The organism is Candidatus Binatia bacterium (assembly GCA_029248525.1).
GTDB lineage: Bacteria > Desulfobacterota > Binatia > UBA12015 > UBA12015 > UBA12015.
The window spans coordinates 1-57,316 of record JAQWJE010000002.1 but is presented as its reverse complement, the minus strand read 5'-3'; the positions used below and the strand labels follow the sequence as shown (position 1 = coordinate 57,316).

General features: G+C 60.7%; 50 protein-coding genes (1 of these 50 cut by a window edge). 24 read left to right on the top strand and 26 right to left on the bottom strand.

Translation table 11 applies throughout. The annotated features are described in order from the left end of the window. Positions 1–1,303 carry the 5' portion of a hypothetical protein gene (locus tag P8K07_00265; GenBank protein MDG1956953.1) on the bottom strand. Its footprint begins 1,088 nt before the window's first position, so 1,303 of the gene's 2,391 nt are visible here — the first part of the coding sequence; the start codon lies at positions 1,301–1,303; its stop codon lies beyond the left edge, outside the window. A gap of 63 nt (positions 1,304–1,366) precedes the next feature. Further along, positions 1,367–2,839 (bottom strand): NAD(P)/FAD-dependent oxidoreductase, encoded by a 1,473-nt coding sequence (locus P8K07_00260; GenBank protein MDG1956952.1) that lies wholly within the window; start codon positions 2,837–2,839, stop codon positions 1,367–1,369. A gap of 164 nt (positions 2,840–3,003) precedes the next feature. Between P8K07_00260 and P8K07_00255 the strand changes: the two genes are divergently transcribed. Further along, positions 3,004–3,456 carry a hypothetical protein gene (locus P8K07_00255; GenBank protein ID MDG1956951.1) on the top strand — a complete coding sequence of 151 codons (453 nt, stop codon included), beginning with the start codon at positions 3,004–3,006 and terminating at the stop codon, positions 3,454–3,456. After that, a complete protein-coding gene (locus P8K07_00250) occupies positions 3,453–4,325 on the top strand; it encodes an NAD-dependent epimerase/dehydratase family protein (protein MDG1956950.1) in 873 nt (290 codons plus the stop codon). The genes P8K07_00255 and P8K07_00250 overlap by 4 nt, the downstream gene beginning before the upstream one ends. 49 nt (positions 4,326–4,374) lie before the next feature. Here the strand turns inward: P8K07_00250 and P8K07_00245 are convergent, their stop codons facing one another. Further along, on the bottom strand, positions 4,375–5,262 hold the full coding sequence (locus P8K07_00245; GenBank protein MDG1956949.1) for an alpha/beta hydrolase: 888 nt from the start codon (positions 5,260–5,262) through the stop codon (positions 4,375–4,377). Positions 5,263–5,436: 174 nt separating this feature from the next. Between P8K07_00245 and P8K07_00240 the strand changes: the two genes are divergently transcribed. Then, positions 5,437–6,666, top strand: coding sequence for an MBL fold metallo-hydrolase (locus tag P8K07_00240; protein ID MDG1956948.1), 1,230 nt, complete (start codon positions 5,437–5,439; stop codon positions 6,664–6,666). Beyond that, positions 6,666–6,875 carry a TIGR02450 family Trp-rich protein gene (locus P8K07_00235; GenBank protein ID MDG1956947.1) on the top strand — a complete coding sequence of 70 codons (210 nt, stop codon included), beginning with the start codon at positions 6,666–6,668 and terminating at the stop codon, positions 6,873–6,875. Before P8K07_00240 ends, P8K07_00235 begins: the two co-directional genes overlap by 1 nt. Before the next feature lie 4 nt (positions 6,876–6,879). Here P8K07_00235 and P8K07_00230 read toward each other — a convergent pair whose 3' ends face one another. The 3 genes from P8K07_00230 to P8K07_00220 form a co-directional block, all read right to left on the bottom strand. Next, the gene (locus P8K07_00230; protein ID MDG1956946.1) at positions 6,880–7,917 is read right to left on the bottom strand and encodes a Gfo/Idh/MocA family oxidoreductase; all 1,038 of its coding nucleotides are present in this window, start codon (positions 7,915–7,917) and stop codon (positions 6,880–6,882) included. A gap of 81 nt (positions 7,918–7,998) precedes the next feature. Then, entirely contained in the window at positions 7,999–9,111 is a 1,113-nt protein-coding gene (locus P8K07_00225) for a hypothetical protein (GenBank protein MDG1956945.1), read from the bottom strand. A 70-nt stretch (positions 9,112–9,181) separates the two neighbouring features. Beyond that, positions 9,182–11,611, bottom strand: coding sequence for a hypothetical protein (locus P8K07_00220; protein MDG1956944.1), 2,430 nt, complete (start codon positions 11,609–11,611; stop codon positions 9,182–9,184). Here P8K07_00220 and P8K07_00215 point away from each other — a divergent pair. Continuing rightward, complete coding sequence (locus P8K07_00215; protein ID MDG1956943.1) at positions 11,610–11,804, top strand: hypothetical protein; 195 nt, start codon at positions 11,610–11,612, stop codon at positions 11,802–11,804. The two genes, P8K07_00220 and P8K07_00215, sit on opposite strands and share 2 nt — an antisense overlap. A gap of 121 nt (positions 11,805–11,925) precedes the next feature. Here the strand turns inward: P8K07_00215 and P8K07_00210 are convergent, their stop codons facing one another. Then, positions 11,926–12,672 (bottom strand): gamma-glutamyl-gamma-aminobutyrate hydrolase family protein, encoded by a 747-nt coding sequence (locus P8K07_00210; protein MDG1956942.1) that lies wholly within the window; start codon positions 12,670–12,672, stop codon positions 11,926–11,928. A 144-nt stretch (positions 12,673–12,816) separates the two neighbouring features. Between P8K07_00210 and P8K07_00205 the strand changes: the two genes are divergently transcribed. The 3 genes from P8K07_00205 to P8K07_00195 are packed head-to-tail and all read left to right on the top strand — an operon-like array spanning position 12,817 to position 15,577. Continuing rightward, a complete protein-coding gene (locus tag P8K07_00205) occupies positions 12,817–13,848 on the top strand; it encodes an iron ABC transporter permease (GenBank protein ID MDG1956941.1) in 1,032 nt (343 codons plus the stop codon). Beyond that, complete coding sequence (locus tag P8K07_00200; GenBank protein MDG1956940.1) at positions 13,845–14,612, top strand: ABC transporter ATP-binding protein; 768 nt, start codon at positions 13,845–13,847, stop codon at positions 14,610–14,612. Before P8K07_00205 ends, P8K07_00200 begins: the two co-directional genes overlap by 4 nt. Then, positions 14,612–15,577, top strand: a complete 966-nt coding sequence (locus P8K07_00195) for an ABC transporter substrate-binding protein (GenBank protein MDG1956939.1) — start codon at positions 14,612–14,614, stop codon at positions 15,575–15,577. Before P8K07_00200 ends, P8K07_00195 begins: the two co-directional genes overlap by 1 nt. A 28-nt stretch (positions 15,578–15,605) precedes the next feature. Here P8K07_00195 and P8K07_00190 read toward each other — a convergent pair whose 3' ends face one another. Continuing rightward, positions 15,606–15,902 (bottom strand): hypothetical protein, encoded by a 297-nt coding sequence (locus P8K07_00190; GenBank protein MDG1956938.1) that lies wholly within the window; start codon positions 15,900–15,902, stop codon positions 15,606–15,608. A gap of 57 nt (positions 15,903–15,959) precedes the next feature. Then, on the bottom strand, positions 15,960–16,175 hold the full coding sequence (locus P8K07_00185; protein ID MDG1956937.1) for a Trm112 family protein: 216 nt from the start codon (positions 16,173–16,175) through the stop codon (positions 15,960–15,962). Positions 16,176–16,366: 191 nt separating this feature from the next. Here P8K07_00185 and rpmB point away from each other — a divergent pair, with 191 nt between their 5' ends. Both rpmB and rpsR read left to right on the top strand, forming a co-directional pair. Next, positions 16,367–16,621 (top strand): 50S ribosomal protein L28, encoded by a 255-nt coding sequence (gene rpmB, locus P8K07_00180; GenBank protein MDG1956936.1) that lies wholly within the window; start codon positions 16,367–16,369, stop codon positions 16,619–16,621. A 33-nt stretch (positions 16,622–16,654) separates the two neighbouring features. Next, a complete protein-coding gene (rpsR, locus tag P8K07_00175; GenBank protein ID MDG1956935.1) occupies positions 16,655–16,924 on the top strand; it encodes a 30S ribosomal protein S18 in 270 nt (89 codons plus the stop codon). Between the two features lie 104 nt (positions 16,925–17,028). Here the strand turns inward: rpsR and P8K07_00170 are convergent, their stop codons facing one another. Then, positions 17,029–17,466: a dCMP deaminase family protein gene (locus tag P8K07_00170; protein MDG1956934.1), complete on the bottom strand. Its 438-nt coding sequence runs from the start codon at positions 17,464–17,466 to the stop codon at positions 17,029–17,031. A gap of 69 nt (positions 17,467–17,535) precedes the next feature. After that, on the bottom strand, positions 17,536–18,165 hold the full coding sequence (locus tag P8K07_00165; protein ID MDG1956933.1) for an outer membrane beta-barrel protein: 630 nt from the start codon (positions 18,163–18,165) through the stop codon (positions 17,536–17,538). Positions 18,166–18,506: 341 nt separating this feature from the next. Between P8K07_00165 and ileS the strand changes: the two genes are divergently transcribed. The 3 genes from ileS (at position 18,507) to P8K07_00150 (ending at position 25,038) form a co-directional block, all read left to right on the top strand. Further along, entirely contained in the window at positions 18,507–21,791 is a 3,285-nt protein-coding gene (gene ileS, locus P8K07_00160; GenBank protein ID MDG1956932.1) for an isoleucine--tRNA ligase, read from the top strand. 100 nt (positions 21,792–21,891) lie between these two features. After that, a complete protein-coding gene (folE, locus tag P8K07_00155; protein ID MDG1956931.1) occupies positions 21,892–22,599 on the top strand; it encodes a GTP cyclohydrolase I FolE in 708 nt (235 codons plus the stop codon). Between the two features lie 36 nt (positions 22,600–22,635). Beyond that, positions 22,636–25,038, top strand: a complete 2,403-nt coding sequence (locus P8K07_00150; protein MDG1956930.1) for a PEP/pyruvate-binding domain-containing protein — start codon at positions 22,636–22,638, stop codon at positions 25,036–25,038. A 163-nt stretch (positions 25,039–25,201) separates the two neighbouring features. Here the strand turns inward: P8K07_00150 and P8K07_00145 are convergent, their stop codons facing one another. The 3 genes from P8K07_00145 to P8K07_00135 form a co-directional block, all read right to left on the bottom strand. Next, the gene (locus tag P8K07_00145; protein MDG1956929.1) at positions 25,202–25,357 is read right to left on the bottom strand and encodes a hypothetical protein; all 156 of its coding nucleotides are present in this window, start codon (positions 25,355–25,357) and stop codon (positions 25,202–25,204) included. A gap of 113 nt (positions 25,358–25,470) precedes the next feature. Beyond that, positions 25,471–26,826 carry an AarF/ABC1/UbiB kinase family protein gene (locus tag P8K07_00140; protein ID MDG1956928.1) on the bottom strand — a complete coding sequence of 452 codons (1,356 nt, stop codon included), beginning with the start codon at positions 26,824–26,826 and terminating at the stop codon, positions 25,471–25,473. Between the two features lie 68 nt (positions 26,827–26,894). Continuing rightward, a complete protein-coding gene (locus P8K07_00135) occupies positions 26,895–28,145 on the bottom strand; it encodes an MFS transporter (protein ID MDG1956927.1) in 1,251 nt (416 codons plus the stop codon). Between the two features lie 313 nt (positions 28,146–28,458). Between P8K07_00135 and P8K07_00130 the strand changes: the two genes are divergently transcribed. The 7 genes from P8K07_00130 to P8K07_00100 all read left to right on the top strand — a co-directional run bounded on the left by P8K07_00130 (position 28,459) and on the right by P8K07_00100 (position 35,628). Beyond that, complete coding sequence (locus P8K07_00130; protein ID MDG1956926.1) at positions 28,459–29,433, top strand: hypothetical protein; 975 nt, start codon at positions 28,459–28,461, stop codon at positions 29,431–29,433. A 44-nt stretch (positions 29,434–29,477) separates the two neighbouring features. Then, positions 29,478–30,110 (top strand): hypothetical protein, encoded by a 633-nt coding sequence (locus P8K07_00125; GenBank protein ID MDG1956925.1) that lies wholly within the window; start codon positions 29,478–29,480, stop codon positions 30,108–30,110. Continuing rightward, positions 30,107–31,783 carry an ATP-binding protein gene (locus P8K07_00120; GenBank protein MDG1956924.1) on the top strand — a complete coding sequence of 559 codons (1,677 nt, stop codon included), beginning with the start codon at positions 30,107–30,109 and terminating at the stop codon, positions 31,781–31,783. The genes P8K07_00125 and P8K07_00120 overlap by 4 nt, the downstream gene beginning before the upstream one ends. Positions 31,784–31,837: 54 nt before the next feature. Beyond that, the gene (locus P8K07_00115) at positions 31,838–33,223 is read left to right on the top strand and encodes an NAD(P)-binding protein (GenBank protein MDG1956923.1); all 1,386 of its coding nucleotides are present in this window, start codon (positions 31,838–31,840) and stop codon (positions 33,221–33,223) included. A 151-nt stretch (positions 33,224–33,374) separates the two neighbouring features. Next, the gene (locus tag P8K07_00110; GenBank protein MDG1956922.1) at positions 33,375–33,530 is read left to right on the top strand and encodes a hypothetical protein; all 156 of its coding nucleotides are present in this window, start codon (positions 33,375–33,377) and stop codon (positions 33,528–33,530) included. Positions 33,531–33,587: 57 nt separating this feature from the next. After that, entirely contained in the window at positions 33,588–34,751 is a 1,164-nt protein-coding gene (locus P8K07_00105) for an aminotransferase class I/II-fold pyridoxal phosphate-dependent enzyme (protein ID MDG1956921.1), read from the top strand. 34 nt (positions 34,752–34,785) lie between these two features. Continuing rightward, positions 34,786–35,628: a patatin-like phospholipase family protein gene (locus tag P8K07_00100; protein ID MDG1956920.1), complete on the top strand. Its 843-nt coding sequence runs from the start codon at positions 34,786–34,788 to the stop codon at positions 35,626–35,628. Positions 35,629–35,634: 6 nt separating this feature from the next. On the opposite strand, the gene P8K07_00095 is transcribed toward P8K07_00100, so the two are convergent. The 8 genes from P8K07_00095 to P8K07_00060 form a co-directional block, all read right to left on the bottom strand. After that, positions 35,635–37,200, bottom strand: a complete 1,566-nt coding sequence (locus tag P8K07_00095; protein MDG1956919.1) for an SGNH/GDSL hydrolase family protein — start codon at positions 37,198–37,200, stop codon at positions 35,635–35,637. A gap of 286 nt (positions 37,201–37,486) precedes the next feature. Beyond that, entirely contained in the window at positions 37,487–38,371 is an 885-nt protein-coding gene (locus tag P8K07_00090; protein ID MDG1956918.1) for a S1-like domain-containing RNA-binding protein, read from the bottom strand. A gap of 68 nt (positions 38,372–38,439) precedes the next feature. After that, on the bottom strand, positions 38,440–39,270 hold the full coding sequence (locus tag P8K07_00085; GenBank protein MDG1956917.1) for an MOSC domain-containing protein: 831 nt from the start codon (positions 39,268–39,270) through the stop codon (positions 38,440–38,442). Next, entirely contained in the window at positions 39,267–41,423 is a 2,157-nt protein-coding gene (locus tag P8K07_00080) for a hypothetical protein (GenBank protein ID MDG1956916.1), read from the bottom strand. Before P8K07_00080 ends, P8K07_00085 begins: the two co-directional genes overlap by 4 nt. A 17-nt stretch (positions 41,424–41,440) precedes the next feature. Then, positions 41,441–42,493 carry an SGNH/GDSL hydrolase family protein gene (locus P8K07_00075; GenBank protein ID MDG1956915.1) on the bottom strand — a complete coding sequence of 351 codons (1,053 nt, stop codon included), beginning with the start codon at positions 42,491–42,493 and terminating at the stop codon, positions 41,441–41,443. Positions 42,494–42,636: 143 nt separating this feature from the next. Further along, positions 42,637–43,836, bottom strand: coding sequence for a serine hydrolase (locus P8K07_00070; GenBank protein MDG1956914.1), 1,200 nt, complete (start codon positions 43,834–43,836; stop codon positions 42,637–42,639). Positions 43,837–43,891: 55 nt separating this feature from the next. After that, positions 43,892–44,662, bottom strand: coding sequence for a thioredoxin domain-containing protein (locus tag P8K07_00065; GenBank protein ID MDG1956913.1), 771 nt, complete (start codon positions 44,660–44,662; stop codon positions 43,892–43,894). A 298-nt stretch (positions 44,663–44,960) separates the two neighbouring features. Beyond that, on the bottom strand, positions 44,961–46,280 hold the full coding sequence (locus P8K07_00060; GenBank protein ID MDG1956912.1) for a hypothetical protein: 1,320 nt from the start codon (positions 46,278–46,280) through the stop codon (positions 44,961–44,963). 95 nt (positions 46,281–46,375) lie between these two features. On the opposite strand from P8K07_00060, the gene P8K07_00055 reads away from it, so the two are divergent. Next, entirely contained in the window at positions 46,376–47,083 is a 708-nt protein-coding gene (locus tag P8K07_00055) for a DUF2490 domain-containing protein (protein MDG1956911.1), read from the top strand. Between the two features lie 133 nt (positions 47,084–47,216). Here the strand turns inward: P8K07_00055 and P8K07_00050 are convergent, their stop codons facing one another. Further along, entirely contained in the window at positions 47,217–47,915 is a 699-nt protein-coding gene (locus P8K07_00050; GenBank protein ID MDG1956910.1) for a Bax inhibitor-1/YccA family protein, read from the bottom strand. A 115-nt stretch (positions 47,916–48,030) separates the two neighbouring features. Beyond that, positions 48,031–48,453 carry an alternative ribosome rescue aminoacyl-tRNA hydrolase ArfB gene (gene arfB, locus P8K07_00045; GenBank protein MDG1956909.1) on the bottom strand — a complete coding sequence of 141 codons (423 nt, stop codon included), beginning with the start codon at positions 48,451–48,453 and terminating at the stop codon, positions 48,031–48,033. Between the two features lie 78 nt (positions 48,454–48,531). On the opposite strand from arfB, the gene P8K07_00040 reads away from it, so the two are divergent. Further along, positions 48,532–49,803, top strand: coding sequence for a hypothetical protein (locus tag P8K07_00040; protein MDG1956908.1), 1,272 nt, complete (start codon positions 48,532–48,534; stop codon positions 49,801–49,803). Here the strand turns inward: P8K07_00040 and P8K07_00035 are convergent. Continuing rightward, a complete protein-coding gene (locus P8K07_00035) occupies positions 49,733–51,064 on the bottom strand; it encodes a hypothetical protein (protein ID MDG1956907.1) in 1,332 nt (443 codons plus the stop codon). The two genes, P8K07_00040 and P8K07_00035, sit on opposite strands and share 71 nt — an antisense overlap. A gap of 238 nt (positions 51,065–51,302) precedes the next feature. Here P8K07_00035 and P8K07_00030 point away from each other — a divergent pair, with 238 nt between their 5' ends. Together P8K07_00030 and P8K07_00025 are read left to right on the top strand one after the other, a co-directional pair. Next, positions 51,303–52,496, top strand: coding sequence for an amidohydrolase family protein (locus P8K07_00030; protein MDG1956906.1), 1,194 nt, complete (start codon positions 51,303–51,305; stop codon positions 52,494–52,496). Positions 52,497–52,618: 122 nt separating this feature from the next. Then, positions 52,619–55,228, top strand: a complete 2,610-nt coding sequence (locus P8K07_00025; protein MDG1956905.1) for a TonB-dependent receptor — start codon at positions 52,619–52,621, stop codon at positions 55,226–55,228. Positions 55,229–55,362: 134 nt separating this feature from the next. On the opposite strand, the gene P8K07_00020 is transcribed toward P8K07_00025, so the two are convergent. After that, positions 55,363–57,316 (bottom strand): thrombospondin type 3 repeat-containing protein (locus P8K07_00020; protein ID MDG1956904.1); only part of this gene is annotated, 1,954 nt, incomplete at its 5' end.

Sequence of the window (57,316 nt, the reverse complement as noted above, 5' to 3'; positions counted from 1 at the left end):
TACGATTCGGATTCTCGTCAAAGTCGAGTTCTCCGAACTGAGCACAAAGAATGCCGTCTTTGGTGAGATGCTCGACCGCATCTTCGACCATTTCCTTGGTATATAGATAGCTCTCGGACAGAACGAAGGCGCCGGAAGTGGCGGCGTTCATGGCGGCGTAGCTGTCGGGGGCTACCAACCAGATCAGGTCGTAGTTCTCCTCGGATCCCTTGAGGAAAGCTCGGCCCTCCGCATTGACGACCGTCACCTTTTCATTGGTAGTGAGGTTGCCGGTGAATTCGGCAAATTCATTTTCGAGCAGCGAGACCGTCACCGGATTGAGTTCGATCCCGGTGATTTTGCGGGCGCCGAAATGTAGTCCGGCGAGGATTTCATTGCCTCCGGCGGAACCGACAATGGCGATGTTGGGGCCGGGCGGGAGCAGCCGGAATGGGTGGGCGCGATCCATGGTATCGTAGCGCCCAAGTGCGTCCATATCGCCATTCCATTCGGTCATCGAAGAACCGATGGTGCCGTCATGGTAAAGAATCTGCTGCCGTGGCTCTCCGAAGAAAAATGGAACCACATCGACCCGAAATACCGGGTCCCATTGGGTAAAGGCGCTTCCTGTCGCTTCTCCGCCCTTGACCTTGTCGCGGATAGGATCCGGCAGCGAATTCGGCAGAATGACACCTGCGAGAAGTATGACGGTGGCCACCAGAGAGAGATTCCGCCAGAATCCAGAAATTTCCCGCGCCAACCGGGCCCCGGCAATCGCGAAGAAAAGGCCTGCCAGAAAGACGACGCCGGGCGGGGTGAGCAGGGTGAGGGCGGGAATCACGATTGCGGCGCCGAGAGCGGCACCCAGCAGATCCACAAAATAGAGTCGTGCGATCTTCTCGGTTTGCGTGGCAAAGATTATGGATAGTGCGACGCCGGCCGCGAGGAAGGGAATATAGAGGGACAAGAGGACCAGGGAGAGTTTCGCGAGCGTCCATAGCGGCGTGCGCAGGGCCCCCTGAGAGAAGCCCATCATCATTTGGAAGAGATTGAGAGGCATCAGCGCGACCAGCAGGTAGCTGGCGAGGACCGAGACCGCTGCCACCGCGCAACTCATCAAAATGATCCGCTCCGGGGCCGTTCGGCGGAGTCGGTCGGAGATGGCTACGAAAACCCCTCCGGAGCCAAGGCCCAGCAGGGAAACTCCGATGATCAGATAGGTGAAGTAGTAGACGAGCTTGTAGGAAAAAACGCGAGTGTAGCTCACCTCGAGCAAGATGACCGCCAATGCGATCAGGAATGTCTCAGGGTAAAATCGCCGCATGGTCGAAGTGTAGCGCAGTCGAGAGTATTTTCCGATTGCTTGCCGGCTCCGTCTCGATTCGAGCTATTCGGAGTGCCCTGAGGTCTCGAATTCGTCGAGGCTGAGCTTCTCGTGGAACTCGACGTAGGTCTTGAAATTGCCCGGAAAGAGGAATGGCGCTTGGCCTGCGGCGTTCTGGTAGTAGCTGTTGCAGTTGGAGGAACCCCAGGAGTAGAGCCCGAATTGGGTGCGCATCCAGTCGTTATACTCTTCATGCGCTTCCCGCTTGACCTCGAGGCTGCGCAGGTCCTCGGCTTGCTTGGCGCCAAGCAAGGTCACGATACTGGCGACATTGCGCTCGACGGTCGTAAAGTAGGGGACATTGAGGACCAGACCGTTGGGCCCGACTGCGAAAAAGTAATTGGGAAAACCCGGGGCAGCGATGCCCTTATGGGACTCGGGTGCGACTGCCATCACGTCGGCCAGGGACTTTTCTTCCTTGCCGAGGACTTCGATCCGATCAAAATCGAGAATCCGGTAGCCGGTGCAATAGATGATCACGTCGGCATCGATGGTTCGGCCGTTGGCTGTGGTGATGCCCTCGGGAGTCACGCTGGCGAGGCCGGCTGGAATCAACTCGACGTGGTCCTCCATCAGTGCCGGGTAGAAACCATCCGACACGAGACCGCGCTTGCAAGCGTAGCTGCTGCTCGGCGTCAGAGCTTCCCGTAGTTCAGGGTCCGAGATGGCAGTGTCGATAAATTTTTTCGCCCGATCTTCGAAATTCTTCATCATGGGGTCGCCGTTGGTCGCGGCTTTATGGACAAAGCCCATCATGATGCCCTGAATTTTTTGCGTGGCTCGAATCAGCAAGGGAAGACGACGGTTCCATGCCCGTCTGGATTCGGAATAGGGTTTGCTCCCGCGAGGCATGATCCAGTTCGGGGTGCGCTGCAGGACGGTGAGGTGTCCGGCAACCTTCGCGACCTCCGGCACAATCTGCACCGCACTGGCGGCCGAGCCAACGATCACGACTTTTTTCCCCTTGAGGTCCACGTCATGATTCCACTCGGTGGCGTGCCAGGTATCTCCGGCGAAGGTCTCCTTGCCGGGGACGTCGGGGTAGAGTGCGGTATGCTGATTCCCCATTGCATTGATCACGATGTCGAAGGTCCATGATTCGCCCGCATCGCTGGTGAGCGACCAGACGGCCTCGTTTTCCTCAAAAGCGGCCCGAACAATGCGCGTGTTCAGCTGGATATGAGGGTCGAGACCGAACTCGGTGGCACAGGTCTGGAGGTAGCTCTCGATCTCGGGTTGGTCGGCAAAGCTCGAGGTCCAGTTCGGGTTGGGGCGGTAGGAGAATGTATAGGAATGCGCCCAGACGTCGCAGGCCAGCCCCGGGTAGGTGTGCAAATGCCAGGTCCCGCCGGGAGCGGCCGCTTTTTCGAAGATACGAAAATTGGTGAAGCCTTGCGCCAGAAGTTCGTGCCCGGCGGCGATGCCCGCGGGACCAGCCCCGATAACAGCGATTCTCAGAGATTCTTTGGATTGCATGGTGGACCGGCCCTCTTGGTTTCGGTGAACATGAGTCTTCCCATCTAGTAAAGCAGATGGACCAAATTTGCACAGCCCCGGTCGTCCCTCCGCAACACGGAAATATCACCCGAATTCGGGCCATCTCGCGGGAATTGGGTTAGTATTCTTCCCATGCTCGTCTGGTGGCAAATCTTGGCTTCGGGGAGTCGTGCGGGATGCTGACTCTCTTGTTGGGGGTGCAGGTGGTGACGACCTTGTTTCTGGTCGGATTGATCTGGACCATCCAATCCGTCTCTTATCCCTTGTTCGCGTCGGTGCCAGCCTCGGGAGCCGCGGCTTACCATGCGGAACATATGCGGCGGATCACCCCTCTGGTCGCGCCTCCGATGTTCCTCGAAGTGTTTTGCGCCGGACTCCTCCTCCTTGTTTACCCGGGTTTTCTCCCCTGGCTGGGTGCCTTGCTCCTGCTCATCATCTGGATGTCCACGGTCTTTCTGCAGATGCCGGCCCATGGCGAACTCGCCGAGAAATTCGACCCAAAGGTGGCGCAGCGGCTGGTGCAGTCCAACTGGTTACGCACGATTGCCTGGACCATGCGCGGCGTGGTCGCCGTGGCTATGTTTTTCCGCCTATGAAGAATCTCGAGAAAAATTCGGGCCGGGTCGTGATCATTGGCGCGGGGTGGATCGGCGGCGCTGCGGCAGCCTCTCTGGTGGAAGAGGGCTACGCGGTCGTTGCGACGACGCGCACCGGTCGCCCGCGTGGTGAGCCTCTCCGACCTTCGGCGACGTACAAGGCCTTTGATTTGGCCAGGGATGGGGTCGCGGCGCTTGCAGAGTTGATCGAGGGGGCACACGCAGTGATCGTCTCCTGGGCTCCGGGCGGGCCCGACGCCGATCGTCGCGGGCTTTATCTCGGTGGGGCCGAAGTGGTTGCGCAAGCCTGTGCGCTCGCACCTCCCGCGCGTCTGATTTACACATCTTCGACGTCGGCTCTGCCGGATCAACTCAATCAACTCGAGGAGCTCGATGAAGATTGTGCCGAGTGGCCGACTTCGGAGCGGGGGCGACTACAACGAGACGCCGAAGAGGTGATTCTCACCGGGGCGGCCAGAGCCAATGTTCCCGTGGCGGTGCTGCGCCTTGCCGGTCTGTATGGGCCGGGCCGAGAGCTCGGCCGGATCTATCGGCGGGACCCCGAAGCGGTGATTCCCGGCAGTGGTTGCGCCCCGACCAATCTGGTCCACCGAGACGATGTCCTCCAGGCGATTCGAGCTGCGCTGGAACTTCCGGCAGCATGGTCGGGGGTCATCCATGTTTGTGCGGATGACCATCGTACCCGGCGTGAAATTTTTGCCGAGGTCGCTCGCCACGAGGGACGCCCAGCACCTGTTTGGGAGCTCCCGCCCGAGCCCGTTTCCGGGAAGTCGGTCGGGAACCGTGGGTTGCGCGAGGTTCTGGGGGTCAGCTTGATCCACCCGGATCACGACATCGGAGTGGGTTGAGCACCGGACCGACAGCGCGGCCGGTCGCCTCCGCTGCGACCCTTCGCAATCAGGCTTTGGCGCGGGCGGCTGCGCGACAGATGCCGTCGATAATCTGTGGCCAGAGTGGCCGCGGCATATCGTGCCCCATGCCCTCGAGCGTCAGGAATTCAGAGCCCGAGATGGCTTCATGGGTGGCCTGGCCCGAGGCGATCGGGATCAAGGGGTCCTTGTCGCCATGGATGACGACTGTCGGTACTGTCAGTTTTTGCAGGCGTTCGGTGCGGTCGCCATGGGCGGCGACCGCGGCAAGCTGTCGGGCTGTGCCGGTCGGATGGAAAGCACGGTCGTAGCCGCGCGCGGCGCGTGCTGCGAGAAACTCGTCGGTCGGTGGAAAGTCAGGCGAGCCGATCACACGATCGCGACGAATCGCTTCCGTGATAAACTCGTCCCGAGTCTCGGGCGGAGGTGTGGCCAGAACGGCCGCCGCGTCGGGCGTCGGCCCGGGCAGGCCGGGGCGCCCCGTGGTCGACATGATCGAGGTCAGGCTGCGCGTGACATCAGGGTGGTTGATGGCCATGGCTTGGGCAATCATGCCACCCATCGACCCGCCGGCGATATGGGCCCTTTCGATGCCCAATCCGCGGAGGAGACCCACGCAGTCGTCGGCCATATCGTCCAGTGTGTAGGCCGAATCGACCGGAAGCCCGGCCATGCCGTCGAGAAAGACCTTGGCGACATCGGGGACACCGGCCTCATCGAACCAGGTGGACAGCCCGACATCGCGGTTGTCGAAGCGGATGACATGGAAGCCTCGCGACGCCAATCCGTTACAAAAATCGTTTTCCCAGAGGATCATCTGGCCGCCGAGCCCCATGATCAAAAGGATGGTTTCGTCGTTTTTGTCGCCGAAGGTATCGTATTCGAGACTGACCGCACCAAGGTTCATTTTTGCCATTTTCATCGCTCCTTCGTGGGCGGCGATCCTTCGTGGCTGCCGCGTTGGGTTTTGCCTACCATGTGCTCTGCGAATTTACCGCTCGGGTCTTCCGCCGAGGCGTTCTGGCGCGAAAAGCCCTTCCGGACTTGCGAATCGGTGTCCGGAACAGGAGGGAAAGACTTGGTGATCCGAATGTTACGCCCTCCCTTTCCCCACGCATCTGGCTCGACAGCCATGTGGCTTCTTTTGCTGATGGTGACGTCGTGCGCGACGTCGTGCGCCACTTGGCGATCCATGGGAGCAGCGCCCTCGGGCGAGCGCCTGGCTCGCATGCAGGAATCTCCGCAATTCGATCCGAAGGAGAAAGTTTTCGTCAATGAGCTGCGACACTCCCCAAGCGATGTCGGTTCGGTAGCGTTGGCGGCTCTTACCAATCAGGCACCAACGCGCCCCGACTCCGAACTGCCGCGCGACGAGACTTTGTCGCAACGCTTGCGCCGTCCCGCCGGGAACGATCTTGCGGTGAGCTTGATCGGCCATTCGACCGTGCTGATCGAGCTCGACGGTCGCCGCGTGCTTACGGACCCGATTTTTTCCGAACGCGCTTCGCCCTTCAGTTGGGTGGGGCCGGAGCGGTTCGTCGCGCCGGGCGTTTCGCTCGAAGAGTTGCCCGACCTCGACGCGGTACTGATTTCCCACGATCATTACGACCACCTGGACATGGCATCGATTCGCGCGCTCAACCGGCCCGGGCTGCGATTCTTCGTGCCGCTTGGGGTAGGAGCGCATCTCGAACTTTGGGGTATCCCGCCAGACCAGATCGAGGAGATGGACTGGTGGGAGGAGCGGGATTACCGGGGGCTCAAAATTGCCTGTGTTCCTTCGCGACATTTCTCCGGCAGGGGACTGTTCAACCGAAATGAGACTCTATGGTCGGGCTGGGTCGTGCAAGGTGGTCAGGAGAGCGTCTATTTCAGCGGGGATACTTCGATGGGGCCGCATTTTCTGGAGATCGGGGAGCGCTATGGCCCCTTCGATATCGCGATGCTGGAGATCGCGGCCTACAACCAGAGATGGACGGACTCCCATCTGGGCCCCGAGCAGGCAGCGCAGGCTTTTCGTATGTCCCGCGGTCGTCTGATGGTGCCGATTCACTGGGGCACCTTTTCGCTTGCACTGCATGGTTGGACCGAACCGGTGGAACGCATACAGCGAGCGGCAGATGCTGACGATATTCATCTGGTCATCCCGAAGACCGGAGAAACCGTCCGTGCGGATTCGCCACGAACCGTGGGCGCCTGGTGGCCCGCGCTGGCCTGGCAAGGAGCGGCCGAGGCGCCGATCATTTCCTCGAATCTGCCGATCATGATCCAGCCCCCACCCTTGCAGCCCCGCGTGCGTGCACGAACCGAGGCACCTTGATGTCGGTTCACCCCAAAAAACTACAGGGCAGTAAATGGACGGCGTGCGAGCCACAAAACAAGGAGAAGCATTTTGTGGTGGTCCGGACCTTGCCGCGCGAGGGGCCTGCGGTCACGGCCGTCCTCGAAGCGGTCGTCACGGGTGCGGAGTATGAGGTCCCATGGCGCGATTTGCGAGATCCGGCAGTGTGGAAGGCCGGTTGGCAATAGTCGATCAGACGGCCTGCGCGTTTTCCAGCACTTCGGTCGCCCGCAACCCATCGTTCTGGTCGACGGGAAAGGCCGTCTTCTCCGTCAAATGATGCAGGAAGACTTCCAGTTCGCGAGCGTAGGAGGGGCCGAACCGCGCAACGAATTCCGGCGCGCCGGATGCCGTCGGGGGTAGCGGAAAGATCTGCTTTTGCGGGGCGCGGTCGCGCCCGAATGCCTCCGCAAGAACCTCACGGTCATTCTGGTGAAATTCGCCCACGTGGACCATGCCTTCCTCTCCATAGACCCAAGTTTCGCAGCGATAGCCAGCGACATGATTGCGACTGACCTGAATCTGCCCGATCGCCCCTTCGCCGAGTTGGAACTGGAGCAAGGCATCGTCGAAATCTTCGTCGACATTCGTCAGGGCATGGCTGTAGATACGGCTGCCGGTATGGCGAATATGAGATGGTTTTTGTCCGGAAAGCCAAAGGAGTTCGTCGACGTTATGGATGGCCATATCCCGCAGAAGTCCGGGGGTCTGGTAGCCAGTGGGCATCAGATTTGAGTCTTCGAGGATCGAGACAAATTTGAAGGGACGGCCGATGCGCCCTTGGTCGATCATGGATTTCGCCCACTGCAGAGGTGCATCAAAGCGTCGCTGAAAAGCGAGCATCAGAGCTTCCGGGTGGTGGGCATTGAGGAAATGAGTGAACTCGCGGTCGCCGGCCGGAGAATCTGTCAGAGGTTTCTCCAGCAGGACGCGACAGCCGGATTCGACCAGGGCTTTGGCATTGGAATAATGGCTCGCCGTGGTGGAGCCCACAATCGCCCCGGCAATCGTCATCTCCTCCAGAAGTTGGTGGACCGACGGGAAGCTGCGAACGGGTGCGCCCTGTTGTTCGGAGAGGGCACGGGCTGCGGCCTCGCGGCGCTCTTCGCGTGGCTCCACGATGGCGGCCAGTGCCACGGGTGCGCCGCTGACCGCCATCGCCAGACAATTTCGGGCATGGACCTCGCCGATTCGGCCGAAGCCGATGATGGCTATGGGTAAGGTTGGCACGGGGGCGTCTCGGGGTAAGTTTCGGGGTAAGTTTCGGGTGATTTTCGGGCGAGTTTCGGGGGCGCGTCTCGGGCCTGCAGCTCAGCGCTGCGGGTCGCTCTGGTAGATCGCGATTTCGGGAAAGGCGTTTTCTTCGAGGTAGCTGAGGTAACGAGTGTCCTGGCGCAGATAGGTCTGGAAGAAGGCAACGCCATAGTGGTTCAGTAGCTCCCACACTTCCGTGGCTTCGAGAAATTCGAAAGTGCTGCCGTCGGCGAATCGCTCCCCCTCGCCGCAACCATCGGCGTTGCCGATGCCGAGGCCCGTATAGCATGAGATGGTCGGGCTGAAGTGTCCGGCATCCGGGAGTTCGGCCAGAAATTTCGGTCCCTTCGTTGTGGCATAGGTGTTTCGGATGCGCGCGTTGCCGTCGAGTCCGATGGTTTTGTCCTCGCTGGCCAGAAGAAGAAACGTAGGCGTGTCGTAGTCCTCGGAGATCGGAGCGGTCAGGACCTGAGGGAGCACGGCGACGATGCGGTCATCCCGGTCTGCGGCCGTCACCACCGTGAAGGCGCCAAACGACATCCCCGAGGCGCCAACGCCAACGGTCGTGTCGATCCACTCGTGAAACAAGGCCTCGGGATCATCGTTCGTACGCAACATCTCGTCGAGTAAAAAGATCACGTCGATGGGGCGATCAATGCTGAGTCCGCTCGGTGAACCGGAGTTGTCGAAGTAGGTGTTCCCCTCGTGGTCGGGTGAGGCCACGATGAACCCATGGCTTGCCAGGTGTTCCATTTGGTCGCCGTTTTGAAAGTTGATCCCGTTGTTGCCGTGCGAGAATAGAATCAGCGGGAAGGGCCCGTCCATCGCCAACTCGGCGTCCCTCACGGCACGCAGGGTCAGCGTGGAACTCGCGGCGAGAAAGGCCAGATCTTCCGGCAGGTAGCTCTCGGCCGAGGCGGGCTCGGCATCACGAGCTGCCTCGTTGGCCGGGTACCAGACATTGGTGAGAAGGGTTCGATCGCGGCTTTCATCGAAGAAGACCACTTCCGTGATACCGATCGGGTAGGGCCCGAGCACACCCGGGTCAAGCACGGGGCCGTTCCCCTGGTTGTCGCTGTCGGCGCAGCCAGCGACGAGTAGCAGCGGCAGAACGAAAACAGTCAGAGATTTCTGTAGAATTGACTTCTGTGGCGTTCGGAGATCGATCATTCTCCTACGCTAACAGTAAAACAGCCTCGCCGGTAAGGCGAGGCTGTTTTGGCGAAAGCGAAGGTCGGTCCTATTTTTTGCAGCTCATTCCGCGTGGGCCGTTGCCGCAAGAATCCATTTCCGCTTGCCGGTCGATATCCCCGGTGGCGATGCGGATTTTCAGCGGGCCGCTCAGATTCACCAGTTCGCTGTTGTCCAGTCGGCCCTGCTCGATATAGACCTTGTAATCGCCGGACTGCGAGGATTTGCTCACCGCCGGGACGAATCGAACGCGTGGTTTCTCGTAGATGTCGATGATCTTTCGGCAATTGATTATGCCTTTCCCGCGTGGGGACATGGTGCAGTCGCCCTTCTCGAAGAGATTGATCTTCTCCAGCCCCGATCCCGTCGTTATCTTGATATAAAGCCCGGTTTCGGAGGTATCGATGACATCGAAAAGTCCAAACCCTCCAAGCCCGGTCTGGACCAGGCCCTTGGCGCGGAAGTAACCGGGTTTGTCGCCACCACGGCGAATCAGAGCCCTGCTCAGCTCGAATCTCGAGTCCTCGGGATCGCAGAGATCGGGGATGCCATCGTCGTCAAGGTCGGGCCCATCCGGGCAGCGGCAGAGTCCGAGAGTGCATTGATCATTTTCCGTGCCGATGGTTTCATCGTCGCAGACCGTCTCGTCATCCACCCATTCATCTTCGGGGCACTCCGCGTTGAGGCCGTCGCAGCTCTCTTCGATATCGCATGCGGCATCGATGCCGGTGATGATCTCGCGGCAGACAACGTCGCTACCTTTGACCTCGTCGGTCGGGCACGCGGCCGCGCTGCCTGTGCAATTCTCGACGATATCGCATTCGCCGCCACTGCCGCGGCATTCGGTCGCGCTGTCGGCAAAGGCATCGGCGGGACAACTCGCACTGCTTCCGGTGCAGGTTTCGGCGACGTCGCAAATATCGCTTTTTGCGCGGCACGTGGTCGCGCTGTTCTTGAATCCGTCGGCCGGGCAGCTTTTGGCTGCGCCGTCGCATGTCTCGGCCACATCACAGATGTCGGCCACGTCGCGGCAGGTAGCGCTGCTGTCAGCGACTGCATCCGCCGGGCAACTCGCGCTGCTTCCGGTGCAGGTTTCAGCGACGTCACAAACATCGCTTTTTGCGCGGCAGGTCGTCGTGCTGTCCTGAAATCCGTCAGCAGGACAGCTGATGCTCGTGCCGTCACAGGTCTCGGCTACATCGCAGACGTCCGCGGCGTTGCGGCAGGTGGTGCCGCTTGTGGCGACAGCGTTCGCAGGACAGGTCCCGGAGCTGCCGGTGCAGAATTCTTCCGCATCGCAGAGGTCGGCGCTGTTGCGGCACGAGGTTGCACTGCTGGCAAAGGTATCCGCGGGGCAATTGGCGCTGCTGCCCGAGCAGAACTCTTCGGCATCACAGATGCCCGAAGCCGATCGGCAACTGGTGGAACTGTTGACGAAAGTATCGGCCCCGCAGGTCGGCGAAGTCCCATCGCAGGTCTCGGCGATGTCGCATTGGCCATTCGAGGCCCGACAAGTCGTGCCCGAAGTGGCCAGAAGATCCGCCGGGCATGTCGCGCTATTTCCGGAGCAGGTCTCGGCGATATCGCATGCGCCGCCGCTGTCGCGGCAGGTCGTTGCTGCACTCGCAAAGGTGCACGAGGATGTGCAGCAGCTTCCGAGTTGTCCGTTGGCGCTACCAAGGTCGCAGGATTCGCTGCCGGTGGGGGAACCGTCACCGCAGACATCCGGGATGTTTACGGTGATCGTCACGAAGTGTCCGTCCTCGCTCCGGTTACGGTTGCCCACGCCGCCGTAATCGTCGGCGCTGGCACCGCTCAGACCGATGTTGGCACCGCCGCGCACGGCACACTCGTTGCCTGCGTACCAGCGCTTGCCGTCAGATTTACATCGGCTGTTCCAGGAAAAATTGAGTTGGTAGGCCTGCGGTGATCCATTGCCGTTGCCGGCAATTACCATGGTGTTGCTGCTGTCGAAGGTAACGTTCTTGCTGCTGCCGGTGTTCCCGATATCCCCGGGATTTCCTCCGTTGAGCGACCCGGATTGCACGCTGCCTCCGGTTTGGCTGGCGTTCATTTGGTCCACGTACGCCTTGGCCCGGTAACCATTGTCGTCGACGGTGGTCAGCGCGCCCTTCCAGCGGGTTTGTACCGTTATGGTGTAGCCAGCCGGGGCCGTTACCGAGAAGTTGATTTTGTAGGACGAGTTCATGGAGACTTCACGGTCTTTGTTCCAAGTGCCGGTGTCGGCAGCAAGTCCCCATTCGTAGCGGACATCGATGCTGGTATCGGTATTGTTGCTGCTGATCCCCGAGGTCCGTTTTCCGTCGGGAGACCACGAATAGCCGTAGCTCTTGTCCCCGCTGGATTGGTTCGTGACCGAGACGCCGCTGACCTGCGCCCGGGCTGCCGGGCTCCAGAGAAACGCAGTGAGAAGGAGGGTGGCGGTCACGGCGAGTCGAGAGGGTCGGAAAGTTCTCATGGATCAACTCCAGTTTGTCGGGGCCTTTATTCGTATCGGCTCAATTGGAAGTAGAATGTGGCAGGACGCCGCCGCGATCATAGCGCGCTTGCCAATGCGGGTGCAATCAAAATGCAAGGCGGGCAGCAAGTTCTGGAAATTGGACGCGAACGCGGGAGCAGAAAAATTTTTCGCAACGATTTTTGCTGATTGACGCGGCGTGTTAACCGTCCCGTGGCCAAGCGGAGAAGTTTTGCGAGCCGGCGAATGTGATTGCCGGCGGTGTGCCGCGGAAGCCGCTTATGATTTCGTCGCGGGGTTGGTTGGCCGGCGCGCTAGCTTGTGGGCAGAACCCGGCCGCGCTCGGTTGGATCGAAAATTCGCAGCAGATCGGAGAAGGTCTTTTGCGCCAGATCTTGCGTCCGCGCAATCTGGCGCGTGGTTTCTTCCAGGATTCTCTCGGGGCAAAGATCATTTTCGAGATCGGCAATTTCACCGAGCAGATCGGGAATGCGCAGCCAGCGCTCGATCATGGGCTGGTCCACCTCAAGATGAAACTGCAAACCGTAGATCCGATCGCCGAACCGAAATGCCTGATTCTCGCACTCGTCGCCGCGTGCCAGAAGTGTTGCGCCGCTGGGCAGAGAAAACGTATCGCTATGCCATTGGAAGATTCGTTCCGTCTCCCGGAAATGTCGGAGGAGCACGTCCTGACGTCCAGCTTCGGTCAGCGAGATATCCGACCAGCCTATTTCTTTTTGTCGAGCCGGGCCGACATTGGCTCCCAATTCTGCGGCAATGATCTGCGCGCCAAGGCAGATGCCCAGGACGGGAATCTGCAGCTCCAAAGCGCGGCGCACCAGCGCCTTTTCAGTGTGGATATGGGGATGGGTGTCGGCCTGGCCGACATTCATTGGCCCCCCCAGCAGGATCAGGCCGGCGTAGCCCTCCAGATTCGGCTGCTCGTCCGGATTGCGGCCGAAATTTACGTAGCGAACCCGAAATCCCTGCGCCCGGACCATGGGATCCAGCGTACCCAGAAGTTCATGGGCGACGTGTTGGCAGACGAGTAGTTTTCGCATGGAAATGCAGCCCCCGCGGGCTGAGCATCACTCTGAAGTATTTTCCTTTCCAATTCCATCGTCTTTCGGAAACATCGGAGCATCTGGACGCCCACAGGTGGTAAAGGTTAAGGAAGCCGGGAGGGCTCCTTTGAGGAAAAGCTGATGGCCGAAACATATGCAGAAGAATCGTTTCGGAAAGAGACCAGAGGCGGAGGCTTCTTCTGGGCGGGATTGCTCGGGCTACTGGTTTTGGGGAGCATTCTGGGTCTGCTGGTTGGTGATGGCGACCTCGGAGACCCGGCCCTGCGCGATGCGTTCCTGCGATTGCGGGCCTGGCGGTTGGGGAATACCGTTCTGACCGGTGCGGCGCTGGCGGTTGGCGGGGTCCTTGTGCAGGGCCTCTTTCGAAACCCTCTGGCGAGTCCCTCGATCATCGGGACAACCGCCGGCGCCAGCCTCGGCGGGATCGCAGTTCTGCTGCTTTGGGACCTTCTCCTGATGGGCGGGGCGGTGGCCTGGCTTCCGCGCGAATTGGTTGTCCCCGCCGGTTGTCTTCTGGGCGCGCTGCTCGCTCTGGTCCTCCTCTTGTTTGTGGCGCGCCGCAATCCGGGCATCGTCGCGGTTCTCCTGACCGGCTTTATTCTTTCGAGCTTCTTTCTCAGCATCGCGGGGCTTCTCTCGAGCTTTGCGCAGGAGCGTTGGGAACTCGGCCGCGCCGTTGTGGCCTTCAGTCTCGGGGGGATCGAGTCCAAGGGGGCCCGGCATTTCGCGCTGGCTCTGCCGATGGTGGGGGTGGCGTTCGGCGCGGCCCTCGGTTGGGCCCGGCACCTAGACCTTCTCTTGTCGGGCGAAGAGGAAGCCGCGTCCTTGGGCGTCCCGGTTCGTCAGGTTCGCCGGTGGGCGATCGTCTGGACCGCGACCCTGACAGGCGCGGCGGTGGCCATCGGGGGTAATATCGGTTTTGTCGGATTGGTCGTTCCTCATGCGCTGCGGCCTTTTGTCGGGACCGAGCACCGGAAGCTGATCCCGGCGGCCCTGGTGGGAGGGGCCACCTTTCTGGTTTGGGCTGATGTTCTCGCGCGGTCCCTGCCGGGGATCAGCCAGATTCCCCTGGGCGTGGTCACGGGGTTGATTGGTGCGCCGGTGTTTCTGGTCTTGTTGGCGCGGAGCTATCGCGCCGGGGAGGTCCTGTGACTTCGGGGCTGTCGGTGCGCGGCCTTTCGGCCGGTTACTCGCGGGACGCGAATGTCGTCGACGAGGTTGCGTTCGAGGCGCCTCGCGGTCGAGTAACGGCTCTGCTGGGCCCGAATGGCGCGGGCAAAAGTACCCTGCTCAAGGCTGTCCTCGGTTTATTGCCCAGCACCGGTGCGGTCCTGCTCGACGGAGATTCCGTGGCCGATTGGCCCGCCGGACTGCGGGCGCAGCGGATCGCCTACGTGCCACAGCAGTCGCTGCTCACCGCAAGGCTGTCGGTGCGGTCGGTGGTGGGGATGGGCCGGTTTGCGCGAGAAAGAGTTTGGTCGTCGCGTGGGAAAGAGGATCGCGACGCGATTCAAAAGGCTCTGGACCAAGCCAATGTCGCCCATCTGGCCGAGCGTGCCTTCCCCGAGATCTCGGGTGGTGAACGGCAACGAGTTCTTCTGGCGCGTGCGTTGGCGACAGGCGCACGGACCTTGTTGCTGGATGAACCGACCAGTTCGCTGGACGTGCGTCAGGTGCTGTCGCTCCACGCTGTCGTGCGCGAGTTGGCGCAGCAGGAATTCTGTTTGCTGCTCGTTCTGCATGATCTGGATGAAGCACGGAAACATGCTGACCGTGGCGTTCTGCTGGAGGCCGGTCGGGTGCACCTGGAGGGGCCGATTGCGGAAGTGGTTCATGCCGATCCGATTCGTCGTGTCTATGGCGTCGAAGTTCATGAGGGGGGCGGGTTGGGTTTTTCCCTCCCGGAAGAGATTTGATGCGCACCGAGCTCGCCAATCTTGGAGCGCTACTGGTTTGTCTGGCGGTTGGCGTGTCCGCTGCGCTGAATATCGCCCCCGAAGCTCCTTTGCGAGTGTTCCCGCTTGTCGGGCACGAGGCCGGATCGCCAACCGTGGAGTGGACTACGGATGCCCGCGGGGTCGCGGTCCCGATCGCAGACTATCGGAGGATCGTCTCTCTGAATCCGGTCGCCGACCACCTCCTGCTGCGAATGATCCGGCCGGAACGTTTGGTGGGAGTCACCGCCCATACCGCACGGGACCACCCCGAGGGTTGGCGTTTCGGGGCCCGCGCTCAGGTCGGAACCTCGCGCGATATCGAGCAAGTTCTGAGTTTGCAGCCGGACCTGGTGATCGCCTCCCGGTTCTCGGAAGAGGCGTATATGGCGCGACTGCGAGAGGCGGGCGTTGTTGTTTTCGATCTCGGAGACACGCGAAATGCCGAGACGACGGTCGCGAATATGGAAGCATTGGGAGCCTTGTTGGGGGAGTCCTCGCGTGCCGAGAAATTGTCGGCCTCCTACCGACGCGAACTTGCAGCGCTGACGCGGGCGGCAGCCCGCGGGGCGACATTCTCGGGGATGTATCTGACGAATGTCGGTGAGAGTTGGTTCGGCGGCACGCAAGGCTCAAGCTATGGCGACTTGCTGCGACTATCGGGCATCGAGGATCTGGCCGCGGCGCACGGCTACCGGGATTGGCCGCAATTCTCTCGGGAACAGATTCTCAGCCTGTCGCCCCCGCTGGTCGTCACGCGGGTGGGTGGCCGTGATGCGCTCTGCGGCGACCCGGTTTTGTCAGCAGTTCCGGCATGCGCGCCTGCTGGACGGGTGATCGAAATGCCGAGCGGCTATGATAGCGATCCGGGTCTGGGCCTGGTGCAGGCAATCGCCACTCTGCAATCGCTGCTGCGCCAAGAGGACTCGACCGAAAGGGACCCCTAGTCGAAGGTGGTGGCTTCCAGCCGGCTAATCAGTCGCTGGAGGGAAGCGCTTTGGCTTCCTTGAGACCCATGGGTTCGCCACCGCAACGCAAGTCACAGGCTCCCGGTTTGCTCACCAGAACTTCGACGGATTCGTCGGCAGATTTGTAGCGCTTGCCCAGTTGGACCTGAGCTTCACCGGGGTTTGTTCCTGCCGGAAATTCCGCCCCGGAATCTTTCTGGAGCAGGAGTGTACCGCCGTCGCTCAAGTCGGCATCGCCGCCTTTGGTCACGATGATCTGAACTCCGCTGGGTCCGACGTAAATTTTTCCGAGCTGTGCAGGCATGCCTTTGATCTCCTCTTGCAAGCGTCGACGGGCGACACCGGGGTCTTTTGCCGGGGGTCAGTTCCCCTGTGGCGCGGTTGCCATCAGCGCCTTGGCGGCCGATTCGTCGAGACGCTCGGCTTCGTCGACCAGCATGACCGGGATATCGTCTTCGATCCGGTACTTCAGACGGGACTCCGGGCAGAACAAGAAGCCCTCGTCGGCGAAATAAACGAGTGCCTGTTTGGATTCCGGGCATACCAGAATGTCGAGAAGTTCCTGACTTAGGGCCATGATCTGCTGATCTCCTCCGTAAAAACGGTCTGTTCGGCTCTAGAAGACCCATGCGGGCGATGCAAGCCGGAGGGCCCGTGGTGCCCGCCAATCCAGAGGTTTCCGGGTTGGCCCGGGTCAGGGTTGAGGCATCTGAAAGCGCGTGTTAATTCCACCCGTTCCTCACGTATTTTCTGGAGAGATTCGAGATCATGGCCAAGTGTCAACTTACAGGTAAGCAGCGTCTTGTGGGCAATAATGTCTCGCACGCGAATAATAAGACCAAACGGGTGCAGAAGGCGAACATCCAATGGAAGCGCCTCTGGGTGCCGGAAGAGGAGAAATTCGTCCGTCTTCAGGTGTCTGCCCGAGCGATGCGCACGGTAACCCGAATGGGTCTGTATGCGTTCATCAAGAAAAACGGTCTGCGATACAAGGACTTCGGGCTGGTGGGCCCGGCGAACTAGGCCCCCTCAACCCGGCCTCCGGAAAAGCGAAGCATGGAAAATTCATACCACAGCAGAGACAGAGATCGTGACAGCGACGGGGATAGCCGCGGAGGCGGTTTCCGCAGGCGTTCCAAGCCCCGGCCGCCCAAGGATCTGAAATTCGACTTCAAGGATGCCGAGACGCTGAAATCGTTCGTCTCGGAAAGCGGCAAGATTGTTCCTCGCCGTGTGAGTCGTTTGAGCGCCGAGCAGCAGCGTCAGTTGACCCGAGCGGTCAAGCGCGCCCGCCAAGCCTCGATCATGCCCTTCTCGCGGGGCTGATTCCTCCCACCAGAGCCCGTCCCGCCCATGATTTGCAGGGCAGGGCGTTTCGCCACGGGAAGCCAATCCGGTGGCTTGGAAGGCTCGGCCAGGGCCTGCTGTTCTCACGCAGGTCGTATCGTGAGACCAGCCTCACGAATCATGTCGGTCGAGATTTCGAAGTCGTCGGCCCACCGGTCCGGAATTTCGCAACTGGCGGGGTAGATGATCTCGTCCACGCCACTCTGAATCAGAGATCGGGCGCAGCGGGTGCAAGGCGGCCACGTCACGTAGGCCGAGCAACCTTTCAGGCTGACGCCGATCCGGGCGGCGTGCATGATGGCATTCTCTTCGGCGTGGCAGATCAAAGGGTACTTCTGCTCGCGGTCCTTGAGACGTTCTTCGTTGTCCTCGATGCCGCGAGGGAATCCATTGAATCCGGTCGAGCGAATTTCTCGATCCTGACCGACGACCACGCAGCCGACCTGGGTTGAAGGGTCTTTGCTCCAGCCAGCGATATGCCTGGCGAGCTCGAGAAATCGCAGGTCCCACTTGGTACTCATGCAAAGGTGGGTATCAGCCCCCGGTGAGCGCCGCAAAAGCGCCCCCGGGGGGTGTCCCGGTGTGGATTCTCAGAACGCGTAGCGAAAGCCGGTGTTCAGGACGACCATATTGAGATTCTGATTGGTCTCAAAAGAACCCCCTTCGGGAAGAAGCCCACCCACTTCGATATGCCAGCCCCAATTCTTGTGGAGCATGATGTCGACGCCAGCGGCGATCCGGCCGACGAAGTTATAGTTGGTCTCCGAGACCCGAATGTTCCCCAGATGTTCCTGGAGGTTGGCCGCCTGGAATCCGATGCCTCCCAGAACGTAAGGCTGGACCCAATCCAGAGGCAAAATTGCCTTTATATTGAAGGTGGTTGCTGTGGTGCGGATGGCGTTGCGGAGCGTCGCGTTGGACCCGATACTTCCCTTGGCACGGAAGCGGTTGATGAAATCCACGTTGGCTTCGGCCGCGAGGAAGCGATTGAACCGGTAGCCGCCACGGGCGTTGAATCCCATCCCGGAGTGCCAATTCCCGTCATTGTCGCCGATATTGTCGCCAAAGCTCGGCCAGGCATGCGAGATCCCGATGCCCAGATAGCCGCCCGCCCGGTTGTGATCGACTGCCGTGGTTTCATGGTTGTCGGCGAGAACTGGCGTCGCTCCGAGGAGAACCGCGATCGCGACCAGCACCATCTGTCGATAAAAAACCTTCATTGATCTTCCTTCATTTCGCAGGACGGTCCCACCTGCGGAGCAGCAGGTCAAGCGCGGGGAACCGGCGCCGCGGCCGTTTCAAAGGCGAGGCCTTGGCTGCGAATCTGCTGGGGGGCCGGTCTACGGGTAGCTAATTTTCCCAAGTCTTTTCAGTTATTTGAAGGGTGCCCTGTGTGCCGTCGTGCGGGTTGCGGAGCCACCGTTCGAGTGGTCGGGGCGGACCGTTCGGGCACCCGAAGCGGGTGTTCGGAGGCGTTCTCCCGCAAACTTGCTGGAAACGCGTTGGTCCCCGGAGGTTTTCAGTCGCACTTGGCGCGGGGTCCGTTAGAGTGCAGAGGGATATGCCCAGCCAGGAAAAAAGCTTCTCTGCGCCGCCGTCGGAGCTGGATCTGCCTCGTCTGGAACACGAGATTCTCAAGTTCTGGAAAGAACAAAAGGTCGTCGAGCGGAGCATGGAGCCCGAAGGGAAAGACGCGGCCGAGAGACCGGCCTTTGTCTTTAACGACGGACCTCCCTTTGCCACCGGCTTGCCCCATTATGGGCATTTGCTCGCCGGTACGATCAAGGACGTCATTCCCCGCTATCAATCGATGAAGGGCTATCAGGTCGAGCGTCGTTTTGGATGGGATTGTCACGGACTGCCGATCGAGAGTCTGGTCGAGGAGGAACTCGATGTGCACGGTCGCGCGGAAATCGAAGCGCTCGGCGTGCCCGCCTTCAATGAGCATTGCCGCAAGAACGTCCTCCGCTTCACCCGGGAGTGGGAGCAGGTGGTCACCCGCATGGGTCGCTGGGTCGACTTCGAGAATGACTACAAGACCATGGACCGAAGTTTCATGGAATCCGTGTGGTGGGTCTTTCGCCAACTTTGGGACAAGGGACTGATCTACGAGGGGCATCGCGTGCAGCCGGTTTCCCCCGCCCTCGGGACGACTCTGAGCAACTTCGAAGTGGCGCAGGGGCCGCAGGAGCGCGATCCCGCAACTCGTAAAGACGGTCATAAGCGGCGTCAGGACCCCAGCGTCACGGTGCGCTTTCAGCTCGAGGACGAAGAGGCTTCTCTTTGGGCCTGGACGACGACGCCGTGGACTCTGCCCAGCAATCTCGCTCTCGCGGTTCACCCTGATGTGGAATACGTGAAAGTACGGGTCGTGGACTCCGGGGAGATCGCCTATGCCGAGCCGGGGCGACTCGCCGACTACCAGGCACGCGAGCGAGTCGGGGCCACCGAGGAATTGGCGCGGGTGCGCGGCGCGGATCTGGTGGGGCGACACTACGTTCCCGTTTTGCCCTATTTTGCAGATCAGGCCGAGGCAAGCGACGGCAGCCGTCAGGCCTTTCGTGTCGTCGCGGCCGATTATGTGACCATCGATTCGGGCACCGGGATCGTCCATCAGGCACCGGCTTTTGGCGAAGACGATTATGCTGTGGGACGTAAGGAGGGACTGCCTCTGGTCAATCCCGTGACCATCAACGGTGTTTTTGATTCCACCGTTCCGGATTTCGAGGGTCTTTTCGTCAAGGATGCCGAGAAGGGCATTCTGGACAAGCTCAAGCAGGGCGGTCGTCTGGTGGATCAAGATGTGATCATGCACCCCTATCCGCATTGCTACCGGACCGATCAGCCTTTGCTCTATATGGCGCAGAGTACCTGGTTCATGCGGGTGGAAGATCACCGCGACGAGCTTTCCCGCAACAATGAGGACATCCGTTGGGTGCCCGACCATGTGGGACGCTCTCGTTTTGGAAACTGGTTGGAGAACGCCCGCGACTGGAATTTGAGTCGGAATCGTTATTGGGGAACGCCGCTACCCATCTGGCGCTGTGATGAGAATCCGAGCGAGATGGTTTGCATCGGGTCGTGCGCGGAGTTGGAAACGCTCGCAGGATTGGAAGCGGGCTCGATAGTGGATCTCCATCGCGAGTATGTCGACGATATTACCTTCCCGTCACAGGCCACGCCGGGCGGCACCATGCGCCGGGTCCCGGAAGTCTTCGACTGCTGGTTTGAATCGGGCTCGATGCCCTATGCCCAGAATCATTACCCGTTTGACGAGGACAAGCGGTCCTATGTCGAGGACCATCTCCCGGCGGATTTCATTGCCGAAGGCTTGGACCAGACACGAGGTTGGTTCTACACCCTTCACGTTTTGGCGAATGCGCTTTTCGGCCGACCTGCTTTTCGCAACGTGATCGTCAACGGACTGATCCTTGCCGCGGATGGCAAGAAGATGAGCAAGCGCCTGAAAAACTATCCGGATCCCGCGGAAGTTATCGAGCGCTATGGTGCCGATGCGCTGCGCGCCTATATCATCAATAGTCCAGCGGTGCGGGCCGAGCCGATGCGTTTCGGTCGCGACGCGCAGGACACCGAAGGCGAGGGCGTTCGCGAGATGGCGCGCACGGTGATTCTCCCTCTCTGGAACGCTTATAATTTTTTGGTGACCTACGCGCGTGCCGATGGTTGGTCCCCGAGCACAGAGCCGACAGCGTCCTCGAGTACCAACGAGTTGGACCAGTGGATCCTGTCGCGCCTGCAAAGCTACGTGGCGGCGATGGGCGAAGAATTCGACGCCTACCGGCTTTACAATCTGGTGCCTGCCTTCGTCGAAATCTGCGAGGACCTCAATAACTGGTACATCCGCCGCGGGCGGCGCCGTTATTGGCGCAGCCGGGAAGAGGGCGGTGCGGACAAGGAGAGCGCTTATCAGACGCTGTACGAGGTCCTGGTGACGCTGACGCGCTCGATTGCGCCGATCCTGCCGTTCTTCAGCGAGTTCCTGCACCAGCGCTTGGTCGTCGAGGCACGGGCCGCCTCGGCCGATGAAGGCTCTTCGGTGCATCTCGAATCCTACCCGTCGGTGGTTGCCTCCAGCATCGATACGGATCTGGAAGCCTCCATGGCCACGGCGCGGCGAGTGGTCGGGCTCGGGCTCAGCCTGCGCGAGAGGGAACGGATCGGCGTGCGTCGCCCGCTTCCGGCCTTGACCGTTGCGAGTCCTGACCCAGCGATGCGGGCTGCCGTCGAGCGCCATCTATCGCATATCGTCGGCGAACTGAATGTGAAGACGGTCGCTGTCGTTGAAGCTGATGAAGATCTGATTCAAGTCAGTGCAAAGGCGAACTTCAAGAAGTTGGGCAAGCGGCTGGGCAAGCAAATGAAGCCGGTTGCCGACGCCATTGCCGCCCTGAGTGCCGAGGATGTGCGTCGTCTGATGGAGGGAGCGACTCTGGAGGTTCTGGGCGAACCCGTCGCGGGGGATGATCTTCTGATCCAGCGCGAGCCCTTGCCGGGCTTGGTCGTGGAGAGTGAGGCGGGGGTCACCGTGGCACTCGATACCGCAGTCGATGAGGCCCTGCTCCGCGAAGGTCTGGTGCGGGAACTGATCAACCGTGTGCAGGCACTGCGCAAAACGGCTGGCCTGGAGGTCAGCGACCGGATCCAATTGCGAGTGGTCGCCGCCGGCGAGTTGCAGAATGCGCTCGGGCAGGAAGATTTCTCCAGTATCCTGAGGACGGAAACGTTAAGTCAGGAACTGATTCTGGGGACAGGCGCTCCTCTGGCCCATGCCTGCCGGGAAACGATCGACGAGATAGCCGTGGAGATCTCGATTCAGGTATTATGATCCATGAGGGGCCGATCAAGCGCCCCACACGAGGCTTTCCTCTACCGCGGGACATTCGGGGCGGGGAGGGAGCAGGAGAAACATCATGAAGAATGACCCAATGGAAAATAGAGAACGAGTTGCAGGCGAAGTCGCGCGAGTGGCTCCCGTGCCGCTTCTCGAAATTCGCCCCGAGGCGGAAAAGGTCCGACGCGCCCTTCTGGAGCGCGGGCTGGAGACGCCCATGATCAGCTCGGAGCAGAGCGGATCTGTGAAAAAGGCGGCTCTCGAAAAACGCTTCCGCGAGATTATGGAGATACTCGGACTCGACCTTGCGGATGATAGCTTGAAGGATACGCCGATTCGCATCGCCCGCATGTACGTCGATGAAATCTTTGGCGGCCTCGATTACATGAATTTCCCCAAGCTCACGGTCATCAAGAACAAGATGAAGGTGGACGAAATGGTCAAGGTCCGGAAGATCAATCTCTCCTCGACCTGCGAGCACCATTTCGTCGTAATCGATGGGTTCGCCACGGTGGCTTATATTCCCAGTGATTGGGTGATCGGCCTCTCCAAGATCAACCGGATCGTGCGATTCTTTGCCCAGCGTCCCCAAGTGCAGGAGCGCTTGACCGAACAGATTCTGCTCGCCCTGCAGACGCTTCTTGGCACCAAGGATGTTGCCGTCAGCATCACCGCCACACATCATTGCGTAAAGGCGCGTGGCGTGATGGATGGCAATAGTGAAACTTCGACAACGGCCTTGGGCGGCGCTTTCAAGGCAAATCCGGATACGCGCAAAGAGTTTTTGATGCATCAGTCCTGATGGGCGCGGACGCAGGGTAACGAATCGATAGAACGCATGGAGCACGCTCCCCGAATCCTGAAGATTTCCGAGGTTGGCGCCGCCGAGGTTGGTGGCAAGGCTGCCGGCTTGGCGGATCTCCACCAGATGGGACTGTCGGTCCCCGGAGCATTTGTGATTCTCGATGCCCGGGAAGCTGAATTTCCCGAAGACCTCGAAGAGCATTATGCGGCTCTTGGAAGCGGTGCGGTTGCGGTTCGTTCTTCCGCTATCGGGGAAGACGGACAAGATGCCTCCTTTGCCGGCCAATACGCCACCGAACTGAATGTCCGGGGGGTGGAAGGCCTGCGCCGTGCGATTGGCGTTTGTGTTCGCTCGCTTTCGTCAGCGGCCGTCGATGCTTATCACGACGAGCAGGCCGATGGCGGCAGCGGTCGCATGTGTGTGGTCGTGCAGCGGATGGTCGAGGCCGCAACAGCCGGCGTCCTGTTTACCGCTGATCCGGTATCCGGTCGCCACGATCGGCTGGTGATTGATGCCGTTCGTGGTCTGGGCGAGTCGCTCGTCAGCGGCGATGTGACACCTGACCATTACGTGCTTGCGCCGGACAATGCCGTACTTCGAGTGGATCTCGCCGGCAGCGAGCAGCTGCTTCAAGGCGCGGAAATCGAGGCACTGGCCACCGGAGCGCGAGCCGCAGTCGCGCAGCGCGGGTATCCGCTGGACATGGAATGGGCGATTGATGCAACGGGCGAATTGCATTGGCTGCAGGCTCGCCCGATTACTACCCTGGGCGTGGACCTCGACGACGGATTCACGCCGATCCCGGCGGATCAGGTTGTCACTCGATGCAACGTCGGGGAGATGATGCCGGGGCCGGTCTGCCCTTTGACCTTTTCGACGCAGGGGCGCGCCATCGAGCATGGCATGCAACATATGCTGGTCAACTATGGGGGTCGGCCCGCGATCACCCAGGAGTGGACCCAGATCAACCTCTTCTTCGGTCATATGTTTATCAATATGACCGGTGGACTCGAGGGCGCGCGCTGGGTTTCGCTGACCAGTGCAGAAAGGATCGGTCAGGCACTTTGTGGTCGCCCGGTCCCGGAGTTGCAGGAGCCGGCGAACCCGAAAAGCCTGCCGCGACGTTGGTGGGGTTCGCTACAATTCATACGCTATTGCCTGCGTGCGACGCGGGTGATCGCGGAGTTTGATTCACGCTTTCGACACTTTCATGTCCGTTATCGAGATAATTCGATGGATATGGTCAAGGAGATGGAAAACCAATTCGGCTGGTTGTTGGAAGCCGACGAGGTCCATCTGCGGTCTTCGGCATACTCGGGAGTGATGGAAGGCGTCATCCAGGGCGTCGTCGAGAGAGAGCCGTCCGACGGAACCCCCGAAGCGGCCTCCGCCCAACAGGCCGAGGCCGCGCGACTGCTGGCCGGCGCGAGTTATGTCGAGAGTGCGATGATGGTGTCTCATCTCGATGAGGTGGTCGATGAAATTGCGACGGACCCAGAGGCCGCCGCGCATTTCCGGTCGCTGGCCCCAGAGGACGGTCTTGCCTGGCTGCGGAGCGAAGCTTCGGGTGCTGTGGGTATCAATTTCGATCGTTTCCTCCACCACCACGGGCACCGGGGCTATCGTGAGCTTTGCGTGCGGGAAAAAGCCTGGGCCGACGAACCGGCACAGGTAGTCCGGACCATGCAGGCGTCTGTTCTGGCGCGCTTGGCCGGAAACTACGAAGCAAAGACCGTCGCACCCATCGATCTGGCGGAACTCCCGCGGGCATTGCGCTTTCTTTTACCCCGCGCTCATCTGGCGATCCGGCAACGAGAGCAGACCAAGTCGATGTTGGTCGACGCAACTTATCGCCTGAAATGTGGTTATCGTCATTTGGGGGTCTTGCTGGCTCGTGAAGGGCATCTGCCCGACGAGGATCTGGTATTTTTCTTCTCGCGTGATGAGTTGTCGGCCTTCTGTCGGGCACCGACAGCGGAAGAGGCACTGCGTGCCGAGCACCGCCGCCGCGCACTCGATTTTCAGTCGAAGCTCGAATTCCAGGACGTCTATGTCGGGCGAGCAGCGCCGGTGGATCCCGAGCCTGTCGAGGCTTCCGGCGACGGCCAATACGTTGGCCGTCCGGTGAGTCGCGGAGTGGTCGAGGGAGTTGCTCGCGTCGCGCTGAGTCTGGAAGAGGCCGCAGCTCTGCAGCCGGGCGAGATCCTCATCTCCCATATTACGGATATCGGCTGGACGCCGTATTTCAGCTTGATCGCCGGGTTGGCGACCGATGTGGGGAGCGCGGTATCGCACGGCGCGGTGATAGCCCGGGAGTACGGGCTACCTGCGATCGTCAATTTGCGGGTGGCCACGAAAGTCATCAAGACCGGAGACCGGGTTCGTCTGGACGCTGATGCGGGGATCCTCACCCTATTGCAGGGTGAGTCTCAGTGATACGCGCCAGTTAATCGAAAGACGCGTTTCAGGCGTTCGCCTTGTTCAGCACAGGTCTTCTTCTCGAACGCCGACAGGCCTTCGGTCGTCCGCGAAGGCGAAACGAAAAAAAGAGCCGGTACCGGCCTTTTGCAGACCGGTACCGGCTCCTTCACATTCTTCTTTACTCAGCCGCTTCTTCCGGGTGCTCGGCGCAGTCTTTACCTTCCTCGCAAGCAGCCTCGTCACCGACACCGCAAGAGCCGCAATGGGCGGCCACGGGGCCGGCAAAGTTCAGAGTCAGCAAGAGGGCCGCGAGCATTGTCATCGTCGTTTTCATGGTTGTTCTCCTCGTTGATTGGTCAGGCGTCCAAATGGGCGCGTGTAGCAAGGGTAGCACCCTCGCGGTTTCGGGGAAATGAGCTGTGCCTATCCTCGCCCCGTATCTGAGAATTAGTCTTGCAGTTCCAGCGGTTTCTCCAGAGAAAAGTTACCGGAAAGAAATTCCTGAAACATGGCATAGCTGTCGATCCGCGCTCCCAGTTGAGAGCATAGAAGGAAAGTGCCGCCCAATTTTCTTTGAATAAAGACGATTTCGGGTGGAGGCGGAGCCAGCCCGCCGAGGGTTGCCGCCAGTTCGACGGCACGATCTCGAGCACGGCCCTGCAGATCACTGCTTCCGTAGTCATAGTTTCCTGGCTTGCGAAGCGGTTCCACGGAGAGGTGCAGAAAACCGGCGACGCCTTCGAGCTGGGGGCGCGGGGAGTCGGCAGGAGCCCACTCGTATTCCAGAAGGAGTTCGATGACACGCTCCATATCGTCGTTCACGGCCGCGGTCACCAGATTTTGATACCGGTTGCGCAATTCTTCCGGGATCTCGATCGTCGATCCGAAATCCAGCAACACCATCTGTTTTTCTTCTGGGTGCCAGAGATAGTTCGCGTAGTTCGGATCGGTCTGCATGAGACCGAATTGGAAAAGCTCGCGAAAGACGACGGTTTGGGCCAGCCGGCCCAGGTAGTCGCGAGTCTTTTGATCCGTATCCTGTTCCCAGACGCGGCACAGGGGTGGGGCGTCGATCAGGTCCATCGCGAGAACGCGGGCGGTGGTCAGGTCCGCATGGCTGCCCGGCACGGTCACATCGCTCATGTCGGAGATCTTGTCGCGGTAGGCATCGAGGAACCGGCGCTCCTCGAGGTAGTCGGTCTCCTGACGGAGTTGGCGCTTGACCTCTTCGAGCAAAGGCGCCAACTCGAATCCCGGAGGGACGAGTCGTGCGGTCTGGATCAGCGAGCCAAGATTGTCGACGTCGCTGTCGATGCTTCGTGCCACGCCGGGAAATTGAACCTTCATCGCCAGACGGCGACCGTCGCGGGCGACCGCTCGGTGCACCTGACCGATGGACGCGGCGGCCATGGGCTTGGTTTCGAATTCCTGGAACAGACTCCGCCAGTCTTTGCCGAATTCGGAGACCAGGACCATTTCCAGTTGCTTGTCGCTCATGGTGTCGCCGTCGTCCTGTAATGCAGCGAGGGCCTCGGCCAGGGGAGCGGGAAGAAAATCATCGCCTTCGAGCGAGAGCAGTTGGCCGAGTTTCATGGCGGCGCCACGCATGCGGGCGAGATCCCGGGTCAGGCGACGGGGATTGATCCCCGAGGCCACCAGATCTCCGATGGATTTGGCCTCGCCAGTCCACCAGGTTCGTGCGGTCTCGACGGCAGTGCCCGCGGCCACATCTGCGGCCATGGTACCCATGCGAAAGAGTCGTTCGATTCGGCCTGCCGGCACGCGGGATTTTCCGGAACCCATGGGCTTCCAGCTTAGACCTCAGTCGCTGTGGCGCAACCCCCGCCGAGGGGCGCTTTTGGACCGATTTGCTACCCGATAGCCTCAAGTTCCTGCGTCAGGGTCCGGCTGGCGAGGAAATAATGAGCCGCGGCCCAGCAGTTCAAGGGGATCACGACAAGCATCGCATAGCCCAGTGAGCGGTCCCCGAAGCTCGGTTCGAGAGTCTGGCTGAGGCTTCCGATGACCAGCGGCCCGAGTCCCAGACCAATCAGATTGGTAACCAGCAAGGCAATCGCTGAGGCCATCGCCCGCATGCGGACCGGCGAGAGCGATTGGACCATCGCAAAGCTGGGCCCCGTGTGGACCGCTCCGAAGAGATTGGGAAAGATCAGAAGGCCGATCACGATGGCAAACTCCTGCGTCAGACAGATCCACGCAAAAGCTGGCAGACCGATCAGCATGGCGGCGCCCGGAAACCAGACGTACCATCGCTTGTCACGCAGGCTGAGTCGATCGGTCGCAAAGCCGCCAATCAAGGTGCCTGCGATCCCGCCGACCAATCCGATGGGGCCCAGCCAGGAGCCGGCTTCGCCACTGCCGATGTCGTAGCCGCGCATCAGGAAAGCGGGAAACCACGTGCCCACGCCGTACCCGCTCAAACCCGCCAGCGACAGCCCTGCGAGAAGATGCCGGTAGGACTTTATCTGCCAGAGGCGGTCGAGCGATTCTCGAAAGCTGGGGCCTGCGTCCGAAGGGTCCCCATTGGCTGCGAGGGTGCGCGGCGGATCTTTCACAAATGCCTTGAGCAGTATCGCGAGGAGGATGCCGGGAAGTCCGACGACCAAAAAGGCGATCCGCCACCCCCAAATCTCATTGATCCAACCACCCACCATGAGTCCGGCAACCGATCCGATAGGAATGCCGAGCTGGTAGATGGCCATCGCGCTGGCGCGCTTCTGTTCCGGATAAAGATCGGCAATGATCGAATGAGCAGGCGGCGTGCAACCGGCTTCACCGATACCCACGCCAATCCGGGCCAGCCCCAATTGCCAGAAATTTTGAGCCAGGCCGCTAATGGCCGTCATCACGCTCCAGATGCCCGCGGCCGCTGAAATGATGGAAATCCGATTGGCCCGGTCGGCCAGCCTTCCGATCGGGACCCCGAGTGTGGCGTAGAAGACCGCGAAGGCAAAGCCCGTGAGCAGGCCCAGCTCCGTGTCCGAAAGGCCCAGATCCGCTTTGATAGGCTCGATCAGGACCGACAGAATCTGGCGGTCGACAAAGTTGATCGAGTAGATGGCGACCAGGAAAATCAGAGTTTTACGAGCTTCTGGTGGCATTGCTGGGTTCGTATCTTTCATGAGTTCAAGCCCATTCTCCGACTGTTCCTGCGTTGCGAAAGATGTTTTTCGAAGTCGCTCGCGCCGCTCATGCCTAGCGGAATGCGCTCTCCTGATCGAATGCCGCGCATCCGTACCCGGTCATTTCGTCAAGATCGGTGCCGATCGTGGGGGAAGTGTATTGACCGCGCAGATCAAATGGCAGACCCTATGAATCGGCGTGTTTGTTTATTGGTGCATAAGTGTTCTTTTTTCTGTCGTTTTGTTCGTTCCGGGCGCTCTTGCGGCAGAGGAGGTCTCCGATCGGGAGCTTTTGAGCAGTTCCGCCTGGAATGCGGATGCCACGCTTGCTTCGCGGATGCAGGAGAACCTGCGTCTCGAAGTCGACGTCAGCCAGCGCATCGGTTGGTCGACGAGCGCTGCCGCCTGGAGCAATGTGGAAGCGGTCGGTCTGGATATGTTGACCGTGCTGGGCAGCGAAACTCGCGACTGGTTGCGTGTGAACCTGCAGCTTTACGCCGTTCGCGTCGATGTCGGACAATCTCATCCACTCGCTTTTGACGGAACGGGTGAATGGAAATTCCAGCCTCGAAACTCGTTTCTGGATATTCTCCTGATGCCGCGGGGCGTGCTAACCGCTCGAGTCGGCCATTTTGAACTGCCCTATGGGCTCGAAGCCTATATCGACACCAACGGTACCCTGCGCCAGTATACCACCGGCCGGGATTTGGGGATCAAGACGGATTGGGGCTCTGCGCTTACAGGGACCTCGGCCGGCCTCGAATGGATTGCCTCGCTGTCGCGTGGCAGTGGCAACGAATGGAATGGCAGCGGCGACCCCTGGCTTGCTCTGGGTCGCGTCGGCATGCCGCTGGACTCCGCGAGCAGCCTCGGTCTGACCGCGGCGGGTGGTGACATCCGGGTTGCCGGGAAAGCGCCGCCGCAGTCCCGATGGCGTATGGCCCTGGACGGTCGCGTCGAATTTTTCAGCTTTGATCTCCTCGCCGAAGTCAGCGGGGGGCAGGACCAGGGGGATGGCCGTGTGGGCGGCGTGGTCGAGCTGGATTGGCGGAATCGCTCGGAGGTTTTCCTCGGCTACTTTCAGTTCTTTCCGCAGTGGAGAGGGGGCACAGGCGCGCCGGGGGGACGCCTCGAACTCCGGACGGGCTTCCTCTGGCGCATCGTGCGTGGCCTCAGCCTGAGTGCTGAAGTACGCCAGATTGCGGCGGCTCCCGATGGGGAACCGCATGCGACCGGCCTTTTTACCCAATTAAGGTACCGTCTATGAATTTTCTCCCGCGCAATCCTTTGGGTTCTGGTATTCTACCGGCGATGCTGAGGGTGATTTTTTGCGTCGGATGGATTTTGACGGCGATGCCGAGTTCGGCAGAAGCTCAGGCATTTTGCGCCTTGAGAGACCCCCATACGGCCATCGCAGAACTGTTTCCGGAAGCCACAACGCATCGCTCCATGGTCCGACGCTTGGGGCGTGGTGAGCAAGTCGAATTGCAACAGCGCTTTTCCGAGGATCTGCCCAACTACGAGTTCGGAGAGCATACCGTCTATGCCGTGTTCCGAGGCCCGGAGCCTCTCGGCGTGGTTCATGTCCGTAGCGAAAAAGGGACTTGGGGGCTTTTGGAGGTCGCCTGGGCTCTGGACCTCGACCTGCGTGTCCAAGCTTTTCGATTGCAGCGCGGACATGAGCCAGGCGCCGCGGATCTGATGGCGGGCGAGTTTCCCGACCGCATGAAGGGGATGGGGCTCGACGATCTCTCGCGAGAAAAGACGCTGGGGCAAGAATCCTTTCTTCTCGCAGGGCTTCCGAAGGATCAGAAAAGATTCGGCGCGACGTTGGTGCAGGCCGCTCCCCGAGCGATTGCGGCCACGCGCGTGGGCTGGGCTTCGGAATTGGCGCAACTGCGTGATCGTCAGGATCGCTACCTCAATTCCGGTGGCGCCGGATGACGATTCGCCGGAGCGCGCGGCAGCAACTTTTTATCGCGATTGCTCTTGCTGGACCGCTTTCCTTTCTTGTCGCCATGACGGTCGCTTGGTCGGGGGCCGAGCTGGAACGAGAGGCGCAGCCGATCGACTCCGAGAGCGGGTTCCTGCGAGACCTGGATCGGATGGAGATTCAGGTCGACGATCTTCTCATCAAGGGCGATTTGGCGATCGGCTCCGGAGTCGTCTACCTCCGAACGCCGGCCCTCCGAAGCCTCACCCTTCTGCAGAAAGAAATCGCCGGCCTGACGCGCAAGAGCCTCCGGCCGGCCCAAAAATCATCGCTGGGCGCGATGAGTGACTCGCTGATGGTGGTCCGCCAAATCCTTCTGAAGGTCGACGGTTTGGAGGCAGGGTCCTTGAAGGAAGCCTTGCGCGGCTTTGATCGGGAAGCCGGGATGTTGGTCCGCAGCGCGGAGAGACTTCGGAACGAAACGGAACAGCAACTCGCCGATCTGCGCATGGACCTGCGCGAGAAGCGCCGTCAGCTCCGAGTGATGTTGGGCTTTGTGTCGGTGGCGTATGTATTCCTTCTGGTTCTCGTCTGGCGCTGGACGACACGCGCGATCGTCGATCCTCTGCAGGAGTTGGAGCAGCGCGCTGCAGCGAGTCTTCGAGAGGGCGCGGCTTTTCGCGTCGGCGAGGAGGGCGGCGTCGAGGTTTATTCTCTGGCGCGCACAATCTCGGCTCTGGTCGGCTCGCTCGAGGAGCGTGTTCGGCAGCGCACGCATGAATTGCAGGCGCAGACAGAGACTCTGGAACACGAAATCGAGAATCGCGCGGAGGCCGAATCAAAGCTGGCATCCGCATTGGAAATGGCAGAGTCCGGCAGTCGGGCAAAGACTGACTTTCTCGCCCAGATGAGCCACGAACTTCGGACACCGCTCGGGGCCTTGCTGGGGTATGCCGACATGCTTTCCTCCGGTGAGTTGGGGGCGCTCGAGCAGGAAAGCTCAAAGGAGGCCATGAACCGGAATGGCGAATACCTTCTCGGCTTGATCAGCGATATTCTCTCCATCAGCGAAGCCGAGTCGGGGATGCGGAAGACGGAAATCTCGGAGGTGGATCTGGTGAAGGTCGGCCACGAGGCCATCGAGACATTTGCTCCATCGGCGGCACGGTCGGGGATCGGACTGAACTTCGCCATCGAAGGTGGAACCCCGGAAACGATTCGTACAGACCCTCGAAATCTGCGCCAGATTATTTTCAATCTGATGGGGAATGCCCTGAAGTTCAGTCCCGAGGGGGAGGTCAGCCTGAAGATCGGGCCCTCGGTCGATGCCACACGCCCCGTTCGTATCTCGGTCCGGGATTCCGGGCCGGGGATTCGCCCCGAGGACCAGGAAAGAATCTTCGACGCCTTCTTCCAGGTGGACCCTGACAGCCAGCACGGTCTGAAAGGCGTGGGACTTGGCTTGGCGATCTCCTCGCGGCTAGCTGCTGCGATCGATGGGGTGCTGGAGTTGGACTCCGAGGTCGGAAAGGGCAGTGTCTTTCATCTGCACCTGCCCTTGTGGCCGGGCAGCGAGGCCTCGCTGAGTCTGACGGGGAGTCCTCGGGAAAGCTCGACCAGGCCCTCGTCCTATACCCGCAAGAAGAATGGCGACGAGTCGGGGACAAAGTCCTCCTCGTCCTGACGCGTAAGTCGAGGTTTCAGGAAGGGCAGTCGCTCGAAATCCGGAGAGATAGTTATGTCAACAAAGAAGCTGGAAGCCGACTATTTAGTCATTGGTGCCGGGGCCATGGGGATGGCCTTTGTGGATGAGCTTTGCACGCAGGACCCGGGTTGCTCGATCGTGATCGTGGACCGGCATGCGAATCCCGGCGGACATTGGAACGATGCCTATCCGTTCGTGACGCTTCATCAGCCTGCCTTGTTCTATGGCGTCAACTCTGAACCCCTCGGTCGTGGTGGTGAGGATCTCTCCAGCGGTGCCGAGATTCTCGCCTATTACCAGCGAGTCATGGACAAGATGTTGCGCTCCGGTCAGGTGAAATACTTCCCTCAGAGCGAGTCGATGGGGGGCAGCCGGTTTCGCTCGCTGCTCGAGCCCGAACTCGAGCATGAGGTCCTGGTGCGCCGGAAGATCGTCGATGCGACCTATATGAATGTCGAGGTGCCCTCGGTGCGGGGGCCTCAATACGAGGTTGCTGAAGGCACGGCTCTGATGCCGATCAATGGGCTGGCGAATCTGTCGGAACCTTTCGGGGCCTACGTTGTGATTGGTGGGGGGAAGACCGGAATCGATGCCGTTCTGCTCTTGCTGCAGCGCGGTGTGGCACCCGATCATATTCATTGGGTAGTGCCCAATGACGCCTGGTTTCTCGACCGTGCACAGATCCAGCCGAACCGTCCGGCCGGCGAAGGGCTGGGCGCCCAGATGGAAGTCCTGTTGGCGGCGGAGACTCTGGATGAAGGAATGCAGCAACTGGCGCGAGCCGGTCGATTGCTGCAACTCGACCCCGACGTATGGCCGACGAAATATCGCTGCGCCACGGTGAGCGGTGCTGAACTGGACGAGCTGCGCCGGGTCCGTCAGGTGATCCGCGACGGTCGGGTGGTTCAGGTCAGTCCCGGGGCGATGGTGCTGGAGCACGGCGAGTGGTCCTCGGACGAGAAGGTGCTGTTTGTTGATTGTACGGCCGACGGGCTCGCGCGGCGCGACCGTTGCCCCGTTTTTGAGGGGCCGCGGATCACCCTGCAATCGCTGATGATGTGCCAGCAGGTTTTCAGCGCCTCGCTGATTGCGATGGTGGAAATTCGCTATGCGAGTGACGAGATCGAGCAGAACAGGCTCTGCCAACCGGTGCCGCATCCTGTCGATACACGGGACTTCCTGGTGGCCTTTGCTCTGACCGCAGCTAATCTGCAAGCCTGGGGTGCGGCCTTTGGCCGTTGGTTAAGACGCAGTCGGTTGTCGATTCTCTCCCATGAATCTCTGCCGAGTCTGATTCGGCAGGCTTGGCATGCGCGCAAGAATGTGGCGGCTGGGCCCGAGCGTATCGAAAGGTTGCTGGCTCAGGAGTTCCCCGAGAACGAAATCGGCCGCGAAACTCAGACAGGCGGGGGCGATTGACCCCGGTCGGTGTTTCGAGCAGTCTTCTGGTGTGCCATGCTTATTTATTGTCCTCGCCGCCTTTTTCCCACGTGTCGTGCTTTTTTTGCTTTGGCTTTTTCAGCCCGCATTTTTCTCCCCGGAGTTTGATGGGCAATTCTTGTGGCCGTTATTGGGTTTTCTTTTTCTGCCCTTCACCACGCTGATGTACGCGGTCTTCTTTGACGCCGCGCTAGGCGGGCTTGCTGGCCCTGGGGTGATCGCTGTTGTGGTAGCGGTTCTCCTCGATCTGGGAATCGTAGGCGGCGGTGCCCGAAGCCGGTTGTAAGAGCCGGCCGATCGAACCTGGAAATTTTTTGCCCCATTCTTCTGAGGAATCAAAATCATGAGTCGCCATCCGAATTTTCATCCGTCCAGCCGCGGGGCCGCCCCGAGCATTGCGGAAAAGCTTCACCAGCGCGCCCGAGAGATCGAGGCCACCGGTCAGGATATCATCAGCCTGCAGGTCGGACAGCCCAGTACCGGAGCCCCTGCGGGATCTCTGGAAGCCGTCCTTGCAGCGAGCAAGAATTCGACGCTCGGTTATACCGGGGCTGCGGGAAACGAGGACCTGCGCGAGAGGCTCGCGCGGCAATATGACGAGCTATACGGTGTCAACGTCGACCCGGAGAACGTGATCATCAGCTTTGGTGCCTCGGGCGCCATGATCCTTGCGGTCCTCGGGTGCTTTGATGTGGGGCAGCGGATCGGGATGCCGGCGCCGTTCTACTACGGCTACCGCTACGCACTCGACACACTTGGGGTCGAGTGCGTTCTCTTCGAGACGTCCATGGAGAATGGTTTCCAACCGACCGTTGCCGATCTTGAAGCGATCGAGGGCGGGATCGACGGTCTGATCGTTGCAAGCCCCGGCAATCCAACCGGTTCGATGCTCACCCCGGACGAGCTCAAAACTCTCGCACTCTATTGCGAGAAGAACGGGATCCGGTTCATCTCGGATGAGATCTATCACGGGATCGTATTTGACGATGAGACGCCTCAGGCTACGGCATGCGCTTTCTCCAAGGAGGCGATCGTCGTGAACAGCTTCTCCAAATACTATTCCATGGCGGGTTGGCGGCTCGGTTGGATGGTGGTTCCTGATTATCTGCGCGGGCCGATCTCGGATCTGGCACATAATCTCTACCTCTGTCCACCGGCACCTTCTCAAGTCGGTGCGTTGCACGCGATCGATTGTCGCGACGAACTCGACCAGCATGTGGTTCGTTATCGCAGGAACCGGGACTTGATTCTCTCGCGGCTGCCCCAGCTCGGCTTTGATCGATTCACCTCCCCGCACGGGGCATTCTATTTCTATTGCCACGTGGAGCATCTGAGCGAAGATAGCGTGACCTTCTGTATGGAAATGATGGACAAGGCCCATGTGCTTGTCGCACCCGGTTCCGACTTCTGTCCCGATGCCGGGAAGCATTTTGTTCGCCTCTCCTATGCGGGATCCACGGCAAGCATCGAGGCCGCGATCGATCGCATCGCGGCCTGGCGCGGCTAGGCCCGTTTCGCTCGCGACCGGAAACACGACTGCAATGAAGGACTTTTCGTATGATGGGCTGGTTCTGGCGGGGGGCGGTTGCCGCTGCTTCTGGCAGATGGGCTTTTTGGAGGTGCTCACGAGTGAGACAGATTTTGCACCCCATGAGGTTGGCGCCGTCAGTGCGGGTTCCGCCATGGCCTGCGCTTTTTTCGCCGGGGTAGCGGATCAGGTTTTCGCACATTTTTCGCTGCGTGCGGAGGGGAACGAAGCGAACGTCTACCCGAAAAACCTTTTTGGTGGCGGGAGCCTGTTTCCGCATGAGGAAATTTACCGCGACACGATTCTCCACTGTATCGACGGGGCCGCACTGGATTGTTTGCATCAGGGACCACGAGTCCGGATCCTTTTCGCGAGATTGCCGGGTTGGTTGGGGCCCCGCATGGGTGTCGGTGCGGGGCTGCTCGCTTATGAATTGGAAAAAATTCTGAGTCCGAGTCTGCACCCACGGCTGGGTGCGGCGCTGGGGTTTCGCGAGGGGGTCGGTGAGGTCCTTGACTGCCGTTCGCCCGGAGACCTCGCGGACCTGATTCTCTGCTCTTCCTGCACGCCGCCGTTCACGCCGGTTTTCAAGCGTGATGGAGAACCGGTTCTCGACGGAGGCCTGCTCGATAATGTACCGGTCGGGATTCTTTCCCCCGAGCGCGAGAAAGTCCTTGTTCTTTTGAGCCGCCGCTACGATCCCGAGTTGCTCAAGGGGTTCCCGGGCAGGACCTACGTTCAGCCCTCGGCGGAGATGCCGGTGAGTAAATGGGACTATACGAGCCCCGAGGGGCTCGCGGCGGCGCGAGATATGGGTCGTCGCGACGCCGAAGCGTTCATCCGCACGCCGGGCTGAAGTGGCTCACGGATCCGGTGCGTACTCGCGCGCCTGGAACTCAAGGCAACGAGCCTTGTGGGCCTCGGGGGCGGTGAGGCCGCTCCACCAGCCTGCGTCCTGCAGTTCGCGCGCGATAAAGTATGCCTGCCAGCAGTGCGCAAACGTCGTTGGGTGAATCGTGTCCCAGAAGAGGACGCGATCGGCGTTGGCGCAAATGTCTTCGGGGCGGGGGCTTCCCAGATAACCTCCCGTGAAACATCGATCCTGGAGTTGAATCGAGCCGGTGTCGCTTTCGACATCGACGCGCTGCGAGGTGATATCAAAGCCGAGGTCGAAGGGCGTGCCGGACTCGTCGAGAGTGAAATTGGAGTCAAGAATGCTGGCGAAGAGCGCGGCGGTATCGGGACTCAGGATCTCGGCTTCAGGAAGTTTCGCCCGGAGATCGCCAAGGGCCGCCGCGAGTTCCTGGTTGTGGAACTCGCTGAGCTGACTGAGGCGACTGGCCAGTGCGATTTTCTTTTCGGCCGGGGAGGGATCAGGCTTCTCGCCCGTATAGGTATTATTTTGTAGGACGATCGGGGTGGCCCCGAGGTCGGGCAGGTTGAGGACGATGAACCGGCGTGCGCCGGCTTCGTAGAGGTGAAGGATTTGTTCTTCCATCGATTGAATCACCCGGCGCGCGATCGTCTGATAGCCGCCGGTCGCCATTGGTCGATCCAGCAGCGTCTGGATGGTTCCATCGAAGGGAATTTTTGCGAGATAATCATTGGCTCCGCCCCAGAAGAGAAAGATCGTCTTGTCGGGGTGGTCGATCGTGCCGGATTCGAGAAATCTCTCCGTATAGTCCTCGATCTGCAGCCCGAGGCTGCCGCTCACAAAGAACTGACCCTCTTCGGCCATTTTCGTGATCATGTTCTCGCCGGACATCAGTGAAGTGGGGTGAACCGAGGCGCCGCCGTAGGCGTGGTTTTGCACCGGGACGTCGAGGATCCGTTCCAGATAATCAGCCCAGTTCGGACCATTCGAAAAGCGTCCAATCCAATAAGGTCGCCCGGGGAAGATGCGCAGGCGATTCTTCAACTTGCCCGAGTCCGACAAGCTGTCGCCGAAAACAACGACTCGAGTCACGGGCTCTTGCCCTGTCCGCGGGCGGGGTGCGAGGAGGGGCACGTTGATACCTTCTCGCCGGCGAGCGGCGCGCACATGACCCAGCGAGTGAAAGGCGCCGCGTTTACTTTGTCGGATCGTCTTTTGGCAGATCTCGCGAAGATCATTGAACCCGACGTTGCGGACGGAGGGGTCTTTGCGTGGCGTGTTCCGAGCGACGACGAGGAACCCGTCCTGGAGAGTGCCGGTGACCGCCACGGGCAGTCCCTGTTCGTCACGGGCCCACAGCCAATGGGAGGTCTTTCCCGGGATACGATGATCGTGTCGCACGGATCGGACTTTCTCGCAGCGCAAGAGCCATCGGGATTCCTGACCGGGGGGGATCAGACGCGGCGCGGGTTCGTGCAGAACAGGGGCGCAGGCGGAGGCGAATGCGAAGGCAGCGAAAACTCCTCCCAGCAACCCTCGACTCCAGCGACTCATCCTCAAGACGTTAGCGGAAATCATCTGGCGGGAGAAGTTGAGGAGGGACTCTCAAACCTCGATGAGACTCCTGTTTTTTCGCCGCGCGAGTCTGAGAGTTGCAGATGGAAGCAGCCCGAAGGGCCCGGCCATCAGGGTGAGGAAAAGACATGGTGCTACCAGAGCGGGGGTTATCCCGGGCCGTGGCTCGACTTTCCCAAGCACCGAGCAAAAGGTCGCCAGCGAGATAGTGGATCCAACCCGCCAGGCGGGAAGGACCCCATCGTGGCAAACCGGAACCATCGTCTCAGGTGTCAGGGCTGCCCTCTCCCGGCTCGTCGGGGTCGACCAGGCGCAGGCCGTCTTTTTCGATCGTCAACTCGCCGTGCTTGAACAGGCCGCCGATGGCCTGCTTGAACACTTTCTTGCTGATTCCGAGCCTATCGCGGATTTCCTGCGGGTCGCTTTTGTCATGCAGGGGTAGAAAGCCATCCGGTGTCTCGGCGAGCATCTGAAGAATTCTCTCGGCGGCTCCACCGACACGCTGGTAGCCCGGAGGCTCGAGGCTGAGGTCCACGAGGCCGTCCATGCGGACCTGATTGATAAAGGCCGGGATGCGTTGGCCTCTTGCCGGGCCGGTCGCTTCCTCCGGCAGGCGCAACAGGCCCCAGTAGGCATCGTCGACGATGGCCTTCCAGCCGAGGTCCGTTCGTTCCGTGATCAGCAGGTCGACCTTGTCGCCGGGGCGCAGATCACGAGGCGCTTCCTTGCCGACGAATTTCTTGAGCTTTGCCGAGGCGACCAGGCGCTGGCTGGCTCGGTCGAGATCGATATAAACCAGCTCCGAGGTGCCGGTGCGGGCGTCGCGAATCTGTTCGCGGAAGGGGAGGAGTAGATCTTTGGGGAGTCCCCAATCGAGAAAAGCCCCGGCCCCGGCGACGTCGACGACCCGCAAGAGAGCAAACTCGCCGACAGTTGCGAGCGGTTTGCGGGTGGTCGCGTAGAGCTGGTCTTCGGAGTCGAGGGCGATAAAAATATCGATTTCATCACCGATCTCGGCCGGTTGGTCCCTCGGGATCTCCTTCCGGACCAGATGAAGTGGGCCGAGTGCGCCCCCGTCAAGAATCAGCCCGGTGGATTTTTCCTCCTGCACCCGCAGGCGATTATATTTTCCTATTTCAGGGGATGCCATTGCCGAGGAACTCTAACAGGATTGGCGAAGATCCGAAGGCGTGAGGTTTTGACTCGTTGCCGCGGTGCCTACCTGATTCGAAAGTCGGCCGGTACGTCGTCCGCGCGGCGTGTTTCGAGAACTTCGACGGGGTCGCCCGTTCGAAGGGTCGCCGGTTGTCGGGTGGCGCTATTTTGGCCGAAAAGGATGCCCGCAGGGCTTTTGCGAAAGGTGGCCAGGGTTCTCAGGGGTTCCTTGCTGGTGTTTCCGCTTGCAGGATCAATCGAGACGACCGAACAGCGATCGCAAGGTTTCAGAATATCGATCACGGCATCGCCGATGCGGATCGTTTTCCATCCGTCCTCGGCAAAGGGCGCACACCCTCGGAGCAGGATGTTGGGGCGGAATCGCATCGCTTCGACAGGCGTTTTCAGGCGGCTGTTCAGATCGTCCACGGACGCTTCCGAGAGGATCAGGATCGGGTAGCCATCGACAAAGCTGATGGGGGTGGTTTGTGTGGCCCAATCGGGGTTGGCAAGCCTGTGCATATTCTCGGGGCAGCCGACCAGAGCGACGTCTTGCCGCAGGAAGTCCGAGAGCCAGCGATCGGCATCCGGGCTGATCGCATGGGCGCCGCCGCGATGCCGCCAGACCTCGACGGGGCGCAGGGGGCCGTTTTCGATCGTGGTGGTGAGTGACTCGATGCCCGGGCCTGCCAAGGTTAGCCGATCCTGCTCTCGTCGGACAGAGACTTGGGAAAGTCGGGTCTCGGTGCGCTGGGTGATGAACTTTCCCGCCCTGTCGACAATCATCAAACGACGGTCATGCACCGGACCGCGTGCGTCACATTGGAGTCGCTCGAGATCGGTCGAGCGACAGCTTTTGATCGGATAGATATGAAGGCTGGCGACTTCGATCATGGATCTTGCCGGGGCAACCCTGCCGGTGTTGCCGTCTTTTCGGTGACGGCGGCATCAGGCCTGACCAAGGGCATGGTGTAGCGCTGGTATGCGGATCCGCCAGTGTCGATAAACCGGCCGGAGCCCCTCTGCTCGAGGCCGAGTTCCAGGGTCCAATCGCCAGGAGCGGACGGGGCGTAGATCAGGAACGGCGTGTGCAGGATTTCGCCCGGTCCGAGGTCGCGCCCAAGCAACATGGGCAGCGAGCAACAGGGATTCACGATCCCCGCAGCCGAGACCCACTGCGCGCGAATCGAGACTGCGTGTTCTCGATCGGCGGTCATGCCGGGCCACGTGACCTTGCTCTGGTTCTGGATGGTCAGATCCACCCAGTGCACAGAGTTCGTGAACCACGGTGGCGCGAGATCGGCAGTAATCGTTCCGTTCCTCTCCTCGGGCACGAGTGCGCGCATCGGGGTATTCGCGAGGGTGGTACCCTCCGGCGAAATTATATGTTCTCGAAGTCGATGCGTGTCACGCCCGCAAGCGCGTGGCATCTCGTAGACCACGTCGCGCCCGAAGCGCGCTCGTTCTTGCAGGCCCCAGCTCGCAAGGCCATGCTGCAAGCTCTCTTCCCTTTCGGGCAGCATTCCGTTGTGAACGATGATCCAGCGCAGATCCGTGTACTGGCAGAAGTCCTCGAGTGCTGAAGCCTGTGGAATCCGATGGGCCCACGCCATGAGCAATGGATGTGAGGGGGGTGGGTGGCCTGAGTAGCCATTGATCAGCGGCAGGCCGTGCCGGAGCGCCCCCCGCATCGCACGACCGGTTTGCGCGAGTGGTTTCTTTTCCAATGGGGATTGCATCGCGGGCAATTCCAGGACGGCACCGTCGGTTCCGTTCGCGGCCAGCCATTGATAGGCACCCAGGAAAAAGGGACCGCGTGGCACTTTGGTTGTGGGGATTGGCCATACGGTTTGGCTGCCGAAGATGAGCGCAATGGCAAGCGTGAGCAAAGCCAGGCCGCTGATACGACTGACGATCGCACCATAGCGGCGGGCAAGCGTGCGCATAAGGAGAGCCGCACCCAGCCCCGAAAGCAAAGCCAGACAGATATGGCAGATCACCAGGAATCGGGCGGGTGCGCGCATGGTGGCGAATCCTGGCAGGATACTCGCCAGTCCCTGATAGAGGCCCGGGATCTCCGTTCCGGGCAACAGCGGCGTTTGTGGGCCTGCCGCGAGCAGCAGGCCGAGACTCAGGCTGAGCAGGAGCGACAGCCGGATCGCTGTCGGGATATTTCGGTTCGCCATGCCGAGAATGGCAAGGGGCGCGGTGAGCCACCCTGTCCCGGACGAGAGTGCGAGGAGGCTCTGGCCCAGTGATGACGAATAGAGGTTGGCAATTTCCAGAGCCTGCTGGAGTTCGGGGTAGGTGCCGCCGGCCTGACGGGTGATGTAGGGAATGCTTACGATTCCGGGGACCAGCGTGCCGAGCAACAAGGCCGCCAGCGGACGAGCGCCGGTCCGGCCCGCCTGATGCGCCTGCCAGATGAGGCCTGGTGCCAGTCCGGCCGCGAACGTCCCCAAAATAAAGGCGAGATAAACACCCGCGAGGATTTGGATCGATGTGACCAGGATCAGGCCGCAGAAGTTGGCCCGGGTCGGTTTTCGCGCGACGCGGAACGAGAGCATGAAGACCAGCGGGAACAAGGAGATGGCGCTCTCGTGGAGCCTTGCCCATTGGTGGATGAGGAGGGGGTCGAAAGCCAGCAGGCTTCCCGCGAGGAGGCCGGCGACCAGAGAGTCTTCGAAGTCGCGCACCGCCCGATAGGCGGTGTACGCCGTCAGGAAAGTGACAGCCAGAAGGGTAAAGTTGTAGGTGAAGATCGGGTTGTCGGTAGCCAGCAGCACTGGTGTCGAAATGGGAGTGAGCCCGATCAGATTTTCCGATGCTGTTAATGCCAAAGGTGCGGGATGGAAAACGGTGGCCTCGAAAATCTCGAGAGGTGCCGTGATAATGGCCCGAGAAGTCCACGCCAGGATCCAGACGAGCAGATCAATATCGGCACGGAGCCAGGGGTTGGCTGCGACTGGCAGCATATCTCCGAGGCGTGTGGCCAGAGGCCAAGAGACCATGGTGGTGAGCACAAGGAAGAATCCAAGCGCCGGCAAATGCGATTTCCAGGGAGTCACCGATTCCCCAGTCGAGATGCAATTGCCTCGGCAACCAAGGCGTGACCTGCGGCATTCGGATGCATGATATCCATGAAGAGATTGGGCGTCTGTGACTGGGCGAAGACCGGATGGAGGTCCAGGCAATCCAGTTCCTCTTCCGCACAAATTTTCTCGAGGCGGATTTGCGGGATCATATCGGCTTTCGCTGCGCCGATCTGGTCACCGTCGGGCAGAATCACGATCAGAAGACCGATGTTTCGCTCTTCTGTTTCCCGTTTTATTTCGCGAAGCGCGGCGTGCATGGTCGCCATGCGGCTGTCGGTCGGATTGCGCCAATATTCCTTGCGCAGGGCGGAAACGTAGAGGTCGAGAGGCTCGAACTCGGTCGATACTGCTGCGGAGGAGGGGGGTGGCGCCGGCTCGCCGAACCAGACGCTCCCTCCGGTCCGAATCAGCCATTGCAGCAGGAGGTAGAATTCGGAGACGTGTGCCGGGGACCAGGCAGAGATCGTTTCCTCGCGGTTCAGGGTCAGGACGCCACGCGGACCAACCGACGGGGTCTCGTCATAGTCATTCAGGTTCAGGACAAGCACGACCGTCTCCGGGCGCAGGTCCAGTGCGGTCGAGCGCAAAACTTCCAGCTCGGCAACGGTATTATAGCCCTCGACGCCAAAATTCAGAATCTCCCAGGGCGCATCGGTCGTCTCGGCCAGTTGCTCGGCGATCAGAGTGGGGAAGATCTCGGTCTCGGGCATGCGAAAGCCGAAGGTCACCGAGTCCCCGAGAATCACAACTCGCCGGACCGCAGGGCCGGGCAGGCGCTCGACTTCCGGGCCACGGAAGCCGAGTTGGTTGGTCCGCACGGGCACGCCTCGAACGGTTCCGTCTACGCCCGGCCGCATGCGATAGCTCAGACCAGTTTCGGGGGCAGCGACAAAAAGTTTTCGCGGGAATCCGTTCGCCCGGTCCACGAGGTTGAGGGCTCGGCTCAATACCTCGCCCAGGCCGAAAAAAAGCAGGGCCATGAGTGCGAGCAGGCTGAGCCAGCGGGTTATATTCGATCTCATCAAGATGCCATTGCCTGAAGCCCCTGTTGGCCGAAGGGGGAGCCGGGAAGGGGAGGCTTTTGTCTACCCGAGATGCGCCCGGCAGGGAAAGCTGCCGTCGCCGCTTCTGCGATTTTTCTGCAGAAGCCGGGGCTGGCGCTTGCTCAAGGGCCTTCCTGGAGGCAGGTGGCCGCGAGGCTCGAGATCGCGACCGACCGACGCGCCTGACGGATGGGGTGGCGGTCATGGCCGTTGGTGCAATAACCGATGGAGATGCCGGTCGCCGGATCGGCCCAGGCGATTTGTCCGCCAGCGCCGCCGTGCCCGAAGGATTCGGGTGAGTTGCCGTGCCCGAACCCCCGAAAGGTTCGTTTTTCGTCGCCCGCGATCATCAGGCCCAGAGCGCGGTTGGCGAGGTTGCCGAAGAGTGGGTCGCGGAGGTCGCCCGAGCGGATTTCGCGTGCCATCTGCAGAGTCCCGGGCTGCCAGAGGCCCGGTCCCTCGGAGCTCTCGCTGTCGCGCAGGAGAGCCTGATAGAAAAGCGCGATCTCTGCGGCTGTCATGGTGCCGCCTCCGCCGGGGATGCCCGCTTCGCGCACATCGGGGAGATTGAAGCTGCGCAGCGCATCTTCGGTGACCTCCGTTTCCGGAGGTTGCGGCATTCCCGCGGCCTCATAATCGCTGGCCGTCGGTGCGTTGCCGACGTGTTCGATATCTGCGAGGCGCGCGTGCTCGCTGCCTGGCAGACCGCAGCGAAGATCTTTCAACCCCAGAGGCAGGGCGATCCGTTGACGGACGAAGTCGGCGTAGGTTTGCCCGGAGATCCGTTCAATCAGTTCCGCCACCACATACATGCTCGACGATGGATGGTAGACAAAACGCGACCCGGGCTCCCACTCCAATTTCCAGCGACGAAAGAACTCGAGACGTTTTTCCCGGTCGAGAAATACATTGGGCGGAAAGGGCGCGTTGGGAAATCCGGCGGTATGGGTGAAAAGTTGCTCGATACGCACGGCCTCTTTGCCGCGAGCTCCGAACTCGGGGATCAGATTCGCTACCGGTTGGTCGATATCGAGCCGGCCTTCTTCGATCAGCATCCATGCGGCAGCCGATGTGATCGCTTTGGTCGCCGAGAACACACAATAGAGGGTGTCGTTGGTCGCCGGAGCTGTCTTGCCCTGGAACTGCGCTTGCCCGAAAGTGTGCATGGCGACGAGCTGGCCGTGTCGCGCGATGGCGATCTGGGCCGATGGCAACAGACCTTCGTCGACCTCGCGCGAAGCACGTTGGATCAGCGCGGCGAGTCTTTCGGGGTCGATCCCGACGGTCTCGGGCGCCACGATGGGAAAACGCTCTTGGGTCATGAGGAAACCTCACCGGGGCTCACTTTGTGTGAGCCCCGGCTCGGATCAAATACGATCAGGAATTTGCTTTGGCTGCTTCGATGAGCGGCACGAAGGCATCGATCGGCTGGGCACCGTTGAGGAATTCTCCATTGACGAAGAAACCCGGGGTGCCGGATACGCCCATGGCCTGGCCGAAGGCCATATCGGCATCGACGTTGGCGGCTTCGGCTTTGTATTCCGCCGAGTTGGTGTCGGCCGCGCAGTTCTTCCAGGTCTTCATATCGATGCCGGATCCCGCGAGATAGGTTTCGCTTTTCGAAACGACGTTTTCCGGAGTCAGCTGCTTCTGGTCCTTGAAGTAGGCATCGTGGAGCGTCCAGAAGGCGTCGGGGTTCTGCAGGCCGGCGCAGTTGGCCGCGATCGCCGCCGGTTTGGCCCAGGGGTGGAAGCCCAGCGGGAAGTGCTGGAAGACAAACTTCACATCATTGGGATAGCGCTCGAGGATCTGCTCGACGGTTGCTGCGCCGCGCGTGCAATACGGACACTGGAAGTCAGAGAACTCGACGATCGTCACCACGGCATCTTCGCTGCCGCGGAAAGGACGTCCTTCAATGGATGCGGCGATCTGTGCGGTGCGTGCTTCGTTGGCCTTGCGGGCCTCTTCGGCACGTTCGGCAACCGCGACCTTGATTTCGGCCTCGCTACGACTCACATCCATCGCTTCGCCCTGAATCAACCAGAGTTTCTTGTTGTCGGCGGTGACGAGGAAGCTGTAAGGGCGTCCTTGCACGATGAAGTTGCCTTCGTCGAGGCCGTCGATGCCGCTGGGGCCGATCGGTCCCATGGTCGGGTTGACCTCGGCGAGCTGTGGAACGTTCAGCTTCAGGTTTTCCAGAATCTGAGTTTTACGGTCTTGCTGGGCCTGAGCCGGTGCTGACCAGAGAAGGCCGGCTACAAGGCTGGTGGCGGCGAGAAGGGCGAGCGCAGACAGTCGTGACTTCATTAAGTTTTCCTTTTGCAAAAGGCCAGACTGCCGGAGTTCGTCCGCCGGGTCTGGCCGGGAGATTCGTCGCGTTACGCGGCTATCAGCAAAGGCTAGCCGTGACGGCGGAATTGGGCAACCGCCCGATTCATCGCGTTATTCAGGGGTTTTCGCGCGAGAAAACCCGGGAGATCAAGCCCGGCAGGGTCGCCATATAAAAGTCGCGCTCGAAGCCGGGGCACAGGAACATGCCCATGGAGGCTGCGGCGCCGGTCGGGGCCCGGCCCTTTTCGGCACCGGATTCGATATCGACGACGACCGCGTCCGAGATCTTGCTTTGCGGTCGGTTGCCTGAGGCGTCTTCGAGGATCAACTCCCCCGTGTCGGGATAGAGCATCATCTGGACGTTGTTGCGGAATTCGTTGCGCCAGAGTTCCGTGAATTGTCCGGGAGCCTCGTAGCGCAGAGCGACCACGCCACCGTTGGAGCCATCATAGACAACCAGAATCTTGCGCTCGGGATCGTAGAGTGGTGGTCCCGGACTGAAGGTGCCGGGCCGGCCGATCACATCGATCACGTCGCGTTCGGCGGCATTCTGCAACGAGAAGCGGAAGGCACGTTGCGCTGCGGTTGCGGGTTCGGTCCAGAAGGGTGGACGCCCCATATCCATCAGCCAGACGCTGTCGCTGCCGATCGAGGTGTCCCATCCGTCGCCTTGGTTCTCCCCGGGCAGGTCGTAGTTGCCCCGCCATTCGGAATCCAGAGACAGGGCGCCGTTCTCGTAGCGCAGGCGGTAGAGTTGGGTGGCGCTGGAGGTGTAGAGAAACTCGCCGTCAGTGGTCAGGTCGCTCGAGAAGCGCCCCATGCAATGCTCGTTGATGATAAATGGCTCGCCGATTGGTTCCAGATGCTCGGGCTCCAGCACACTGAACCGACAAGGCTCGCCGGGCCTGTGGCCGAGATTCTTCATGACCAGATTTCCGTCCGACATGATCAGGAGCCCATTATAGGGACCATCCACGGGAAGTTCTCGCTCGGCTTTTACTTCACATTCCGGGCTCAGCCGGTGCGCGTAGCGTCCGTTGACCATGTAGAGGTCGCCATTTTCGTGCACGACGACGGCACCACACCAGAGGTGGCCGCCGCTGGGCAGATCCGGGGACCGCGCGATGGTCTGGAGAGTGATCGGGTCGATTCGCTCGAGCCATCCTGTATTGCGGCCTTCGGCGCGGAAGTGCGGGGGAAGTTCGCCGCCTTGCAGACCGCCGCCGCCCTGTACAAAAAGCTCTCCCGGTTCCCGTTGCACGAACATGACCGCCCAACCGTCGAGGCGTCGGACCGTCGAGGTCAGTTCGGTGCCGGCGGAGAAGTCGGGCCCGGCGCTGCGCACGAGCTTCTGGCGGCGCGGGCCGCCACATTCCACAGCCCAGGCCGAAGGGTAGTAGCCCGGCAGTTTCGTCTTGTAGTCCAGAACACTCATGATGTTGTGACTACCTAGATGTGTGATTGGACGACCTCAAGCATTGGTGTTTGCGAAATCCGACTGTCATGCTTCGAGCGGGTAGAGGAGGATTGATGCGAAAATTCTGGGCGAGAAGTTTGGGCATATTATGCCTGGTGGGATTGATCGCGGCTCCGGCACGCGCCGAGGTGCAACAGGACGGTGGGGCCTGGTTGATGTTTGCCGGGCAGGGGTCCCTCAAGGAAGTCTCGCCCAGCGTTTCCCGATTGCGCTGGTGGTTCGACAGTCAGCTGCGGATGTCCGGCGAGGATGACGGGCTCGGGCAAACGGTCGTCCGCCCCGGGGTCGGTTGGCAACTGACGCCCGAGACCTCCGTCTGGCTCGGCTATGGTTGGATCCGGACGTTTCCGACCAACGCACCCGACTGGAATGAGAACCGTATCTGGCAGCAATATATCTGGACGCCGCGTTTCGGTGATCTGCGTTTCCAGAGCCGCACTCGTCTTGAGGAGCGCTTCGGCGAGGACCGAAAGGGTGTGAGCTGGCGCGTCCGAGAATTTGTGAAAATCCTCTATCCCGTCCTTCCGTCGGAGAAATTATTCTTTTCCGCCTACGAAGAGCTTTTCGTGACGCTCAATGACACGGATTGGGGCCCGCGGGCTGGCGTGGATCAGAACCGCGTCTTTGTCGGACTGAATGCGCCGGTGGGGGACAGCTGGCAGATCGAGGTCGGGTATATGAACCGCCTGGTCGTCCGTCCGGGGCGGGAGAATCTGATCGATCATCTCGCCTCGATCAACGTATTCCTGAATCTGAATTAGCCTCGGTATCCTCGACCGTTCCGACCGCCATGACGCCTCGAGGTACAAGGCTTTCACAAGCAACATGGGCAGCACCAGTGACCGGTGGCCCCCGAGTGCGGCAAGCGCCGCGAGCGGTGCGTTCGGGCGTCGCCTAGCGCCGGTTGCCCATCACGCGCAGCAGCATCAGGAAGAGATTGATGAAGTCCAGGTAAAGCGTGAGCGCGCCGCGCACGGCTTCCTTGGTATCTTCTTCGGTGCCTTCGTTCCCCAGAATGTTCATCTCCTTGATCTTCTGGGTGTCGTAGGCCGTGAGCCCGACAAAGATCAACACGCCGGCATAGGTCACCAGCCAGTAGACCATCGGGCTCTGCAGGAAGAAGTTCACCAAAGACGCGATGATGATGCCGATCAGGCCCATGAACAGGAAGCTGCCCATCGCCGTCAGGTCGCGTTTGGTCGTGTAGCCGTAGAAGCTCATCGCGCCGAAGGTGCCGGCGGTGACCAAGAAGGTCGAGGTCAAAGATGCGGCGGTATAGGCGAGAAACACAAAAGAGAGCGTCACGCCGGTCAGCGCCGAGTAGAGCATGAACACGCCCGTGGCCTGCGCGGCACTCATCTGCATCACGCGTGAGGCCAGCCAGAAGACCAGCCCCAGTTGTGCGATGACAAGGGGAATCAAAACCCAGGGATTGGCGACCATCTGCACGACTGCCGGTGTCGTCGACACCAGATAGGCGATCCCGGCGGTGACCACCAGCCCCATCGTCATCCAGTTGTAGACGCGCACCATAAAGCGCTGTTGCTCGGCGGCGATGGTGCTTTCACTATATTGAACAGACGTGGTTTCCATAGGTTCCTCCTGCTCCCGCGGTGGCGAGAATCTCCCTTGATTGTAGCTTGCCTGTAGCCGTACGCCAAAGGCCCCCGACCCGGGGAAAGGGATACCCCTCCCGATGAACTTTCCCTCAGAACGGTTTCTGTCGCGTGGATTTCTTCTGGCTCTGATGTTTTTTGTCGTCCATCCGCCGCTGCCGGGCGCCACGCGAGGGTTTGGTGGGCCGGCGCGGCTTGGGGGGACGCGCGGCCTCCCGGATCAGCCCGGCCAGGCGTTCGCGCGCGATCTCGCGATTTCGGTACTGGCTGCGTTCGGTTTCGACATGCACCTGCAGGATGCCTTCGGCATTGATTCTCGAGGCGAGGTTTTTCGTCAGTCTTTCGCGCAGCACAGGGCCGACGGCGCTCGTCCGACGGACATCCCAGCGCAGGGTAACCCGGCTGCTGGTCTTGTTGACGCTTTGCCCTCCGGCACCGGACGATCGACTGGCAACAAATTGCAATTCCCGGCCCGGGATGATCAATCGGCTATGTACGATCAAATCTTCGATCATCGAGAACTCCTCGCGGACCGTTCTGCAATGCAGGGAAACGGCCGCCGGGTCAACGCAAGGGTAGGCAAGAGGTCGTCCATGGTGCGCAAAGGGATCATTTTTTTCCTCGGGATCATCGTCGGTGGCGTCGGTGTTTGGGCCTATCAGCTGCGCCAGGTAGCTCCGGCGACCGTGGCCGCTTCCGGGGATCTCGAGCAAAGTCTCGACGAGTTGGCCGATGCGGTGCGTGAGGCGGGCGTCTTCGTGCGAGAGCATACCTGGTTCGGCAGCGCCGAGGAGCAGGCCGAGGCCTACCGTCATATCGTGCGTGCGCTGACCAACAGCCTCGAGTCCCGCGCGCTGGCCGAGCCCGACTTTCCTTTTTTTCAGGCGCTGAACCATTTCAATAAATTGGGCATGGACAACTCCGACCAGAAGTACCGCATCGCCCTTTTCAATGGCGATGGCGCCTATCGGGTTTGGGGGACGCGCGGGACCAGTCGGCGCCTGGATTTTGCCGTCTATGGTCTCGATTCGATGGCCTCGGTGGTCGATACGCTATCCACCGATGATCTCGAGGTGGCCCCCGACGGTAGTTTCGAGGTGTGGATCGGCGGGCCGGCTCGTGAAGGCAATTGGCTGCGGACGGAACCGGGTCCGCAGCGTCTGTTGGTGCGCCAGATCCATTCCGATTGGGCGAATGAACTCCCTGGTGAGGTTCATATCGACCGGGTCGACAGTGGCCGGCCGCCGTATCCTGAATTCTCCGCCGAGATCATGGCGGAGCGGCTGACCGCGGCGACGAATTTCTTTGCCGAAGAAGTGCGCCTCTGGCCCGAGTTCAGCCGCACGCGGCTGGCGATTTTACCGGCCAATACCTTGCTCGCCCCGCGCGACACGGGCTCGGAAGGCGGCTTGGCCGGGCGCCTGATGTCCGGGGGGCATTACGAGTTGGCTGACGATGAGGCATTGATCGTGACGACATGGCCCAGTGGGGCGAAGTATCAGGGCATTCAACTCGGACACCATTGGTGGGAGTCGCTCGATTATGCGAACCGACAAACCTCGTTGACTACCGATCAGGCGCGGCTCAGCTCGGATGGGGCCTATCATTTCGTGATCGCCAACACCGATCCGGGGGTGCCCAATTGGCTGGATACCGAAGGCTTCTCCCGCGGCGTGATTTTGATGCGCTTCGATGGTCTGGCGACGCCCGAGATTCTCGAAGAGCATCACCCGCAGGCGAGGCTGATCAAGCTCGCGGATGTCCGCGCACAACTACCGGCCGACGAGCCGGTGGTCACGGAAGCGCAGCGGGCGTCGCAACTGGCTGCGCGTCGCCAGCACGCGCAGCGGCGCGAAAATTTCTGAGGCTCGGCTGCAAGGCCAGCGAGATGGCTTCGGCAACGCGAAGGTTCTGTCGGGCGCTGTAGTGGCCGGCTGGGGCAAAGAGTTCCTCGGTCACAACCGTCATGCCGGCTTCGGGCCGCACGATCGCGTGTCGGGTGCCACCGGCGTGGTCCGGTAGAACCGGCAGGTCCGAGCGCGGCCGTTCGCTCGCGCGGTGGGTCGTGACTTGCTCCAGCCACGGGCCGTACCAGAGCTCTGTGCCGGCCAACTGCGCTTCGAGTTCGGCGCGCCGCGGCAGGTAGACGAGGAGTGGACGTGCCCCGATGGCTTCGGCCTCGGCGGCAAACCTCGCCAGCAGCGCTGTGCCCAGCTCGAGCATCTCCGCTTCGCGTCGGTCGATGGCCGCGGTGCGCTGACTCGACCCGGGGCGCGAGTCGCTCCGGTGGACGCCTGCCGCCGCCAGACGTTGTGCCAGCAGAGAGAGCAGGGCGCTTTGCTGCCAGGAGGATTCTTCGTAACGCTCGTCGAGCCAGGCTTCGTCCGGCGCGAGGGGATGGCTTTCGGGGTCCTCCAGGAATTTCAGGATTTTGTCCGGGGAAAGCGTGGGTTGGTTGCGCAGACGCAACTCGCCGTCGTCCAAGACAAATCGCGGCTTGGACAGCGGCAGGGCGGTGTCGGGAAAGAAGATCGGGCGCACGATATTGACGTTCCGCATGAGGTTCTCGGGCTGCAGGCCCAGAATCACGACGTCCGGTCGCAGAGGTGCGCCATCGCGCACCAGGCGCAGGAGGGCCTGATCGATCCCGTAGGCGTTCGTGCCGAGATTGAAGACGCGGGTGGGAACGCCGTCGGCTCGCAGAATCCTTTCCAGTTGGGCGGGCCAGGTCTCGTTGTCGGACACCTCATCGCCAAAGGTAAATGAGTCGCCGATCGTCACGATCCGGAACACAGCTGCGGTGTCTTCGGGGGGCATCGCGGGGTTGGCGTTTTGCCGCATCCCTGCCTCGTTGATATTCACCTTTCCGTCAAGGCTGCTGGCGCCCGGTCGCGGGCGCCAGCCGAGATCGGAGTCGATGAGAAACAGGCTCTCGCCTTTGTCCAGCGCTGCCAGGCGATCGTGAATCTGTTGCATGGGAAATCGCCACGGCGGAAGGCGCGTCCGGCCCTGCCAGCGCTGCCCGTCCTCGTCGGCCGGGATCTGCTGGCGCACGATCCATTCGCCGACACCGAAAGCCAGAAGCAGCCCGAAGAGCATAACGGCTGCTCGCGAAAGAAAGCGCATGCTTCCCCATCCCGTAGTTCCCGCGGCGAGTCCAGCAAGGCAGCTGAACTCGCTGGCTGTGCCGTGACGCTCGGAGCCTCTTGTCCTGTGGAAGCTGCCGGTCTCGCGGGCGCTTGCCCAGCCCGGCTTCGGGGGCCGCAGCCAGAGGCCTGCGCCCGGCAGATAAATTCTTTCGGTTTGCCTCGCGGCCTGGTCTCGCGCAAGACTTGTCAAAGAGATGCAAGGCAAGAACAGGCGAATGAAGATGAGCCGCCGGCGGTTCGGGGCTCTATGTGCGGCCGGAGCGGGCCTTTGGGCGCAGGGCTGTGTGGATGGGTCAAAATATTCCGAGGCAGATGCCGAGAGTCTGCGGCAACATATGGCAGCCGAGAAACTGGCCTCGGGCCAGGGGCCCTATGGCCGGCATGTCTATCAGGGATACCGCGGGCTGGCCGAGTTGCCGTGGTTTGATCTCGACAAGCGCGGTCGGCTTCGTCTGGTCGACGACAGCGTGCCCGAGACCATCGATCTGCATGCGCATCTGGGTATGGCCCTTTTGTTTGCCGCACCCATCGATATGACGTCGCGCACCGATCGCGTGCACCATATTCTGGATTGCGATGGCACGGAAGCCGGATGCGAACTGGATTTGGACGTCTATATCAACGCCAATTTCACACCCGACGATTTGCAGGCGATGCAATTCGATACCGTGCAGAATATCTTATGGGGCAGTCCCTCGGTGCGAACGCATACCCTCGAGAATCTGGCTGACGAGATGGCGGATCTGCGGGTGTCCAAGGCCGCTCTGTTGCCGATTACCATGGGCCTTCCGTTCGGGGACAACCTGGCCGATCGCTGGTTGGATATTCTCGAGGAGTCTCCCGAGCGCGACCATTTCATCGGCGGCGGATCGGTGAAGACCGATGATCCTGATTGGCGCCCCAAGCTCGAAGCGCAAGCGGCTCGCGGGGCGCGCATCATCAAACTGCATCCTGCAGTCCAACGGTATTTCCCCGACGACCCGCGTGCGATGGAAATCTATGAGGCCTGCGGGCGGATGGGGTTGGTGGTTTTCCTGCACGCCGGCCGCGCCGGCATCGAGCCGGGCTTCACCCACCAATATACGATGATGCGGGGCTATGAGCCGATGCTCGCCGAGAACCCCGGGACGAATTTCATTCTCGGCCATGCGGGCGCACGCGACGTGGAAGACGCGATGGTGCTTGGGCGCCGGTATCCGAATGCCTGGATGGGGCTGCACGGGCAGGGCATCACCATCCTGGACCGGATCATCCGCGAGGTCGGCACCGAGCGATTGGTGTTCGGCAGCGACTGGCCGTTTTATCATGTGGCCGCCACGCTGGCGAAAGTATTGATCGTCACCGAGGGGCGCCCGGAGATCCGCGAAGCGATCCTCAACGGCAATGCCAAGCGCCTGCTGGGCACCTAGTCCTTTGTAACATAAAGCCTTTTTGACACTTCTTGCTTTTGTGGAACATCTGCCTAGTCTCATCCGCCGTAGAGTTCCCGGTGCTGAATTTCTGGGCATCGGTCGACCTGAGGAGGGCGAGGATGTTGGCATGCATCAAAAAGGTGGGTCTGTTCGGTTTGGCGCTATCGGTTCTGGCAATTCCGCTTACGGCGCAGGCGCAGCCTGCTGAGGCCCCGACGCAGCCTTCGGAAGCCCCCGCGGCGGCCGACGCGGCAACCGAAGGAGCACCCGCGGCACCCTCGACCTATCTGGAGTCGATCGAGACGCCCTCGTCGGGCACTGTGGATGTGATCAACGAATCGGATGGTCTTGCCGCGGAAGCCGAGGCCGTCGAGGCGGGCGATCCGCCTGCCTTCGTCAGCAAGGACCGCGAGAACAAGATCGAAGAAATCGTGGTTTCGGCACGCAAGCGACAGGAGCTTCTCGAAGACACCCCGGTGTCGGTCACCGCGCTTTCGGAAACGACGCTGCGCGAAGCCGGCGTCACAAGAATCGATGATATCGCCGAGCTGGTCCCGAACCTGACCTTCCAGACCTCGTCCACGGGCACCGAGGCGCTCGTCTATATTCGCGGTGTGGGTACACCTCGGGCGTTGACCTCATACGACCCCGGGGTGGGGATCTATATTGACGGCATTTTTGTCCCGCGGGCCCAAGGCTCTCTTTTGAACGTGGTCGACATCGCGCAGGTCGAAGTTCTCCGCGGACCGCAAGGCACGCTCTTTGGCAAGAACACCATCGGTGGTGCGATCAACTTCACCACCCAGAAGCCAACCGACGAAGTCGAGGCCTTTGTTCAGGTGGATGTGGGGAACGTGGATGCTCCCCATAGCCAATGGCTCAATTCGGTCACGACCCGTGCCATGTTGAACCTGCCTGTGGATATTGGTCCCCTGGAAGATCGCGTGTTCATGCGCATGGCTTTCGGCTCGGAGAATCAAGCCGGGTACATGTACAATGAGGAACTGGACCAAGGTTGGAACGATCGGAATTCGCTGTCTTTTTTGGGAAGCTTGCGGATTCTGCCGCATGAGGACGTGACCATCGACATCACCGGGAACTGGGATCGTTCGCACGCCCGGGGCGAGGGTGGCGAGTGTGTATTTGTCCAGCCAACCGGCCTGCAGGGACTGGCGCCCGGACTTGCCGATTATTGCCAGGAAGAGCGCAAACCTTACCATTTCGGAGCCGATTGGAACCAACTATTTGATATCCAAAGCACCGGCGCCTGGGGCGTTTTGAATTGGGATATCGGTCCGCTGCCCGGTCTGGACGAATTCAGCTTGAAGGCGATTGGTGCCTGGCGGCAGCAGTATATCCGCTCGCGGCAGGACACCGATCTGACGCCGGCCCCCGCGGTCAACGCGGCCGGCATCGGGGATATTCCCATTCCGGCACCCGAGGGTACGGACAGCTTGTTGGCGATGCAGGGCCGGCCCGCCAAGGCTCAGCAATTCCAGACCGAGTTGCAGGTCAACGGCTCGGCCCTGGATGGTCGTTTGAACTTTGTGGGCGGTTATTTCCTGTTCCTGGAAAATGCCCAAAATCGTGGCGCGACGGCAGCACTCGTCGACACGATCAACACCCGCAGTGTGCAGCCGCAGTTGACCGACAACTGGTCGTGGGCCTTGTATTCACAAGCGTCGTTCGACTTGCTCGAGTGGCTGCAGCTGACTGCGGGCTTGCGCTATACGGAAGACAAGAAGGAAACCACGGCTGAGAAATACGATTGTGTCCCCTCGGCCGAGGGATGTGCGAGCTTCAGCGAGAGCTTCAACGAAACCAATTCGAAGATCTTCTCGACCTGGAACCCGATGGCTACGCTCTCGGCAACGGTCCCCGAAGACTTGATCGAGGATACCGTGATCGATCATCTAATGGGTTATTTTACCTATTCGAGCGGTTTCAAGGGTGGCGGCTTCAATGTGATCCCTCCGCCCGCAGATCCGCTCAGCGGCGACCAGCAACCGCTGCAGCCGTTTGATCCCGAGAACATGAACTCGTTCGAGTTGGGTTTCAAGACTTTGAGTTTTGATAACCGGATCGCGACCAATCTGTCTCTCTTCTACGCCAAATATGATGATATTCAGGTAACGGCCATTCGCGACCTTGGCTATGTCGATGCCAACGGTACGCCGGTCATTGCTCAGGAAACGTTGAATGCCGCCAAGGCAACGACGCAGGGAGTGGAACTGGAGACGGTGATGAACCTCGGTGCGGGCTTCCGTCTCGAGGGTTCGGTCGGCTTGTTCCGCGGTGTCTATGATAACTGGGATGATGCCCCCAGTGATGTCACCACTGATTTCATCGATCGTTCGGGCGAAACCTTTCGGCGAGTGCCCGAAGTCCAGACTCATGTGGCCCTGCAGAAGTCGTTCCTGATCGAGGCCAATGATTCGGAGTTTTGGGGTGGTTATATGACCCCGCGCTTTGACTGGTACTTCCAGGGTCCCGTCCGTTTTCAGGGGCCCGAGTATGAAGCCGGACTACAGGGCGGGTACAGCCTGTTCAACGCGCGCCTGGCGTATTCCTTCAACGGTGAAGCCACGCAACTGGCCCTGTGGAGCCAAAACTTGGGCAACAAGCGCTATCGCACCAACTCGATCCCGCTGGTCACGACCTTCGGCATCGCCCAACAGCTCTACGGGCTGCCCCGGACCTATGGTCTGGAGTTGAGTCACCGCTTCTGAGCGAAGAGCGCCGCCGCTTCAAGCGTGGCGTGCGAACCAACGCAAAGGCCCCGCCAACCGATGTTGGCGGGGCCTTTGTCTATTGAAGTTGGGGCCCCGTCTCTGCGCCGGGTCCGTCTGAGGAATTCAGGTGCTCAGGGATCGATGGCCTCCAGATTTTCGCGGAGGTTCTCGACCTGTTCGTTCAGGGAAGCTTTCTGCGAATCGGTGATCCGGTCCTGCAGCGCCCATCGGGTGAACAGGCTCTCGGATCGGTTGAGGTGCTTTTTGGCACGTGCGATCCGTTTCTCGACCAGCTTTGGCTTGCCGTTTATCAGACCTTGATGGACCCGGTGGAGGTCTTTGACGATTCGGAAGAACTGGCGCGATACCGTGAGTCCGCGGATCTTCGCATCGGTGCCTTCCAGCGCCCACCGGCCATACTCGGCTTTCTCAACCGCATGGCATAGCGCGATATTGATCGCGGCCCCGGCCTCGTCGCATTGGCATTCGTCGCCGACGCCGTCGCGATCGATATCGCCTTGCTCCGCATCCATATCGTCCGGACAGACGTCGCAGGCATCGCCGACGCCGTCGTTGTCGCTATCGGCTTGGACGTTATCCGCCGTTCCCGCACAGACATCACAGGCATCCCCGACACCATCGCCATCGCTATCGGTCTGGTCATCAAAGGTGTTCGGGCAGACGTCGCAGGCATCCCCGACACCATCGCTATCGGTGTCGGTCTGGTCATCGCTGTCCGCCGGGCAAACATCACAGCTATCGCCCACGCCGTCGCTGTCCTGATCGGCCTGGGTTTCGTTGCTCAGGCCCAAGCAGTTGTCGCAGACATCATCGATTCCATCGAGATCATCGTCGCTACCGGAATCAAAGTCATTCGGGCAGGAGTCACAGGCGTCGCCGATATCATCTTGGTCGGCGTCGTCTTGGTCGTTGTTGTCCAGGAACACGCAATTGTCGTTATCATCCGGCACCGAGTCACCGTCGGCATCGCCGTCGCAGGCGTCGCCGACCAGATCGCTGTCGAAATCATCCTGATCGATATTGGAGACGTCGGGGCAATTATCACAGGTATCCCCAAGCCCGTCGCTGTCGGTATCAATTTGGTCGAGATTCGATAGGGCCGGGCAAATGTCGCAGGTATCGCCGACATTATCGCCGTCTACATCCGTCTGATTCTCGTTGGAGTCGAGAACGCAATTGTCGCAGGCATCATCGATACCATCGCTGTCACTATCGGTACCGTCATCGAATGTGTCCGGACACGAGTCGCAGACATCGCCGATGAGATCGCTGTCGGCATCGTCCTGATCCGCGTTCTGGATATCGATGCAGTTGTCGCAGGCATCGCCCACGCCATCGCCGTCGCTATCGGCACCTAGATCGGAGACAGCCGGGCAGGCATCGCAAACGTCGCCGATACCGTCGTCGTCCCCATCCATCTGGTCGCCATTATCGGTATCCACACAATTGTCACAGGCGTCACCCTGCAGGTCGCCATCGGCATCGTCCTGATCGGGGTTGCTGGTGTCTGAGCAATTGTCACAGACGTCACCCACGCCGTCGCTGTCGGCATCGGCCTGATTCGCGTTGCTCAGGCTGGGGCAATTATCCTCGCAGTCCAGATCGCCGTCGCTGTCGGTGTCGTCATCGGCCACACCACATCCGCAAACGCCTGCGGCGGTCTTGTCCGGGTCATCCGGACAGATGTCCTGGCAATCCGGTGTGCTGTCGGAGTCGGAGTCGGTGTCTGCCACACCGCAGCCACACAGGCCTGCTTCGGTCTTGTCCGGGTCGGCGCTACATTCATCATTGCAGTCGGCCGTGCCGTCGGTGTCCGTGTCGGTATCGGCGACTCCGCAGCCGCAGACTCCACCGGTAGTCTTGTCGGGGTCGTCGCTGCAGTCGTCGTTGCAGTCGGCGGTCCCGTCACTGTCGCTGTCCGTGTCGGGTACACCACATCCGCATTGACCGACTTCGGTCTTGGTGTCGTCATCGACGCATAGGTCGTTACAGTCGGCTGTGCCATCGCTGTCGGTATCGGTGTCGGCTACGCCGCAGCCGCATTGGCCGGGCGCGGTCTTGTCG

Excerpts from the sequence above, each read along its gene's own strand:
- P8K07_00260 (MDG1956952.1), bottom strand. The coding sequence starts at position 2,839 with ATGCAATCCAAAGAATCTCTGAGAATCGCTGTTATCGGGGCTGGTCCC.
- P8K07_00250 (MDG1956950.1), top strand. The coding sequence starts at position 3,453 with ATGAAGAATCTCGAGAAAAATTCGGGCCGGGTCGTGATCATTGGCGCG.
- P8K07_00245 (MDG1956949.1), bottom strand. The coding sequence starts at position 5,262 with ATGGCAAAAATGAACCTTGGTGCGGTCAGTCTCGAATACGATACCTTC.
- P8K07_00240 (MDG1956948.1), top strand. The coding sequence starts at position 5,437 with ATGTTACGCCCTCCCTTTCCCCACGCATCTGGCTCGACAGCCATGTGG.
- P8K07_00235 (MDG1956947.1), top strand. The coding sequence starts at position 6,666 with ATGTCGGTTCACCCCAAAAAACTACAGGGCAGTAAATGGACGGCGTGC.
- P8K07_00225 (MDG1956945.1), bottom strand. The coding sequence starts at position 9,111 with ATGATCGATCTCCGAACGCCACAGAAGTCAATTCTACAGAAATCTCTG.
- P8K07_00215 (MDG1956943.1), top strand. The coding sequence starts at position 11,610 with ATGGATCAACTCCAGTTTGTCGGGGCCTTTATTCGTATCGGCTCAATT.
- P8K07_00220 (MDG1956944.1), bottom strand. The coding sequence starts at position 11,611 with ATGAGAACTTTCCGACCCTCTCGACTCGCCGTGACCGCCACCCTCCTT.
- P8K07_00210 (MDG1956942.1), bottom strand. The coding sequence starts at position 12,672 with ATGCGAAAACTACTCGTCTGCCAACACGTCGCCCATGAACTTCTGGGT.
- P8K07_00205 (MDG1956941.1), top strand. The coding sequence starts at position 12,817 with ATGGCCGAAACATATGCAGAAGAATCGTTTCGGAAAGAGACCAGAGGC.
- P8K07_00195 (MDG1956939.1), top strand. The coding sequence starts at position 14,612 with ATGCGCACCGAGCTCGCCAATCTTGGAGCGCTACTGGTTTGTCTGGCG.
- P8K07_00190 (MDG1956938.1), bottom strand. The coding sequence starts at position 15,902 with ATGCCTGCACAGCTCGGAAAAATTTACGTCGGACCCAGCGGAGTTCAG.
- P8K07_00185 (MDG1956937.1), bottom strand. The coding sequence starts at position 16,175 with ATGGCCCTAAGTCAGGAACTTCTCGACATTCTGGTATGCCCGGAATCC.
- rpmB (MDG1956936.1), top strand. The coding sequence starts at position 16,367 with ATGGCCAAGTGTCAACTTACAGGTAAGCAGCGTCTTGTGGGCAATAAT.
- rpsR (MDG1956935.1), top strand. The coding sequence starts at position 16,655 with ATGGAAAATTCATACCACAGCAGAGACAGAGATCGTGACAGCGACGGG.
- P8K07_00170 (MDG1956934.1), bottom strand. The coding sequence starts at position 17,466 with ATGAGTACCAAGTGGGACCTGCGATTTCTCGAGCTCGCCAGGCATATC.
- P8K07_00165 (MDG1956933.1), bottom strand. The coding sequence starts at position 18,165 with ATGAAGGTTTTTTATCGACAGATGGTGCTGGTCGCGATCGCGGTTCTC.
- ileS (MDG1956932.1), top strand. The coding sequence starts at position 18,507 with ATGCCCAGCCAGGAAAAAAGCTTCTCTGCGCCGCCGTCGGAGCTGGAT.
- folE (MDG1956931.1), top strand. The coding sequence starts at position 21,892 with ATGGAAAATAGAGAACGAGTTGCAGGCGAAGTCGCGCGAGTGGCTCCC.
- P8K07_00150 (MDG1956930.1), top strand. The coding sequence starts at position 22,636 with ATGGAGCACGCTCCCCGAATCCTGAAGATTTCCGAGGTTGGCGCCGCC.
- P8K07_00145 (MDG1956929.1), bottom strand. The coding sequence starts at position 25,357 with ATGAAAACGACGATGACAATGCTCGCGGCCCTCTTGCTGACTCTGAAC.
- P8K07_00140 (MDG1956928.1), bottom strand. The coding sequence starts at position 26,826 with ATGGGTTCCGGAAAATCCCGCGTGCCGGCAGGCCGAATCGAACGACTC.
- P8K07_00135 (MDG1956927.1), bottom strand. The coding sequence starts at position 28,145 with ATGCCACCAGAAGCTCGTAAAACTCTGATTTTCCTGGTCGCCATCTAC.
- P8K07_00125 (MDG1956925.1), top strand. The coding sequence starts at position 29,478 with ATGCTGAGGGTGATTTTTTGCGTCGGATGGATTTTGACGGCGATGCCG.
- P8K07_00120 (MDG1956924.1), top strand. The coding sequence starts at position 30,107 with ATGACGATTCGCCGGAGCGCGCGGCAGCAACTTTTTATCGCGATTGCT.
- P8K07_00115 (MDG1956923.1), top strand. The coding sequence starts at position 31,838 with ATGTCAACAAAGAAGCTGGAAGCCGACTATTTAGTCATTGGTGCCGGG.
- P8K07_00105 (MDG1956921.1), top strand. The coding sequence starts at position 33,588 with ATGAGTCGCCATCCGAATTTTCATCCGTCCAGCCGCGGGGCCGCCCCG.
- P8K07_00100 (MDG1956920.1), top strand. The coding sequence starts at position 34,786 with ATGAAGGACTTTTCGTATGATGGGCTGGTTCTGGCGGGGGGCGGTTGC.
- P8K07_00095 (MDG1956919.1), bottom strand. The coding sequence starts at position 37,200 with ATGAGTCGCTGGAGTCGAGGGTTGCTGGGAGGAGTTTTCGCTGCCTTC.
- P8K07_00090 (MDG1956918.1), bottom strand. The coding sequence starts at position 38,371 with ATGGCATCCCCTGAAATAGGAAAATATAATCGCCTGCGGGTGCAGGAG.
- P8K07_00085 (MDG1956917.1), bottom strand. The coding sequence starts at position 39,270 with ATGATCGAAGTCGCCAGCCTTCATATCTATCCGATCAAAAGCTGTCGC.
- P8K07_00075 (MDG1956915.1), bottom strand. The coding sequence starts at position 42,493 with ATGAGATCGAATATAACCCGCTGGCTCAGCCTGCTCGCACTCATGGCC.
- P8K07_00070 (MDG1956914.1), bottom strand. The coding sequence starts at position 43,836 with ATGACCCAAGAGCGTTTTCCCATCGTGGCGCCCGAGACCGTCGGGATC.
- P8K07_00065 (MDG1956913.1), bottom strand. The coding sequence starts at position 44,662 with ATGGGACCGATCGGCCCCAGCGGCATCGACGGCCTCGACGAAGGCAAC.
- P8K07_00060 (MDG1956912.1), bottom strand. The coding sequence starts at position 46,280 with ATGAGTGTTCTGGACTACAAGACGAAACTGCCGGGCTACTACCCTTCG.
- P8K07_00055 (MDG1956911.1), top strand. The coding sequence starts at position 46,376 with ATGCGAAAATTCTGGGCGAGAAGTTTGGGCATATTATGCCTGGTGGGA.
- P8K07_00050 (MDG1956910.1), bottom strand. The coding sequence starts at position 47,915 with ATGGAAACCACGTCTGTTCAATATAGTGAAAGCACCATCGCCGCCGAG.
- arfB (MDG1956909.1), bottom strand. The coding sequence starts at position 48,453 with ATGATCGAAGATTTGATCGTACATAGCCGATTGATCATCCCGGGCCGG.
- P8K07_00040 (MDG1956908.1), top strand. The coding sequence starts at position 48,532 with ATGGTGCGCAAAGGGATCATTTTTTTCCTCGGGATCATCGTCGGTGGC.
- P8K07_00035 (MDG1956907.1), bottom strand. The coding sequence starts at position 51,064 with ATGCGCTTTCTTTCGCGAGCAGCCGTTATGCTCTTCGGGCTGCTTCTG.
- P8K07_00030 (MDG1956906.1), top strand. The coding sequence starts at position 51,303 with ATGAAGATGAGCCGCCGGCGGTTCGGGGCTCTATGTGCGGCCGGAGCG.
- P8K07_00025 (MDG1956905.1), top strand. The coding sequence starts at position 52,619 with ATGTTGGCATGCATCAAAAAGGTGGGTCTGTTCGGTTTGGCGCTATCG.